This window comes from Paraburkholderia sediminicola (assembly GCF_046027825.1).
In the GTDB taxonomy this organism is placed as follows: domain Bacteria; phylum Pseudomonadota; class Gammaproteobacteria; order Burkholderiales; family Burkholderiaceae; genus Paraburkholderia; species Paraburkholderia sediminicola_D.
This window is the reverse complement of the sequence record NZ_JAQQDU010000002.1, coordinates 170751-226860: the sequence shown is the minus strand read 5'-3', so window position 1 is coordinate 226860 and position 56110 is coordinate 170751. Positions and strand designations below refer to the sequence as shown.

Sequence of the window (56110 nt, the reverse complement as noted above, 5' to 3'; positions counted from 1 at the left end):
CCCTGAACTCCTTTTTTCTCAAAGGTTGGGTGGTTTTGCCACGGCAGTAGCCTCCCGAACGCACGGGTGTCTAGCTCCCGGTTAGCGGGCGGCTTTGGTGTCTCATCCTGCCCGCCGCAGAAGACATGAGAGAAATTGATCAAACCAGGCAAAAAACATCAATTCTCATCAGATATTGTTCGACCCACAATAGCTCACCCGTCGGCCAAGCGAAGGACGCGATAGCGCACAGCGAACGATTATCCATTCATTCCTGTCGCCATTCAGATCATTCAAATAGATAGGAATGTTAAGCAAATTGTCGGCTGCTTCACATTCCGACCTGCCTTCACACCCATCTCTTACCTTCAAGGAAAACAACCATGCGCTTTTATCATCTTCGTCATGAGGTCGTGAGTGTTGCTTTTGTTGCGATCACCGGACTTCTTCTGTCCTGCTCGCCTCCGGCAAGGGCGGACGATGCCGAACTCAACGTCTACAACTGGTCGGACTACATCGCGAAGGACACGATCCCGAACTTCGAGAAGGAGTCAGGTATTCATGTGAGATACGACAACTACGACAGTGACGACACGCTGCAGGCCAAGCTTCTGGCGGGGAGTTCAGGTTTCGACGTCGTCGTGCCATCGTCGCTCTACATGGCGAGGCAGATTCAGGCGGGCATGCTTCAGAAGCTTGATAAGTCGCAAATTCCCAACCTCAGGAATCTCGACCCGGCACTCATGAAAATGATCGCGGATGCCGATCCGGGCGCGCAATACGGCGTGCCCTGGGCGTACGGCACCGATGGCATCGGCTACAACGTGCAGGAAGTGAAGAAGGCACTGGGCGAGAACGCGCCCGTCGACAGTTGGGCGCTGGTGTTCGATCCGGCTAACGTGTCGAAGCTGAAAAGCTGCGGCGTCTCGTTTCTCGATCAGGCTTCCGACGCATTCGCGACCGCCTTGCAGTACCTGCACAAGGATCCGAACAGTTCGAATCCTGCCGACTATCAAGCGGCCTTCGATCTGCTGAAGAAGGTGCGCCCCTACATCACCCAGTTCAATTCGTCTGGCTACATCAATGACCTCGCGAATAACGATATCTGCGTGGCAATCGGTTGGTCCGGCGACGTGGGCATTGCACGGCGGCGCGCGGCCGAAGCGAAACGCTCCTATGAGGTCCGCTTCTCGAATGTCAGGGAAGGTGGCCTGCTGTGGTTCGACATGATGGTGATCCCGAAGAACGCGCCGCATCCCGAAGCGGCCATGAAGTGGATCAACTATATCGAAGACCCGAAGGTCAATGCGGCGATTACCAACGAGGTGTTCTATCCGACCGCGAACCGTGCCGCCCGGCCGTTCGTCAGTCCGGTCGTATCGCAGGACCCGAGCGTTTATCCGGGCGATGACGTGCTGGGCAAAATGACCCTGATGAGGCCTTTGCCCGCCGACATTGTCCGGCTGGAAAACCGCCTTTGGGCGCAACTGAAGGCCGGTCGCTAATGGCGTCGAGCGGCGTGGTTTAAGCGACTGCCGATCGCTGCGTCGCATGAAACCACCACCATGGCCGACCAGATCCGGGCATTGCGTCGGGTGGCGGCGCTATCCACTGCACGATGAGAGAACCACCGGCGTGAATGAGCCGGCCGTGGTCCTGATGCAAACTAAGACAAACTACGCTTCGGGAACACGGCCGGAATCGGCTTCCTTGCCCTGCGTCAGCAGCCATTCGAACATCTGCTCGACGATGGGTGAGCGCGACAGGCCGGCCACTCGTGATATCCACCATGTCATGCCCGGCAAGCGCGGGTAATCGGCCAGGATGGTCAACGCGCCCTGATCGATACTGCCTTGCGCCGCCAGCCGGGACAGGCAGGCAATGCCACGCCCACGCAACACGGCATCCAGCACCAGACGCTGATCGTCATAGATCGCGCTCATGCGATAGGCCGACAGTTGCCCGCGGAAAATCGGCGCGATGCTCTCGCTGGTCAGGTTCTCTTCCAGACAGATGAGCCCCGTATGCAAATGATGTTTGGCGCGTGGCACGCGGTCTAATTTCGCCGCCAGTTCCGTTGCGCACACTGTCACCCATTCGTCCTGCAGAAACGGCATTTCCAATAGGCCGGCCTGTTGCATCGGCCGCGCGCCGATCGTCATATCGACGTCGATCTCATCGACATAACGCGCGCTCTCGTCGGTGGAGAGCAGCGGGCATAGATCGGGAAGCACCTGCTGCAATTGATCGAGACGCGGTTGCAGCCAGCCGTGCAGCAACGGCGCAGGACACACCAGCACCACCAGCCCGGGGTCCAGATAGGTGGCGATCCGGCCGAGCCCGCTGCGCAGCGTTTCCATCGAGCGCTGCACGCTTCGTTGAAGCACCTCGCCCGCGACCGTTAATTCGACGCCACGGCCAATTCTGCGAAACAGCGGTTGCCCCAGTTGCTCCTCAAGCTGCTGGATCTGGTGGCTGATCGCCGATTGCGAGAGGTGCAGTTCGTCGGCCGCGCGAGAGAAGTTGCCCAGTCTCGCGGCCGCTTCGAAGCCCATCAGCAACTTCAGGGAGGGGACACGTTGCATGAAGATATGAGAAAAGTTGATTAATTTGAACAATAAACATCATTTTTCATCAAGTGTAACCCGTATCACAATGGCTCACCACCTAACGAAGGAGAGAGCAGGATGAGTCGCTTTGACGCTCGCCAATATGGCTACCGGATGCCCGCTGAATGGGAAACGATGGACACCACCTGGTTGGGATGGCCGATTCTGGAAGGCCGCGAAGACCTGTGGGGGAACCACTATCTGCGGGTCTGCCGGGAGTTTGCGCTGGTCGCGCAGACGGTCGCTCGCTATCAGCGTTGCGTAGTGACGGCCCACCACAGCCAGGCGGATGCCGCGCGCGAGTTGATCGGCAAGGGCGTCGAAGTTCTCGGCGTTGCTGCAGAAGACAACTGGCTGCGCGACTGCGGGCCGATTTTCCTGCTGGGCGAGCGTGGCCAGTTGGGCGCCGCGGCGTTCCGCTTTAATTGCTGGGGCGAGAAATACCAGCCTTACGACGGTTGCCAGCAGGTGGGGCAGGACATCGCCCGTGCGGCCGGGGCGCAGATCTTCAACTCGCACATGGTGCTGGAGGGTGGCGCGTTTTACGTGGACGGGCAGGGTACGCTGGTCACCACGGAAAGCTGCCTGCTGCATCCGAACCGCAATCCGCACATGAACCGCGCTGAAATCGAGACCGAGCTCAGGCGCATGCTTGGGGTGGAAAAGATTGTCTGGTTGCCTGGCAATCCCGATGAAGTGGAAACCAATGGGCATGTGGACGGCATTGCGTCCTTCATCGCGCCGGGCAAGATGCTGTGCCAGACCGCGAGTCCGGTGCAGGGCGATTACTTTCATGTGATGCGTGAGAATCGCCGTGCACTGGAATTAGCCACTGACGCTGCCGGGCGGCGCTTCGAACTGCTTGACCTGCCGTCGCCGATCGTCAGCGAACGCTATGGCTCCGAGCGCTATTGCGATTGCTACGCGAACTACATTCTGGTCAACGGCGCGGTGATTTCGACCGCGTTTGGTGTGGAACAGGACCAGGCCGCGCGCGAGGTCTTCGCTCAGGCGTTTCCGCAGCGGCGCGTGGAGTTGCTGCCGATTCCCACGTTGTCGATCGGCGGCGGCAGCATTCATTGCTCGACGCAGCAGCAGCCGGCAGTTACCGCTCACGTTACCGCTAACTGATCCAGACCGGATCCGATCGAAGGAACCTTCACATGTCGTCGCGAAACATCACTGTAGCCTCGGTGCAAATGGCATCCGGCAGTTGGAGCTTTGAAGACAATATGGCCACGGCGGAACGATTGATCCGTGAGGCCGCAAAGCAAGGCGCCAACCTCGTGTTGTGCCCCGAGCTTTTCATGATGCCGTACTTCTGTCTGGATCAGAACGTGCAGCATCTGGAGTTGGCCGAACCGTTTGCCGGTAATCCGCGGATTGCCCGCTTCGCCAGACTGGCCGGCGAACTGGGCATTGTGTTGCCGATCGGCTTCTTCGAGCGGGCCGGCAATGCCTCCTACAATTCGATCGCTGTAGCCGACGCCGATGGAAAAGTACTCGGCGTGTATCGCAAGACCCACATTCCGGACGGACCCGGCTATACGGAAAAGTTCTATTTCACGCCCGGCGACACCGGCTTCAAGGTGTGGGACACGCGCTTCGGCAAGATCGGCATCGGTATCTGCTGGGATCAGTGGTATCCCGAGACGGCACGCAGCCTCGCGCTGATGGGCGCGGAAATTCTCTGCTTTCCGACCATCATCGGGTCCGAGCCGTTCAGCAGCGACTTCGACTCTGCAGGTCATTGGCAACGCACGATGCAGGGCCACGCGGCAGCCAATATGGTACCGGTCGTCGCGGCTAACCGGATTGGCCGTGAGGTCGGCTTCGGTAACGGCAATCCGCAACAGCAGGGACTGGCTGGTGTGTTCTACGGTTCCAGTTTCATTGCGGATCACACGGGCGCGAAGCTGGCCGAAGCTAATCGCACGGACGAAACCATTCTTCTGCACACGTTCGACCTGAACGCCATTCGGGAAGACCGGCAGTCGTGGGGTTTTTTCCGCGATCGCCGTCCGGAAATGTATCGCACGCTGCTCACCAGCGATGGCGCTTCGTCCTGCTATCGCTAAGGAATATTTTATGAAAACGCACCGGCTGCCGGCGTTCGCCGCTCTTGGACTTTGTCTGTGCCTGCTTGCAGGGCAATCCCACGCAGAGGAAGAGAAGGTACTGAATCTGTACAACTGGAGCGATTATTTCGCCCCTGACACGTTGTCCGAGTTCCAGAAGGAAACCGGCATCAAGGTCCGTTACGACGCCTACGACAGCGACGAAACACTGCAGTCCAAGCTCATGACGGGCGACAGCGGATACGACCTGGTGTGGCCGACCAATGACTTCATGGCGAAGCAGATCCAGGCTGGGGCATTTCGCAAGCTCGAGAAGAGCAAGCTGCCGAATCTCAAGTATCTGGACCCCGCGCTGCTGAAATTGATGGCGCAGTCCGACCCCGGCAATCAGTACGGCGTTCCGTACATGTGGGGCACCGTGGGCGTGGGATATGACCGCGCCAAGGTCGCAGCTATCCTCGGCAAGGACATGCCCGTTGACAGCATGGACCTGCTGTTCAATCCGGCGATCGCGTCGCGCATCGCCGCGCACTGCGGTATCGGCTTGCAGGATTCCGCGAGCACGGTGCTGCCGTTGGCGCTGCGCTATGTCGGCCGCGATCCGGTGAACCCGACCGCGCAAGACTATGCCGTCGCGCAGACCATGCTGCTGAAAATCCGCCCGTATATTCATCTGTTCGTCGATTCGGCTAACGCCAACGAGTTGATCGATGGCGAACTGTGCGTCATGGTGGGCTACTCCGGCGCGATCAACCTGGCTTCGCAAAAGGCTCGGGAGTTGGACCGCAAGCGTGACATCGTCTACGACATCCCGAGCGTGGGCAGTCTGATGTGGTTCGACGGCATGGTCATTCCCAAGACCGCGAAGCACCCGGACAACGCGCATGCGTTCATCAACTACATCCTGCGGCCGGACGTCGTGGCGAAGATATCCAATGCCACGCGATACGCTAATGCCAATCTGGCCGCAGTGAAGCTGATGGACCCGGCGCTGGTCAATAATCCGAATATCTATCCGAATGAGCAAAAGAAACGGACTCTATTTACGCCGGTGGCTGAAGCACCAGCCACCGCTCGTCTGGAAGGCCGGATCTGGCTCGACCTCAAGGCGAGCAAGCCCTGAATGGCTGGCTATGCATCAAGCTTTAACAATATGTATGAGGTGTCTTTCTTCATGACGACAAGACGTCATTTCCTGAAACGGGGACTACTGGCCTCTGGCGGCGCGCTGTTATCGGGTGCGCTGGGCAGCGGCTTCAGCACGATGGCGCTCGCGCAGAGCGGCGGCTGGCAGATGCCGGACGAAGGCGACGCCCACGCCGCAACCTGGATGGCATTTGGCCCCAGCGAGGAAATCTGGGGCAGCAAACTGCTGCCCGTGGTCAGAGAGAATCTGGCCGGCATTGCGAAGGCCATTGCAGCGCACGAGCCCGTGAAAATGCTGGTGCGGCAAGAAGACCACGACATCGCCGCTCGCCTGTGCGGCGCTGCGGTCGAGCTCGTGCCTCAACCCGTCGATGACCTGTGGATGCGCGATACGGGGCCTGTGTTCGTCAAAGGACCCGCAGGCCGGCTCGGCGCCGTGGGCTTTAACTTTAACGGCTGGGGTAACAAGCAGGAGCACGAACAGGACGCCGAAGTCGCGGCCTTCGTCGCGCATCGAGCCGGGGCGACATGGCTCGAAACGCGGCTGGTGCTGGAAGGCGGCGGCATTGAAGTGGACGGCGAAGGCACGGCCATTATCACGCAGAGCTGCGTGCTGAACGCCAACCGCAATCCGGGTCTCAGCAAAGCGCAGGTTGAAGCGGAACTGTCCCACCTGCTCGGGCTACGGAAAATCATCTGGCTGCCGGGCGTTGCAGGCAAGGACATTACCGACGGCCATACCGACTTCTACGCGCGCTTTACGAGCCCGGGTGTGGTGGTTGCTGGGCTCGATCCGGATCCGTCTTCCTACGATCACGCAGTGACGAAGCGCCATCTGGAGATTTTGCGCAGGTCCACTGACGCGAAGGGTCGTCCATTGAAGGTAGTGGTGCTGCAGGGCCCGTCGACAGTGCGCCGAAAGTATGAGAACGACCAGTTCGCGGCCGGATACATCAACTTCTATGTGTGCAATCACGCGGTGATTGCCCCGGAGTTCGGCGACAGCAAAGCAGACCGCAATACGCGCGATGTCCTCGTGGACCTGTTCCCCGGCCGCGACGTGATTCAACTGAATATCGACGGCGTCGCCGCAGGCGGCGGTGGCATTCACTGCACGACACAACAGCAACCCAGCTGATCACACAGCGCGGGCCGCATCCACGATGCGGGCTCGCGATTTCCCCACGATCGGGACTGCTGACCGTGGCGTAATTCGGTTTTCTGACGGTTTGAATCGACTGCGGAGCGACAACGCGGCGGGGGAGATCGTCGGCCGATGTTTTGTGCAATCGCAATGCGAAGTTTCTCGCGCCGGGTAACTACGGCATATCCAACGGCATGACGCTGAGCGACAAGCCGATGACGAACTTTGCAGCGGGCTATATCAACTTCTACAAATGCAACGGGGCGATCATCGTGCCGAAATTCAATGACCTTGCGGCCGATGCTGCCGCCGTGGCAACCATCCGGCCTTATGCCGGTTCACGGGCGGTTGTCCAGGTGGATATCCTCGGCATTGCGTCAGGTGGTGGAGGCGTGCATTGCGCGACTCGTGAACTCCCCGCTTAGATCTGCCCCTGCGTGAAAATGCATGAATGCCTGCGAAGCACGTGATAGTATCCTTCGGCCTCTCCAGACATCTAACGATGCCGTCTCTCAGACGGGAGCAGACACTCACCGCTGCATCGAAGCCAACTCACTCCAGAAAAAATGTACGCAGCTGCTTGGCCTCCACTGACGAACCACTGAACTAGACCGCACTTGCCGCCGCCCGGTTGGCGGCAGTACGGCTATCTGCGCCTGTTTTGACGAACTCGAGACAGGCTGGATTGCTGCACCCATACGCATACCTCTACGCGCCGGGTGGGCTAACTGTTCTTCGTCATGGATGACAACATGCGTATTCTCAATACGGTGGCGGCGCTCGCCATTCCGTTTATCCCTCGTGCACTGATCCAAAGAATCTCGCGCCGCTATATTGCCGGCGACTCACTGGCTGACGCCGTCGAGCGAGTCCAGATGCTAAACGCGTGCGGGTTCAGCACCACCCTCGACGTGCTGGGTGAAACCGTTTCATCGACGGCCGAGGCCGAAGCCATGGCTGGCGAGTACATGAAAGTACTCGATGCCATTCGGGCCCATGGTCTGAACGCGGAAATATCGATCAAGCCGTCTGCGCTTGGACTACTTGTCGACGAGGCAGAATGTGAGCGTCTGGTTAGACATATTCTGCAAGTAGCGGCGGTTGATGGAAACTTCGCCTGCGTTGATATGGAAGATGTCAGTTGCACGCAAAAAGAAATTGACCTCTTCGCGCGGGTGGCGCCGAACCAGGGTAACGTCGGTTTGGCCTTGCAAGCCTATCTGAAACGCACCTACGAGGACATTGACCACCTTCTGCGCAGGAAGAGCACATTGCGGATCTGCAAGGGAATATATGTCGAGGATCAAGTGCACCTTGTTGACGGTGCGCGCAATGATAGGGCGGCGATCAACGTGCATTTTATCAACCACGTATCACGCTGTTTCAAGGTGGGTGCGTTCGTCGGCATCGCGACGCACGACACAGGGCTCATTGACGAAATCATCGCGCTGGTGCGTCGCGAGGGTGTGGATCGAACGAGATTCGAATTTCAGATGTTGCTTGGCGTGTGCGAGCCATTGCGTGACAAGTTGCTCGGTATGGGATTCAACGTCCGCATCTATGTGCCCTATGGCCGGGACTGGTACGGCTACAGTACGCGTCGAATCAAAGAGAATCCGAGTATTGCGGGTTACGTGATGAAAGCGATGTTGGGTCGCGGGTAGTCGTCTGGTATGCGCTCGCGCAGGCCCTTACTTTTGCCAAAGGTCTGCGCGAGCAATCGCCTCGTGGGCAATCCGTCTACCTGGCGAAGCGGCTCAAGGAGTTCGATACGGTTTCCGGACACCACTGTAGCCAGCCAGGCTTTCGATCTTATTGCACGTTGATGAACGCTTGGTAGTGCTAGCTTAGGGCAGTGCCGGGCGTCAGTACACTGGGCAGTTCGGCGCCTTAAGTTTGGCAGTGGGGCCTGGCGCTCGATGCCGTCCTGGTCGACACCCAGGCGAGGCAGAAAGCGACGGCAACCACCGCGCTACCGACCCAGGGTGTACGGAGCAGCGCGCCTTTATCGACCAGCAGTCCGCCCAACCCCGCGCCCAGCGCCACGCCGAAATGCATTGCCGAGACGTTGATGCCGATGCTGACGTCGGCTTGATCCGGCGCGCTACGGATCAGGTAGTTCTGCACGATCGGCGAGATGGACCAGCTCAGGCACCCCCATAGCATCATGGCGGGGAGAAAGAGCAGGAGTGACCGGCTTGCCGCAGGCAGCACCGCCATCGCCAGCAGAAAGGCCGCCGGGCAGCACAGCAGCGCTCGCGCTGCGCCCACCCGATCGGAAAACCAGCCGCCGAGCCAGGCGCCCGTGACGCCTGCTACGCCGAAAGCCGCATAGAGGATGGTCAACGCGCGAGCGCCCGGCGAGAACACTGCCTGCACGTACGGCGTCAGATAGGCGAACAATGTGAAGTGGCCGCCAATCATCGCCACGGACACCAGTTGCCCCGTGAGCATTCGCGGATGCGTCAGATGAGCCCAGTACGCTCGCACGGACACCGTCTTGCGTGATGGGGAAAGCGGTAGCTGGTACGCAAGATAACCGGCGAGCGGCAGCGTCAAAAAGGCGATACAGGCAAATGTCGCGCGCCAGCCTGCCAGATTGTCGATAGCTATCCCAACCGGCACGCCCAACACCAGCGAGCCGCTGATACCCATAAAGACGATACCGATGGCACGCCCGTGATATTCGGGCCGCGCGAGCCCGGTCGCGAGCGTCGTCGCCAGCAGGATCACCATCGCGCAACTGGCTGCCATTAGCACGCGCGCAGCGAACAGAACACCGTAGCCCGGACTCACGGCCGCCAGCAGATTGCTGAGCGCGAAAGCGCACAACGCGCACAGCAGCAGGCTTTTGCGTTCCCGATGCGAGAGCCACGCGGACAGACAGAACGCGGTCAGCGCGAAGACGCAGGAAAAAATGGTGGTGAGTTGCCCCGCTGATGCGAGCGACACGTGAAGGTCTGTCGCAATCGAAGGCAGGATGCCGATGCAGATATTTTCATCGATGCCGGCCAGAAACACCGTCGCCGCCAGCAAATACACACGTGTGTCCAAGAGAACCCTCCCAATGTGATGGATGACGCGGGCAAGGGCCGCTATGCGTCATCGTCAGTCAGTTGGGTTTCGAGGCGTTGCTTCGGTTATCCCTGAAGATAGAACGTTACCGGAGTTGGGGGGGCGGCCGCAACTGCCCGCCGCTTTTCGCCCATCACACGGTGAAAATGGTTCGGGTTGCCGCTTGTGGCACGCGCAATGATTCAGTTCGGTAACCTATGTATTCGCTATCAGAAGTTCCTCTGCATTGTTTGGCGGGCGCAGACCATCTGTTCTGCCCATGAAGTAGCGCTGGGTCAGATCGGCCGCCGAGACGTGCCGCGTTTCGCTGAAGCCCGCTTCGTGGGCCAGCGCGAGGATCTCCGGCGGGGTGAAGAAGCTGAGGAACGGGGTGCCGCTGGCTCGTGCTCCCTTCTCTGCCATCTCAAGCCCGGGACGTACTTCGGGGTCCGCCAGCTCGAGCGGGAGCAGGAACGTCATGGCGAGCGTCGATCCTGGGGCGAGGGCCGCGACTTCGCGCAGTGTGGCCGCGTTCGCCTCCTTGGTGAGATACATGCTGACGCCCGTGGAGACCACGATTGCCGGCTTGCTCTCATCGAAACCTGAAGTCATGAGCTCGTCCCGCCAGGACCCGCCCGCCTCGAAATCGACCGGCACGAAGCGCAGCCAGTCCGGCACGCCGAAGCCGAGCTCGATCAGGCGCTGCCGCTTCCACGCCTGAGGACCCGGCTGGTCGATCTCGAACACCTTGAGGTGGGACGCGATCTCCGGCCTCCGCTGTGCGAAGCTGTCAAGGCCTGCGCCGAGGATGACATACTGGCTAAGCCCGCGGGCGGCCTGCTCCACGACCAGGTCCTCAATGAAGCGGGCACGCGCCACGATTGAAGCGCGAAAGGGCCGCGTGAATTGTGGATCCATCTCACCGCGGCTGCGCCAGCCTTCGTCCGGGGCCAGCAGCTTAAGGCCGATTTCGTCTTCCAGCACATGCGGCAGGGAATCGGCCTCGATATGCAGAGCGCGCCACAAGGCGACGCGCGCTGCTGTGCTGTCTGGCGCTACATCTCGCTTGTCGTTCATGAGTTTCGATCCTGCTGGTTCGTTTGTCTTCGCCTGATGACCTGCCAGTACGGCCTCCTATCGCAGACGCGCAGCGCTTGCGCATAGGTATTCCCGGCAGGACGATGGTAACCTTCCCCCGCTTCTGGCCAACAAGTTCGACCACCAGCCAGATATTAAACCGGCCGGTGCGGTATTTTCCGCGCCGGTACCCCAACATCGACCGAAAGAGTGATCATGACAAGTTCCATCTACAGCGCATCCGTCCCAGTTTTCAAGCAGATGCTGACTGCATTGTCCGAGGTGCTGAAGAAAGCCGAAGCACACGCCACCGAAAAGAACATCGATCCGAACGCGCTGCTGCAGGCACGCCTGTTCCCGGATATGTTTCCCCTCGTGCGTCAGGTGCAGATCGCCGCTGATTTCGCCAAGGGCATCAGCTCGCGCCTCGCCCGCGTAGAGGTGCCGTCGTGGCCCGACACCGAAGTCACGTTTGCAGACCTGCAAGCGCTTATCGCCAAGGCGTTGACCTACATCGGCGCGCTCGATGCCGCCCAATTCGAGGGTAGCGAGAACACGGAAATCGTTTTGCGTCCGGGCACGCCGAAAGAGAAGAAGCTGGTCGGCAGCGCCTATTTGCAAAACTATGGTCTGCCCCAGTTTTTCTTCCACGTGACGACGGCCTACGCGATTTTGCGCCACAACGGCGTCGAGATTGGCAAGCGCGACTATATGGGATCGTACTGATCGTCGGCCTGCGGGCCGGGTGACTCACTGGACGGCTGTCGCTTCGGTGGCGCCAGCCGTCCGGCGCGCATACCGCTGTTCGATGGCTCGGCTCCAGGCGTGGATGGCCGATGACCGCCAAGCGGTGGAGGGATATTCCATGTCACGCGAAAGATTTTCTTTCGCCATGGGCAAGATATCGTCGATAGCCGATGAGTCTGTGAGCATGCATACTGCCTTCCGCAGCACACCCGCCCGTAATCCACCTACGTCAAAGCTGACTATTTAGGGACATGAATCTCAAAACCATCGGCCTGATAGCAACAAGCCTTTTTGCCTGTGCAACCACCGTCGTTGGCCATGCGGCCGACGACGAGCCAAGCAGAATCAGCAGTGTAGTGACCCGCGCCATACAACCGGTCATGGCGAAAGATGACATCCCCGGCATGGCCGTTGGCATCATCGACGGTGACAGGCACTACGTATTCAACTATGGTCTGGCGTCCACGGAAACCAGAAAACCGGTCACGAGCGACACCTTGTTTGAGCTGGGTTCTGTCAGCAAGACTTTGACGGCGACGCTGGCGTCCTATGGGCAGGTGAGCGGCTATCTATCTTTGTCGGATCAGTCGGGCAAGTACCTGCCGTCTCTGCGAAATAGCAAGTTCGGCGATGTCAGCCTTCTCAATCTGGGCACGCACACGCCCGGAGGGCTCCCATTGCAGGTGCCGGACAACATTCGCAACGACAATCAGTTGATGCGGTATTTCAAGCAGTGGCAGCCCACCTACGCGCCGGGAACCTATCGGACGTATGCCAATCCCGGCATCGGCGCGCTCGGCCTGATCACGGCGAAGAGCATGGGGCAGGATTTTAGCGGGCTGATGGAAAATCGTCTGTTCCCCGCGCTTGGTATGAAGAGCACCTACATCAACGTTCCCGCTGGGAAATTGAGCGACTACGCCGAGGGCTACACGAAAGAAGGGGCGCCGATCAGAATGGCACCCGGGGTGCTGTGGGCTGAAGCCTACGGCGTCAGGACCACGGCTGCCGACATGGTTCGCTTTGTGGAAGCCAACATGAATCTGATCCAGTTGGACCGGAAGCTCCAGCGCGCGGTCACCGAGACCCACACCGGATACTTCAAGGCAGGGGCGATGACCCAGGACCTGATATGGGAACAGTATCCGTATCCCGTCACATTACAGACGCTGCTGGACGGAAATTCGTCGGCGATGATCTTCAATGCAACGCCGGTCACTGAGATCACGCCGCCGCAGCCGCCTCGTGAAGACGTCTGGATCAATAAAACCGGCTCGACCAACGGCTTCGGCGCGTATGTCGCATTCATTCCGCAGAAGCGCCTGGGGATCGTCATTCTCGCCAACAAGAACTTCCCCATCGATGAACGGGTAAGCATTGCGTACCGGATTCTCACGTCACTGGCCAACAACGAACAATAAGCAGGACCCCCTTGTATGAAAAGCGCTCGCTACCTTCTGCTTATCCTTTCGGCACTTGTATGCGTTCAATCAGTCGAAGCTGCTGAAAGCGCGCCGGCGGCGAAAGACACCGTCGTTTTGCAACGGGTCCCGGTCCCAGGAACCGATCGGGAAATGGGCATGGGCGTTGCCGAGTTTCCTCCGAACGCTTCGAAGCCGCGGCATAAGGCGACCGGGCCCGAGGTCGCATACGTGCTGGAGGGCGAGGTAACGGTGCAGGTCGATGGTCAACCCACACGCGTCGTACATGCGGGCGAGAGCTACCGGATGCCTGCAGGTGTCATTCATGTCACCACCGCGGGTCCTGAGGGCGCGAAGGTTCTTGCGACCTGGGCCTGGGTGCCGGGAAAACCATTCAACATTCGTGCGCCGAAATGACCTGGAGTCGACACCGGTTTCCGGTGCTTGCCCGAATGCGTTTCGTTCTTTGTGCAAGCAGCTATCATCGATCGAAGTTCCTCAAGGAGAACAACCGATGACTCGACCCGATTTCATCCGGCACTGGACTGAACTGGAAGAACCGGATGCGCATTCCTATCGCGGCGATACGGAGAAGATGGCGTTGGACGCGCCGCTTTCCGCCGCACTCGGTATTACGCGTATTGGCATCCATCATGTGAGGCTTCCGCCCGGCCGGCGGACGTCGTATCCGCACGCCGAAAGTACCGAGCAGGAGTTTGTCTACGTGCTCGAAGGCAAACCCGATGTCTGGATCGACGGCGTGCTTCATTCCGTTGCTGAAGGCGATTCCGTTGCGTTTCCGGCGGGCACGGGAATCTGTCACACCTTCATCAACAATACGAAGGACGAAGTCAGGTTGATGGTGATCGGCGAACGTCCGCGCGACGACAACCGCATTCGTTACCCGCTCAACGAAGCACACGAATTGACCCGCGCGGACCGCTGGGTGGACTGGCCCGCCAGACCGCTCGGAGGCCATAACGGAATGCCGGACTGACTGCCGGACTGAGGCGGCGCGGACGACCGCTTCGGCTGACGTCCGGAGCGCGGTCCTGCAGATATTGGCGATTCAGGCTAGGCTACCCTGTGGGCCGTCCTGGTGTCACACCGAGCCGGCCGCGCCTCAGGTTATTCCCGTCCGGAACGCAATGACTCAACAGCTAACTATTGACTTCGTCTCCGATATCGCATGCCCGTGGTGTGCAATCGGCCTGTCGTCGCTCCAGCTTGCACTATCGCGCTTAGGCGATGCGGTCGACGCACAAATTGCTGTGCATCCCTTCGAGCTGAATCCGGACATGGGTCCGGGCGGCGAGGCCATTGTCGACTATCTCGGCAAAAAATACGGACGCACACCGGAGCAGATCGCCGAAACACAAGCCATGATCCGCGAGCGTGGGGCGAGCGTCGGTTTTGCCTTCGGCCCGCGTACGCGCGTCTATAACACCTTCGATGCACACCGCCTGATGCATTGGGCCGGTATCAAAGGCAAGCAGCTGCCACTCAAGCTGGCGCTGTTGCGGGCCTATCATTCCGAGGGCAAAGACCCAAGCGATCACAAAGTTCTGGTCGAGGCGGCTCAATCCGTGGGGCTCGACGCCGCGGAAGCGAATGAGGTACTGCGAAGCGGACTCTATACCGACGACGTTCGTGCCGAAGAACGCGAATACCAGACGAAAGGTATCCAGTCAGTGCCGGCGATCATCTTCAACGGTCGCTATCTGGTGAGCGGCGGACAACCCGTGGAAACCTTCGAGCAAGTCATTCGGCAGATTCTGGCCGAAGCGTAGGGCGCCCCGTGCTGAGCAAACGACCCGTTTCACGCAACGGGTCGTTTGCTGGGCGCAGACGTGCAGATGCACGAAGCGCGTACCCAGCACTGTCTCGATCGTAGCCACAGTATTGAGCGCCGCTGCAATTCAGCGGGCGCTTCTTTTAGCATGTTGATGTAATGGTGAATGCGCCGTTTATCGCTCGCGCCAGCAGTTTTCACCATAGCCCGAAAAGATCAATTTCTTGAGGGCGTCCCCAATGCGCAGTCTAATATACGAGTTTCACAAGAAGTTTGGCGAGATATCGCCAACAACATTGTTTAATGGTATTGTGCCCCATCGCATTGGAGCAGTGCCGAAAACCAATAGAAAAATAAACCCTCCCGTCACGGGTTTTGACCGGAGCGGTTTATTAAAGAAATATTTTTTCGAAAAACTGTTGTCACAATTCGCCAGAAATTTGATGGCGTTACTAGCGTCTTGACTGGCCGCTAGCTGAAATACCCGTAGCATCGGTGCATGCAGGGGTGCCTGGGCCGCATTGATCCACACTAACTATCAAAAATAGACAAACTATGAAATCGATTCGGAAAGCATCGCTTGCACTGACTCACACAATGATCGGCGCGCTCGTGGGCGTAACGACGCTGGCTATGGCCCAAGGGGGCCCGGCGGTGACGGGCGTATCGGCGGACCAGTACGCCTCGATGTGCGCTACACAAGGCGTTACCGCGCCGGCCCCCTATGGCGAATCGGACCTTAAAGGGAATCCGAAGTTACAGGACTACTGCAAGTGCTTCGGCGATAAATTCGCGGAAAGAGCGATGAAGATGACGCCGGATACGGCCAACTCAGGCTCGGCCAAGCAGATCGTCAATGAGGAGCGCGCTATGCGCAATAGCTGCCGCAAGAAATACAATTTGCCGCAGCTTAAATTCGCTTCCTAGATCGTCAGGCGATCGCCATTCTGATTACGTTTGTGCGGGCATTGACATTATCTACCGCTATTCGTATCGAGCGTCTCGATGCGAATGGCGATAAATGTTTTTGCTTCTCCGGGATTAGAACGGCGTCTGGCTGTCTCGCCGGCAGACCAGGGACGTGATTCATTGACCGCATACTGAATCCCGCCACACTTGTCACTCCCACCGTTCGATGCACGGCATTAGTCTGCTCTACAAGGACGAGGCTGGATGTGTTCCATAGCGCCTCGACTTCCCAAGGAGAGACGCCCGTGATAGATCGCATCATGGCGATGCAGACCTTCGTACGCATCGTCGACGCCAACAGCTTTACCCGCGCCGCGCAGTCGCTCGGGATTCCGCGCGCAAGCGCGACCACGCTGGTGCAGAGCCTCGAGGCGATGCTTGGCATTCAGTTGCTCGTGCGCACCACCCGTCGGCTCAATCTGACCGCGGAAGGGGCCGCGTATTACGAGCGTTGCGTGCAGATTCTCGCCGACATCGACGACGTCGAGGCGAGCCTGCGGCATCCCGACGACCGGCCGCGTGGGCGGCTACGCGTCGCGATGCCGGCGGTGGTCGCGAATGCGATCGTGTTTCCGGCGCTCGACGACTTCCACTCGCGCTACGAACATATCCAGCTCGACTTTGGGGTCAGCAACCGGCAGGTCGAACTGGCCGGTGATGCGATCGATTGCTGCGTTCTGACTGGACAATTTCCGGATGCGGGCCTCGCCGCTCGCCGGCTGGGCGCGCTCGAACGTGTGACCTGTGCCAGCCCGCTTTATCTCGCGCGGTACGGCACGCCGCTACAGTTCGACGAGCTAACCGATCACGTCGCGGTGAATTGCAGGTGCGCGCAGACGGGGCGAGCGGCGGATTTCGATTTTCAGGTCGGAGGCGATACGGTCAACGTAGCGCTTGAGGGCTTCGTGCAGGTAAGCGATGAGCATGCCTATCTGGAGTGCGGACTGCGCGGACTTGGGCTGATCCAGCCGCCGCGGGCGCTTGCGCAGCCCTACCTCGACTCCGGGCGGCTGCGTGAAGTGCTGCCACATTACAGGCCCGCAGCGATGCCGGTATCGGTCGCCTATCTGCGTCATCGCCGCGCCCCGCCGCGCGTGCTTGCCTTCGTCAACTGGCTCGCGGAACGGTTCGAAACAGCGCGGCACGTGAGTCACGAGCCGCCGCCCGTATGCCGGCGTCTACGTGGGATGGAGGCCGGCGAACCGGCCTGAATTAAGCGGCGAATCAAATAGTGGGAAACAGGCGCGAAAACCCTTTGTGCGCGGCACTAGGGAATGCCTACGCTTGAGCCGCTGCCGTCCGGCGACGTAAAATGGTGGCACATCGGTTTGGGGGCCCAGCAATGTGTCTGGCTTCTCGTTACGATTTCAGCCGCGATACCGGGCAACGTCCGGCACAGCGGCGCCCCGCGCAATGGCGCTCAACGCTTTCCCGATCCGCTCCTCGCAATGAGGCCGGCGGAGGTCGCGGAATTGTCGTTCGATCCGCGCCATGATGCCGCTCATTTCCGTCAAAAGGCTCAATAAGCGCTTTCCAGGCGTGAGGGCGCTTCACGAAGTCCAGTTCGAACTCATGGCGGGGGAGGTCCACGCGCTGATGGGCGAGAATGGCGCCGGCAAATCGACGCTGATGAAAATCCTCGCCGGCGTGTACACCCGGGATACGGGCGAAATCCTCTATGACGGCCAGCCTGTCGAGTTCTTGAGCCCGCGCGAGGCGCAGGCCATGGGCGTCGGCATCATTCATCAGGAACTCCAACTGATGAACCATCTGACCGTCGCCCAGAATATGTTCATCGGCCGCGAGCCGCGCGGACGCCTTGGCCTGTTCCTCGACGAAGACAAGCTCAATGCGCAAGCGCACGACATCCTTGCTCGCATGCATGTGAATATCGACCCGCGCGCGGTTGTCAGCACGCTCACCGTCGCGAAGCAGCAGATGGTCGAAATCGCCAAGGCCTTGTCTTTCGACTCGCGCGTCCTGATCATGGACGAGCCTACCTCGGCGCTCAACGACGCCGAGATCGCCGAGCTATTCCGCATCATCCGCGAGCTAAGGAACCGGGGTGTGGGAATCATCTATATCTCGCACAAGATGGATGAGCTCAAGCAGATTGCCGACCGCGTCACCGTGTTGCGTGACGGCGAATATGTGGCCACTGTTACCGCCAGGGACACCAGCGTCGACGCGATCATTGGCATGATGGTCGGGCGAAAGTTGACTGACGTTGCGCCTTCTCACCGCGCTGCAGGCGAAGGCGAAGTCGCGCTCGAAGTCAAAAATTTAAACGCCGGCCCGCTGGTGAGAGACGTGAGTTTCGTATTGCGCCAAGGCGAGATATTGGGCTTTGCTGGCTTGATGGGCGCCGGTCGAACCGAGGTCGCGCGAGCGGTGTTCGGCGCCGATCCGATCGAGTCTGGCGAAATTGTCGTGCGAGGCGTGAAGGCGGCGATCAGGAGTCCGAGCGATGCGGTGCAACGCGGCATCGGTTATCTCTCGGAAGACCGCAAGCGCTTTGGCCTGGCGACCGGAATGAACGTCGAATCGAACATCGTGATGTCCAACTTGCGCAAGTTCCTGTCGCTCAATTTTTTCTTGCGCCGCGCCCAGATACGCCGGACAGCCTCCCATTTCATCAATCTGCTCGCCATTCGTACGCCCTCCGCGACGCAGGAGGTACGGCTTCTCTCGGGCGGTAATCAGCAGAAAATTGTCGTCGCGAAATGGCTCGAGCGCGACTGCGACGTGCTCTTCTTCGACGAGCCGACGCGTGGCATCGACGTCGGCGCCAAGAGCGAAATCTACAAGCTCCTGCGCTCACTCGCTGATCAAGGCAAGGCGATCGTGATGATCTCGTCGGAGCTGCCGGAAATCTTGCGCATGAGCGATCGGATCGTCGTGATGTGCGAGGGCCGTATTACCGGCGAACTCCCGGCGGTGGAGGCGACGCAAGAGCGCATCATGCAATTGGCAACGCAGCGTGAATCCTTAAAGGCGGCGTGAGCTTCGAGAGGAGAGATTCAGTTTATGACACAACCATCGGATACGTCGGCGTTGGCGAATGAGGGACGGCCGTCCGGCCTTAGAGCCCGCGTGTTCGCGCCGGCCGCTCTGCAGAAGCTGCTCGCCTTCGGGAGCCTGATTCTCCTGCTGGTCTTTTTCAGCTTCGCATCTCCCGCGTTCATGCAGATGGACAATATGCTCGGGATTCTGCAGGCGACGGCGGTCAACGGCGTTCTGGCGATTGCCTGCACGTTCGTCATCATCACCGGCGGCATCGATCTGTCCGTCGGCACGTTGATGACTTTCACAGCGGTCATTTGCGGCGTGTTTCTGACCTATTGGCATTTACCGATGTGGACCGGTGTCGTTGCCGCGATTGGGACGGGCGCGATCTGCGGGACCATCTCGGGAACGCTCACGGCGAAAATGAAAATACCGCCGTTCATTGCCACCTTGGGCATGATGTTGCTGCTGAAAGGGCTGTCGCTTGTCGTCTCAGCCGACAAGCCGATCTATTTCAGCGACACCGAAAACTTCTACCGGATCTCTCAGGATTCGCTGATCGGCTACGTGCTGCCGAGCTTGCCCGTTCCGAACGCGGTCCTGATCCTGTTTTTTCTCGCGGTGGTGAGTTCGATTACGCTTAATCGCACGGCGCTCGGCCGCTACACCTTTGCGCTCGGCAGCAACGAAGAAGCCATACGCCTTTCCGGCGTGAATGTCGACCGGTGGAAGATTGCCATTTACGGTCTGGCCGGGGCAATTTGCGGCGTCGCCGGGTTGCTTATCGCCTCGCGCCTGAATTCGGCCCAGCCGGCGCTAGGCCAGGGTTATGAACTCGAAGCGATCGCCGCGGTGGTCATCGGCGGGACCTCGCTCAGCGGCGGTGCGGGCACGATTCTGGGCACGATCATCGGCGCGTTCATCATGAGCGTGCTGACCAATGGCCTGCGCATCCTGTCCGTTGCTCAGGAATGGCAGATTGTGGTGACCGGCCTCATCATCATTCTTGCGGTCTATGCGGATATTTTGCGGCGCAAGAAAAGCTGATGAAGGTCGACGACGCTACGCGGAACAAGATCAAGATCAAGAAAAGGGAGCGCCCAACGCTCCCCCAACGGCTGAAGGTTGATGGCCAACTTAGGAGGAGAACCCCCATGTTGAAAAGAAGACTAATCGGTGTCGTGGTCGGCGTTGGCGCGCTCATTGGCGGGACGAGTGTTGCGCTCGCGCAGGACACCTACATCCCGTTGATCTCGAAAGGCTTCCAGCACCAGTTCTGGCAGGCCGTCAAAGCCGGCGCGGAACAGTCGGCCAAGGAGCATAACGTCAGGATCACCTTTGAGGGGCCAGAAACCGAGGCTATGGTCGATAAACAGATCGACATGCTCTCGGCCGCGCTTGCCAAGAAGCCCCAGGCGCTCGGCATTGCCGCGCTCGATAGCAAAGCGGCCATTCCGCTGTTGAGGAGGGCGCAGGCGGAAAAAATACCGGTCATCGCCTTCGACTCGGGCGTCGACAGCGACATTCCGCTGACGACGTGCGCAACGGATAACGTTGCCGCCGCTGCACTCGCCGCCGACAAGATGGCCGAGGCAATCGGCAATGCCGGTGAGGTCGGCCTCGTCGTGCACGATCAGACCAGCCGCACCGGCATCGATCGCCGCGACGGCTTTCTGAATGAGATGAAAGCGAAGCACCCGAACATCAAGATCGTCTCCGTCCAGTATGGCGGCGGTGACCATTTGAAGTCGGCGGAAATCGCCAAGACGATGATCCAGGCCAACCCCAATCTCAAGGGCATTTTCGGCGCGAATGAAGGCTCGGCGGAAGGGGCCGCGATCGGCGTCAAGGAGTCGGGCAAAAAGCTTGTCCTGATTGGCTATGACTCCGGCAAGGAGCAAAAGGACGACATCAATTCGGGCTTGATGGCCGGCGCCATCACGCAGAACCCGGTCGGCATCGGCAAATGCGTCGTCGACTCCGCGGTGAAGGCGTTGAAGGGCGAGAAGCTGCCCAAAAAGGTCGACACGGGCTTCTACTGGTACGACAAGAGCAATATGAGCGATCCCAAGATCGCCGCCGTGCTCTACGATTGACCGTTGCCGCCAGGTGCGGCGAGAGAGGAGGGGGCGCAGCGCTTCCTCTTCTTTTCTCGCCTCGCATCGTATCGCGGAGAGAGACGGTGGCCGCAAAGAGGCCCGCGGAGCACGCACGGCTCTCTTTGCGTATAGGCTCAACTCGATAGCTGTCGCAGAAGAGGGTGTTCAGATGCCCACGATCACAAAGCTGTCCGTCCGGGACATTCGGTTTCCGACTTCGCGTTCACTTGACGGCTCCGATGCGATGAACGCCGCACCGGATTATTCCGCCACCTATGTGACGCTCGAAACGGATTCGCCGGAGGCGCTCACAGGCCACGGCCTCACGTTCACGATCGGACGCGGCAACGAGATTTGCGTGAGCGCGGTGCAGGCGCTTAGCTCGCTCGTCGTCGGCAAAACGCTCGAGGATATCGCAGCGAACATGGGCGCGTTCTGGCGCGCGCTAACATCAGACAGCCAACTGCGCTGGATCGGCCCGGACAAGGGAGCCATTCACCTGGCGACGGCGGCGGTCGTGAACGCGGCCTGGGACCTGTGGGCCAAAGCGGAAGGCAAGCCGGTGTGGAAGCTGCTCGTCGACATGAGTCCCGAAGAACTCGTGCGTTGTCTCGACTTCCGCTATGTGACCGATGCGATCACGCCGCAGGAAGCGATCGCCATGTTGCACCGTCATGCCAAAACCCGGGGCGAGCGCGAGAAGGAGATGCTCGCGCATGGCTATCCGGCCTACACGACGTCGGCCGGCTGGCTCGGCTACGACGACGACAAGATTCGCCGGCTCGCACGTGAAGGCGTCGCGCAGGGCTGGACGCATTTCAAGCAGAAGGTCGGCGGCAATCTCGACGAAGATATGCGCCGGGCCCGCATCCTGCGCGAAGAGATCGGCGAAAACCGCAAGCTGATGATGGATGCAAACCAGGTGTGGGATGTCGATGAAGCGGTCGCGAACATGCGGCGCCTGGCGCAATTCGATCCGTGGTGGATCGAGGAACCCACGAGTCCCGACGACATTCTTGGGCACGCGGCTATCCGCCAGCGGATTCGGCCCATTGGCGTAGCAACGGGCGAGCACTGCCATAACCGGGTGATGTTCAAGCAGTTGCTGCAGGCGCAGGCGATCGACTTCTGTCAGGTCGATAGCTGCCGCCTGGGCGGTCTGAACGAGGTGATTGTCGTTCTGCTAATGGCGGTGAAATTTGGCGTGCCCGTGTGCCCGCACGCGGGCGGAGTCGGCTTGTGCGAGTACGTGCAACACATTTCTCTGTTCGACTATATCTGCGTGTCGGCGTCGCTGGAAAACCGGGTGCTCGAGTACGTGGATCATTTGCACGAGCATTTCGTCGATCCGGTTGTGATTCGCAACGGCCGTTATATGCCGCCGCAACGTGCCGGCTACAGCATCGAAATGCATGCGGCGTCGCTCGATCAGTATGACTTTCCTGAAGGGCCGGCCTGGCGGCCATGAGGAGGGTCGTCGCAGAATCGAGCGACGATCCTGTTGAGATATCGGGCGATTTCGCCGGTGTCTGTCTGGCGTGGATCAAGGGACACCGGATATCGACGACGTCAGGGAACCATCTGCATGTCGCCCGGAGCTTGCGGCGGCAGCTTGATAGAAAGGACCTTGAATTCGCCACTGGTCGCCACAGCCCCCGCATGTACCGCTCCCTTCGGGATAATGATCAGGTCGCCGGGATGAATTTGACGCTGTTCGTCGCCTAACCAGAACGTGCCGCTCCCCGAAATTACGTACTGGATTTCGTCAGAACCTCTGTGCGTGTGCTTGGGTACGTTACCGGTCTGCACGGCGATGGTTCCGCTTGGCGTGACGACCAGGCCTTTCGAACGCAACGTGCCCATGTTTGGAATCTGTGAGCCAAGATCAGCATCGGTTAGGGCTGTCAGGTCAATGATCTGCGCCGTCAGCGGTGCGTTTGACGTCTGGGCTTGCGCAGGTGTGCCCAGATGGGCTGCAAACATGCCGGCAACAAAGGTAGCGGGCAATGCCGCGAGGTAGATGTATCGACGCATGTTCTTGTCCTTCCTGATTGAGTGGACCATGGGCGTACAGTGTTCTGAGCTGGCTTATCCGGGTTCGATTGTCGCACCATCGAGAAGGCGGCTCAAAGCAGGGCAACACCTGAGTACGCCCCGAACAAGGCATGCGAAAGGGGGCCCCGAGTTGAGGACGACGTCGGCGGGCGAGCGTTGACATGTAACACGTTGCGATCAGGAGAGCTCGTTGCCTCGAAGTCGGGCGGCCTCTCGCGCCGGCAATAACGGGCGATGCATCAGGCATCAACTTGCCCCAAACAGTCTTCATCCGGCTTCAATTCATCAATGAACGCCCAATCAACTTGCTCTAGAATCAACACTGCTTTACCGTTATCGGTCTGACGCGATTCGGTGGCGGAAGAGACTCAGATTGAATGCATCACCGCACAGGCCAGTGCGATGTGTCATGCTCAGTTCTTCGTCGGCAGAGAGGCCGTGCGAGGCTGTCAATAACCAATAATCGAGCTTTTGTGAAAAAGCCGCTGACCTATGCAAAGCAACTATAACTTCTGGTTGGTCGCCATTTCCCTTATCGTCGCGACGCTTGCCTCCTTCACGGCAATCGATCTCGCAGACCGGCTTTCCATACTGGCTTACGCTCGTGCCCGGCATCTATGGCTGGCCGCGGGCGCGTTGGCGATGGGCGTCGGCATCTGGTCCATGCACTTCATCGGGATGCTCTCGTTCTCTCTGAGCATCCCGATTGGCTACGATGTCACCCTGACTTGCTACTCGCTCGTTATCGCCGTACTCGTCTCCTGGTTTGCGTTGCATATCGTCACGCGGCAACGTCTGAGGCTGCCCCATGTTTTCGCGGGTGGGGTCCTGATGGGTTTGGGTATCGCCGGCATGCATTACATGGGGATGGCCGCGATGCTGATGAACCCCGCGATTCGCTACGAGCCAGGTATCTTTGCTGCGTCAATTCTCATTGCCATCGCAGCTTCCACCGCGGCACTGTGGGTTGCGAACACACTCCGTGGCGCGGATCAGAAACATGTGATGCGCAAGCGCATTGGTGCGGCTTGTGTCATGGGCATTGCCATCGCAGGTATGCACTACACCGGCATGGTCGCGGCGAATTTCCCCGTTGGATCGGTTTGCGGCGCAGCGAACGGCGTCAAGCCTCAATGGCTCGCCGCCGCCGTCATTCCGTTTGCGTTCGTGATTCTCATCGCGACGCTGCTTCTCTCACGCCTCGATGCCAGAGCCGCGTTTCTCGCCAATTCGGTCGCCCGGCTCAATGACCAGATCGATCGTATGCGAGGTCCGCTGCAGTGAGCGGTTGGCCAGCCTGCCTGCCCGGCTGGCTGGTATCACGGCCTGCTACTCACGCCGGTGTCGTCAGTCAGGGATCTCAGGCTCGACCAACTTTGCCAACTGAAACAGCGACTCCTGCCAGCCGAGGTAGCACATCTCCACGGGAATGACCTCGGGGATGCCCTCTTGCACAATGGTGAGTTCTGTACCGCACGACACCTGCCGCAATGAAATGGTCGCGTGCATCTGGCCGGGCAGATTCGGGTTATCGAATCGGTCCGAGTAGCGGATCTTCTCGAACGGCACCAGTTCGATGTACTCACCACCGAACGAGTGGATATTGCCCGTGCCGAAGTTACGGAAGGACATCTTATAAGTGCCACCCACGCGGGCATCCATGTGGTGGACCTGACAGGTGAACCCGTAGGGGGGAAGCCACTTCGCTATCGCATCGGGTTCGAGGAAGGCTCGATAGATACGTTCGGAGGTAGCGCGCAAGACGCGTTGGAGATGGACGGTTCCGGTAGCCATGGTGTGCTCGCTTTTCACTGGAGAAGTTGAACATACCCCTACGACGATTCGGCGATGCCGATATCGACATCGGTTGAGATCAGGAAAAACCCGTAGGCGCCGATTCGCCGCGCTTAGACCGGGGAACGGGCTCCAGCGAATAAACATTCGTATCCGAAAGTCATATACTGGCTTGGTCTGCCTGCTGTCTATCGCACAGCTATGGTATGCGTTCGCATAACTATTCGAACGGTATTAGTGCACTCAGTGCGGGAAGACTAACGGCGTTGTGCCCGCCTCGGATCGAACGCCAGCGGCTGAGCCGTCTGCTTGCGCACGTTCTTCTGGCCAGGCGGGCGACGTGAAATCAAGTGGACCGAGCTTCACTTCAATTGTCTGTTTGGACAAAGCCATGCTGACGATCGACGACATCCGGGCGATTCCACTGTTTTCAACACTCCCGGACGACGAACTGGAACATCTCGCGAACACGTGTGCAGACCTGCATCTGTGCGCGGGTGAGTTCGCGGTCCATGAAGGTGGCGAGCGCGCACTGTACGCCGTTGTGTCCGGCAAGATGGAAGTCATCAAGACGTTCGACGGTGTCGAGCGCACGCTGGGCTGGCGTCTGCCCGGAACCATCTTTGGCGAAGTGCCGCTCGCGCTGAGTTCGCCGTTTCCTGGCGCCTATCGGGCCGCGGAACCGTCGCGTGTCATGCGCGTGGACGCCCAGCGTTACTACGTACTTGCTGCGGCATCGCCAGACATTGCGTTCAGGATGGGCGCCCTTGCGCGCGAGCGTATTGGCGGACTGCAGGGCCTCTCCGCCGAGCCGCCCAAGACCCGCGTGACCATGATTGGAAGTCGCTGGGACACCGCGTGTACCGCGTTGCGCCAGTTCCTCGCCCGCAACCAGATCAGCTACGACTGGATGACACCGGATGCGCCCGAAGTGACGGCGCGCTGGCCTGGGACTTGTCCGCCGGAGCAGGATTGCCCGGCCTTGCGACTGGTCGACGGGACGGTGCTGAGCCGACCCACGACACGAGAGCTTGCGGAGTTGCTGGGTCTGCAGACACAGCCTCGCCTTGCCGAATACGACACGATGATCATTGGTGGCGGGCCGGCCGGTCTCGCTGCGGCAGTGTACGGTGCGTCGGAAGGCTTGCGTACTGTGGTGCTGGAGCGCGAAGCGCCAGGCGGGCAGGCCGGGACCTCCTCGCGCATTGAGAATTACCTCGGCTTTCCCAACGGCGTGTCGGGCGACGAACTGGCGAGCCGTGCACTGCAGCAGGCGAGGCGGCTAGGTGCAGAGATTCTGGTGACACGGTCTGTCGATCGAATCGATGTCGCCGGCCGTAGCGTTCACCTCGACGGAGGTGAGGTCATCCGGGCGCGAACGATCATTCTCGCGACGGGTGTCACGTGGCGCCGCCTCGCGATCGACGGCTTCGACCGGTTTATCGGTAAAGGCATTTACTACGGCGCGTCACGCAGCGAAGCGAACGCTACTCACGGCCTCGACGTCTATCTGATCGGTGGTGGAAACTCGGCCGGCCAGGCAGCGTTGTACTTTGCCAATCATGCGCGCATGGTTACGCTTGTCCTGCGGGGCGATTCGCTGGAGAAGAGTATGTCTCGCTATCTCGTCGAGCAGCTTCGTGGGAAGTCAAACGTAGAAGTGCAACTGCGATCGGAAGTAGTCGGTGCGCACGGCGATCCCCATCTGACAGCGATCGACGTACGTGATGGGTTGAGCGCAGAGGTGCGTCGACACGACTGTGGTGCATTGTTCGTGTTCATTGGCGCCGATGCAGAGACGGAGTGGTTGCCGGAGGAAATCGCACGCGATGTGCGCGGATATGTTCTCACCGGCGACGACGTCGTCAAGGCGGGACGCTGGTCCCATAGCCGGGATCCCTACCTCCTCGAATCGAGCGTTCCTGGCGTGTTTGCCTGTGGAGATGTGAGATTGAGCCCGGTGAAGCGCGTCGCTTCAGCGGTCGGCGAAGGCAGTATGGCGATCGCGTTTGCTCACAAATATTTGCAGCACGACGCGAGTTAGCATTGGGTACTACGCCCAAACGCAATCCCCAGGCATGCGCATCCAGATGACCCGGGCCTTTGCAATCCGGGGTGCCATCTGATTTCGTTCGCCATCGTTTCTCTCCAGTCGGGGCCCCACGTCCTTATGTCGAGAATGACCACCCATGCGATGAGCCGTCGGCACCTGCTGACGCTGATCGGCAAGAACCTCGGCGCGGCCGCCATGATGCAAGGTATGAGCACGTTGGGGTTCGCTGCTGCCTCGACCTATGCCGGACCGATCAGACTCGATGGCGCGCCCAAAGGAACGCGAATTCTCGTGCTCGGCGCGGGCATGGCCGGCCTCGTCGCGGCCCTTGAGTTGAGGAACGCGGGCTACCACGTGCAGGTGCTCGAGTACAACGACCGCGCGGGTGGCCGGGCCTGGACTGTCAGGGGCGGCGATCGTTATACAGAACTCGGCGGTGCCACCCAGTACTGCGATTTCGCTGACGGGCTTTATCTGAACCCAGGGCCGTGGCGCATTCCGTATCACCACCAGGGCGTACTCGACTATGCCAAGCGCCTGAGGGTGCCGCTCGAGCCGTTCATCCAGGTCAATTACAACGCCTACCTGCATTCGACGGAGGCTTTCGATGGCAAGCCGCAACGATTCCGGGCGGTGCAGACCGACTATCAAGGCTATATCGCCGAACTGCTTTCCAAGGCAATCCGCAAGGACGCACTCAATGATGCGTTGTCAGTCGACGATGCGCATCTGCTACTCGAATCCCTGCGCCAATGGGGTGCGCTCGGTCGGGATGGTCACTACCAGGCGGGCGGGCGAAGCAGTGAACGCCGCGGATTCGCGACCGCGCATGGCGGTGGGCTGATGCCCGCCGCCGTACCGTCGGATCTGCTCCCGCGCGACCCCTTGCTTGCATCGCGTTTGTGGCAATGGCTCTCGTCTGGAAACGAGCAGGACTTCCAGAGCACCATTTTTCAGCCCGTCGGCGGAATGGACAGGATTGCCCATGCGCTTTATTCGCAGATCGCGAGCGCCGTGGTGTTCAACGCCAGAGTCACGGCCATCTTGCAGGACGAGCAGGGCGTCACAGTGCGCTACACCGATACGACCACCCGAACCGAACGGAACGCACACGCGGATTGGCTGGTGTGCACCATCCCGCTCTCGATTCTGAGTGAGATCGACATTGCGGTTGGCCCGGCCATGCGTGCCGCGATCGATGCGGTGCCCTACGAGACATCGGTGAAAATCGGCTTGCAATTCGGCCGGCGATTCTGGGAAGAAGATGAGCAGATCTACGGCGGCATCACGCATACTGACCTGCCGATCTCGACGATCGGCTATCCGGCAACAGGGTACGGATCGACCGGTCCTGCGGTGCTGCTCGGCGCCTACATGTGGGGGCCCGCCAGCTATGAGATGGGTGCGCTGCCCCCTGCGGAACGGATCGCGGTGGCACTGAGCCAGGGCAGCCAGATTCATCCTCAATACGCGAGCGAGTACCAGAACGGCTTCGCGATGAGCTGGAGCCGGTCGCCGTTCACGAATGGCTGCTTCGCGGCCTGGACGGATGCGTTGAGAAAAGCGCATTACGAGAATCTCTGTCAGATCGACGGACGGATCATCCTTGCCGGAGAGCACGCTTCCCATATCCCGGCATGGCAGGAAGGCGCTGTGCTGTCGTCGCTGGATGCGATCACCCGGTTGCATCGGAGAATCGTCAATGGATAGGCCGCCGCTGATCCTCAGCATGATGCTGATGGCCTGGCTGTTGGGAGCCGCGACGGTGGTATCGGCTCAGGCCGTGGCACAGGACGAATCACGCACCTTCACGATTTCGCCGGGCTACCGCTTCACCGAAACAGGCGGCGAAGCGCTTTACAACGCTACCTGCGCGGGATGCCATATGCCGGATGGAAAAGGTGCACAGGGCGCGGGTCACTATCCGGCGCTCGCTGACAACCCGGCAGTCGAAGCAGCACCCTACGTCATCGTCAACGTACTGCACGGCCGAAAGGGGATGCCATCCTTTGGCGACGAGATGAATGACGATCAGGTCGCTGCTGTCGTCAACTACACGAGAACCCATTTCGGCAATCGATTTGCCGGAGATGTCACGCCGAGCCAGGTTAGAAGTCTGCGCTGAGTTCACGTGGCATGGCTGTCGATGCGTGGCCTCTTTCAAGGTATAACGGTCCGCGGTGACCGCATCTCAGTCGAACACATCTATCCGCAGATGCCGACGCCCGACATCACCGAAAAGAAAGTCAAATGACATGAAGGGGGAGAGTTGGATCTGAAACGATGCGCACTCGTGCTCACGCTTGGCGCATGCTTCGCTCCGATGGATACACGCCGAATTGTCGATAAATCAGGTATTCCCAAATCCGCGCAATTCGGTAATCTGCGAGGTTTCAGTGAACGAAAGAGCCTCGCTGCCTGAATGCAACCATTCGGATCCTCCATGACTGAGCCTCGTCTGACATTCCTTGACCAGAATGAATGGGAAAACTGGTTGACGCAAAACGGCGGTACCTCGACCGGGATATGGCTGCGCCTTGCCAAAAAGGGCGCGGGGCAGCCAACCTTGACTTACGAACAGGCGCTGGAAAGTGCCCTTTGTCATGGCTGGATCGACGGTCAAAAACAGACTGAAAGTGAAGAATACTGGTTGCAACGCTTCACTCGACGCTCCGCAAAAAGTATCTGGTCCAGGCTCAACAAAGACCGGGCCGAAGCGCTGATCGCCGCAGGCAGAATGCTTCCTTCGGGCATGCGAGAAGTCGAGAAAGCCAAAGGGGACGGCCGCTGGGAGGCTGCCTATACGTCGGCCAGCAACTCGGTCGTGCCGGACGACCTGCAGGCCGCACTGGCTGCCAATCCCAAGGCCAGCGCGTTCTTTGCGACGCTGAATGGCCGAAACCGCTACGCCATCCTGTTTCGGATACAGAATGCCAAAAAGCCTGAAACACGGGTGCGCAAGATCGAGGAGTTCATCGGCATGCTGAATCGCGGCGAAACGATTCATCCCTAGACCAGGAAGTTCGACAGCCGATGAAAGTCGCCGGACGATGCTGCGCTCAAGGCGGGCAACCCGCAGCGCTCTCCAGGGCTCAGCGCTGGCGAGCGTCGATCAATGCTGGCTTACGGTTTATTTATTTCTTTGGCCGCTATTGGCGCGTGAGCGGCCGTTACGAAAGTTTGGACGATCCAGGCCATGTCCAAACGGCTTCTGTACCCAACAAACCGGCCTTTCCAATGATGCTATCAACTAGGCGGATCCACCCGCATTCCTGGGCTTGCCGAACCAGCGCGCTAAGGCCTCGGCAATCTCTTCTTCGTGAGGGGCGGCTTCAGTTGCCCATGCGACGAACCCATCGGGACGCAGTAGTACAGCGCGCAATCCCAGCCCTTCCTTGACGTCGCTCGCCACATAGGTGACCTGTTCTCGCCAACGGCTCACAAGTGCCCGAAGCGATGCGCTCGGGTCGAACTCCAACAGTAGGCCTTTTCCTTCGCGCAGAAGGCTGCCCACCTTCGTTCCGTTGACCAGTTCGAAATCAGGCGTACTGCGGCCTATCAGAGGGTGAGTGGTGCCAAGGGTGTAGCGGAGCGAAACCCCCCACACGCGCTCCGCAAAGTAGGTCGCGCCATCGCGAGTCTCGATGAGATCACGGATGACGGCTGCAAGCGCGCGCGTGCTTTGGGTGGGGCGCATGAGTGCTACCTGTGCGCGCGACCAGTCGAGAACCTCTTCTCCTACCGGATGCCGTTCCCGCTGATAGCTGTCGAGCAAATCGGCCGGTGCGTCGCCACGAATCGTGGATGCGAGCTTCCAACCCAGGTTCATCGCGTCTCCCAGACCCAGATTAAGCCCTTGACCGCCCAGGGGAGAGTGGATGTGTGCGGCATCGCCCGCGAGTAGCACGCGTCCTTTGCGATAGGTTGTCGCCTGAAAAGCTCGATCCGTCCAGGTCGTAGCGAGCACAAGTTTCGTCAGCGTAATATCTTTGCCAGACACGCGACGCAGGACCGCTTGCACATGCTCTAGCGTAACTGGCTGGATTCGATGAAAGGCACCGCCGTCGAAATCAACCATCGCGATTGTGCCGGGCCGCGCATAGGTGTACATGCCAGTGGGCGTGTAATGCCGGCCGGGGAGGAGCGCCTCCGGGTCGGCCATTTCGACTGCGACCGAATAGCCCGTGAACTCGGGATCGGTGCCAACGAAATCAAAGGCGCCTGCTTTCCGAATTGCACTGCGGCCCCCATCGCAGCCGACAAGCCAGCGTCCGCGAAAAGTCTCCGCGCTGGCGTGAACGGTCACACCCTCGTTTGATGTCTGAAATTCGCCGGTACTGACGCCACGCCGGATTTTGGCTCCCATCGCACACGCTCGGCGCGCCAGCACGGTTTCGAGTGTCTCGAGTGCGACTGCCATGCTGGTGTCGGCTGGGCCTGGCAGGCGAAATGGCCACTTCGAGCTTTCGATGTCGTCGTGATAGAACTGAATGCCTGCGAAGTGGCCGGCAGGCCGACGCGGCTGTTGCATCCAGTGCGCGGCCGTAGCAGTCTTGCCGGCGGCATCGTTCGCACGCTGCGCCGCGATAACTTCGTCTAGCAATCCGCGACGATAAAAGGCTTCAAGTGTGGGCGCCGACAGGCCGCGCATCCCAAATGGAAGGCGCTTCAGCGGAGAGTGTGGGTCTCTGGCTTGTTCAAGCACCAGGACCGAGAGGTCAAACAGGCGCAGCTCGCAGGCGAGAAACAGGCCGACCGGACCGGCTCCAGCAATGACGACGTCGTAAATATCTTGATGATGCTCGTGCATGAACTACTCCTTGTCGATGTTCGACCGGAGCGTTCCTCAATCGAGAGAACCACACAGACGAACGTTTAGACGCTTGAACAGCGCCAAATATTCGTCGTGGGGATCTCGTGCGCGAGGCCAAAGACCAGAGCTTTCGTTACCGAAAGGACTTGGGCTTACCAAACCAAGTCTGCCTTTTCCGACGCGGTTTTATAACATGGTAGCGAAGCGGCGGCAACAACTGCGGCGCTCGAAGCCGTGCGATCGCGCTTCTGATCAATCAGTTCACCGTGAGCGAAGCGTGTGATGCCGGGCTGGATTTAACGTCGCTGACCGTTACGTCCAGTTAGCAGCCCCTTGAGGGTGCGACCGCACGACTCGCTAAAAATCTCATCGCTGGCTGCGATAGGGGCGAGCGCAGGAATGTTGACCCGCTCGCCTGCGGCGATCGGCTGTAGTGCGAACAATCCCATGCCATTGGCCGCTGCCGCTGCCGAAAGCGCCGACCCGATTAATTTTGGCGCTTACCAACGCGGCATCGCAAGCACTCCTTCGTGCGGCCGCTGCCAGCTAAAGCACGAACTGAACAACCGGGAATGACCCGGACGGAAATCGTATTCACACGAGGCGGCTTTTGTTTGGCGGCGGATGTAAACGCTAGAATCGCGGTTCGCCAGACCCATGGTAGGAGTCTGGAACCAATGCTGAACTGGGAAGTAGTGGGGAATATGGTATGGAGAAAGGTAGGTTTATTACAATCGCTTTCACCGTCGTCGCGGCGTCCTTAGCTGGTTGCGCGAGCGTGGCGGAAAAAAACGCGGACCAGTGCGAACATATGATGCAAAGCAAAGCAGAACCCGCGCTCGTTTCGGTGAGCGAAAAGCAGCCGTCGCCAGACGGCCGCACCGTGCTCGTAACAGGCGTGGTCGAAGACCAGCGCTTAAATACTGTCGTACCTGCAAAAGTGGAATGCCGGTTCGACGGCAAGTCGCTTGCAGCCTTCCATTGGCTAGCTCCCGCCACGTTGGCGGATGCAGATGACACGCGTGCCAACGCCCGAAACTTGGCGCATTAGACAAAGCGAAGGTGCAACGACTTGTGGCACTGGCACCAATACTAAATTAATCGCCCCCCAGTTTCTGCACGTTCTCCGTCACGCGCAATGGCCGGGTGCCGCGCGTCGACCAATATGAGATCTCTCATCGAGACTGCCGCGCCACAGTCCGGCGCGCGCTGCTGACGAACGGCGCAACCCGCGCGGTCGGCCTGGCAGGGGAGCACACGTTTCGAGCTCCAAGCACCAGCGGTGAGTTGGTTCTCATGTCTGGCGCTTTATTCCTGTAGGGGGCTAATCAGGTTGCGATTCTCCCTAACAATTCGCAGCGCATGCTTCGTTGAACCTGATTGTGTCATCCAGCCTTTCGCGCTTGAGGATGCGGTCCTTTGTCAACCCTTCTCTTTGCTTTCTCTTTTCTTTCACTCGGCAATCGCCACCATAAAACGGCGCTCGGCAGCGCTCGGCCAACTGGTTACTTCCCCCCTTGCACTCATGACCAGCTCGCCCGCGGAGATCGGCTGCAGTGCGAACAGTCCCATGCCATGGACCGGTGAACGGCGTGCCGTGACGTGTCGCAATCGCGTGATGTCGTTTCCTTCGGGTGCGTCAGTCAATTAGGGTAGTTGATTTGCAATCCGAAGCACGCGTCACGATCACCAGTCGCGCAACCAGCAGAAACCGATGTTCGACCCAAAGCGGCGGCCGGCGCGGTTGACCCGGAGCCTATGCCTTCCTCTTCCGAACGATCAGACGCGCTATCCGCTTCATCGAGGATGCGCTGATGACGTCCTGCTCGAAGAGCACATCGCACTGTTCGCTCGCAGGCAGGATGACAAGCTGTCGATCAAATGAGGAGTAGAGTCGCCCAGCCTTATCGCGTAGCGACTCATGCTCCGTGACTCGCCAACTGACGTAGAGTGTCCCTCCCGGACGCAGCAATGCGATCAGCGAGGCCATCGCCTCGCTGATCCTTGCCGGTTCAAGATGCATGATCACGGTCTCACACAGCACGTTCTGGTAGGCACCTCGCTCAGGCCCATCAAGTTCTGGCAGGGTTCCCTGCTGAAAACTGATGGCTGGATAAGCCGCTCGCGCCTCATCCAGCAATCCCTCGGAAGCGTCAACGCCGATAGCCTGGAAGCCGTTTTCAGCCAGCCACGCGGTATCACGGCCTGCACCGCATCCAATGTCCGCGGTAAGTCCTGGTGCAAAGTATCGACCCAATAACGCGTACATGTCGCTGGGCGCATCCTGTTCGAGCCATTCACGGGCATAGGATCCGGCCTGCGTGTTGTAGGCCGCTAATGTTTCCGAATCCATTCAGACACTCCGGTTTGAAGGGGGGGCGACAAACAAATGATCCGTATAGGATCCCAAGTGTAAGACCCGTGAAGGATGAAATACGTCTGCGATGATTATCGCAGGTCGTCAGTCTATCAACGCGTATTGCTCGAGAGGTCTTCCGCCGCGTGTGACCGCTATGCAGACGGAGGAGGGATCTTGAACAGAGGATGCGCGCGCGCCAAGCTTCAGCGCCTGTCGTGCCGTGCCGAAGAAGCACGCGCTGCAGCCCGAATCTGAGCCAGCAGGGCTTCGCCCGTCCACGAGGGCCGCACGTCGCTCCGCTCGGCTTCCCGCACAAGCTCGCATAGCCGTTCGTTCACCGGCGCGGTTCGACCGAGACCTTGTGCGAGGCGCACGACTTCGCCGTTGATCCAGTTGATTTCCGTCGCGCGTCCGGCAGCCAGATCGTCGGACATCGACGAGCGCGCGAGTGGATCGATCGTCAGCATCGTGCGGCCCAGCCGCTCGAAGATCGCATCAGGTACGCCGAGAACGCGCGGTACCCAGGTGGCCGGAAGCGGCGTCACTTTGGCCGGCCGTATATTGGCCTGCTTCAGAAGCGCGAGCGCTTCCTTCTGCGCCATGGCGAGGCACAGGCGATAGGCACGTTGCGAGAGTTCCTCCTTCAAAGGGCGGTTCGCTAGCGCGTTGATTGCATTGTTGAGATTGAGCAGCAGCTTCGCCCATTGCACCGGCAACAGGTCGGCGTGCTGGATGAGCGGCAGCCCTGCTTTTCTGAACTCGTCGACGAACGGCTGCATGGCCGGCGCGTGCCTGATCTCCAACTCGCCGCCTGAGCCTTGATGAAATGCGCCAGGACCGCGTTCGACGACATTGAATGGCACCATCCCCTCCAGCACCGTGTGCTGTGGAAGGGCGGCGCGCAGAACGTCCGCATTGCCAATGCCATTCTGCAAGCTCACGACGATCGTACCGGGGCGCAGCACGTTCGCCAGTTCGGCGGCGGCCGTGGCGGTCGCGGCAGACTTGACGGTGACGAGTACGAGATCGGCTGCGGCGGCACTGGCCGCGTCCGTCGATACGTCGATCCGTTCCGACGGCGCATGCCAGCGGCTATCGTCGTGCCGCGACAGCGTGATGCCATGGTTGCGCAACTGGTCGGCCACGCGCGCGCGCCCAATGAAACTGACGTCGCTGCCCCCGGCAAGAAGTCGTCCGCCGACATAGCAACCAATTGAGCCGGCGCCGTAGATAAAGATTTTTGCCATACAGGTTCTCATGTGACCTACCCAATACGCACCCGCGCTGCGTTGAATCAGCAAACGCGGCCCATGACGCTCACGCCGTTCGCCCAGCACATGCGACCGTGCGTGTCGTGCGCGGTGCCCGGTGCGAACGGGCAGTGTTAGTCAGCGTAGCCGGGGTTGCGGCGGTCGAGTCGACGGAGCAGCCCGGGCCATACCAACGCCCCAGGAGACATCCCCCTCGTCGCCATCCGGATCTGCTCCTTGATGCCGCCGAGAATCGGCTGCCCGATGGGCGTCAGTTTTCCGCCGCCGGCCTGGGCACGCACCTGAATCATGCAGGACACTTCGAAGAAGTACATCGCGACGAATGCGTCCGCCGGCGCAGCGCCGACCGTCAGGAGGCCATGGTTGCGCAGCATCAGGTAAGTGTTGCTGCCGAGGTCTTGCACGAGGCGAGGTTTCTCGGCTTCATTGAGTGCGATGCCCTCGTAGTCGTGATAACCGAGCGAGGCCAGCACGCCGAGTGACTGCTGCGAGAGCGGCAGCAGGCCTTCTTCCTGCGCGGACACGGCCACGCCGTTGACCGAATGAGTGTGCATCACGCAATGGGCGTCTTCGCGTGCCGCATGCACGGCGCTATGGATCGTGAAGCCGGCCGGATTGACGTCATAGGGCGAGTCGGAAACCTTGCGGCCGTCGAGATCGATCTTGACCAGCGACGACGCGGTGATCTCGTCGAACATCATGCCGTACGGGTTGATCAGGAAATGGTGCTCCGGACCGGGCACGCGTGCCGAGATGTGGGTAAACACCAGGTCATCCCACCCAAACAGCGCGGTGAGGCGGTAGGCCGCCGCGAGATTGACTCGTGCGTCCCATTCGGCAGGCGATACGTCGTTCTTCAGACTGACATCAGATGAGGCCACGTCGACACTCCTTATTCGATGATTCAAGCAATGGAATAACCTGGGGCAACGCCCTGCGAATCGCGCATTCGGTCCCGGCGGCGCAGCGGGTGCGCAACGGGCCAAAGTCATTGCGTCGTCAGGTGCGAGTCCACATGATGTTCGCAAACCCGCCTAAAATCTGTCCGATACCCGACAGGTCGACGCGCCAATGGAATCCAGCCTGCACCGCTACCGGTCACAACTCGAAACGACTCCGTGGTTTAAAGGCCTGCCTGTCGAGTTGCAGGACTATCTGATCAGCCATGCCAATCTGCTCACGCTGGAAAAGGGGCAACCCCTGTATCGGCGTGGCGACCCGTCGTATGGACTGTACGCCATACTGGGCGGCGCACTGGCTATCGGCACAGTCGGGGTGGATGGGAAAGAGGCGTTGCTCGCGGTGCTCGGACCGACTGCATGGTTGGGGGAAATCTCGCTGTTCGACGGGCTGCCCCGTCCGAACGACGCCACTGCAATCAGCAGGACGCTTTTGCTGCACGTACCCGCGCCTGCGCTGCAAAGCCTGCTCGATTCCACCCCTCGCTATTGGCGCGATTTTGCGTTGTTGATGGCACAAAGACTTCGGGTTTCGTTCGAGAACACCGAAGCGATGGCGCTGTTGCCCGCGGCGCAGCGCCTGGCGAGTCGCTTGCTGGTGATCGCCGGGGGGTATGGCGGCCTTAACGCCGCGCAGACCAGGATCATGCTTTCACAAGACAGTCTCGCTTCCATGGTGTCCTTGTCGCGGCAGACCACGAATCAGTTGCTCAAGAATCTCGAAAGCCAACGCATCTTGAGTCTGAAATTCGGGGAAATCGTCATTCTGGATTTCGACCGGCTGCGCGCGGCTAGTCTTGGCGACTCGAATTCGTGAGTGTGCAGTGTGGTGCATTTGCGTACGCGACAATACAGGGCAGGGTGGACAGCAAACCTACTCCATGCGTCTGTTCGGACCTGGACGAGTAGTCTGGATTGACTCCGTCATACTATGCATTTTTGGCTTCGGACCACGAGCGGCCAGAAAATATACGAGGTTCATGAGATGGACGATGCACCCAAGCACGATGTTCGTGCCCAGATCCGGCCGCGCCATGCGATTGCCGAGTTTTCCAGGATTCTCTGGCATCTGCGAAGCATTCTGGCTAGCCTGCTGATTCTTTTCCTAATTCTTTCGGTCACGATGTATTACGTCGGTGGTGCCGTCAATGCAACCACACGGGCGCACTCATCGTTTGGCGAAACTTTCTACTTTTGTGCGATCACCGCGCTGACCATCGGTTACGGCGACGTGGTCCCGATCACGGCGCTTGGGCGAATCGTCGCGGTATTGCTTGGGATGCTCGGTCTGTTGACCACGGGTGTCGTCACCGGTTGCGCGGTTTACGGTATCCAGATGGCTGCGCAGCGGGCTGGCTTCCACACCGGTGGGCGCGGATGACGGCGGGTGTCCAGCCAGGTTGACCGTCGTGTCCGTTGACACGGCTATCGACAACGTGACATCATATTTTTATACGGCGTTCAATTTTGAACGAAGTTTAAAAAGCGAATGTCATGCCCGTTCCCGATTCCTCCGGCCGTCGCGCGCGAAAGCACTCGCAGACACAGGGTCTGCTTGCCGAAACGGCGATACGTCTGTTTGAAACTCACGGCTACGACGCGGTGACGATGGAGCAGATCGCGGCAAACGCAGATGTCGCGAAGGGAACGCTTTACAACCATTTCGCCACCAAAGAAGCGGTGCTGGCGCACTGGATTCACGCGCAGCTTGAGGCGGATCTGATCCGTCTGCAACCGCGTGTCGCACGTCAGACCGGCTTCGTCCCGGCGCTCTCCATGCTGCTGGGCGCGTCGGCGGCCTGGTGCGAAAAACATCGCGCCCTGCTCGTGCCGTACATCCGGTTTCGCTTTCTGAGTCTCGAGGTGTCGGAGCGCGATGAAGATGCTCCGAAGCGCGATATGGCGGACGGCTTTGCGCTGCTGATTGCCAAAGGGCAGGCCTCTGGCGAGTTGCGTGACGACCTCGCCGCAACCCATCTGGCGACGCTTTTTCATCATCTTTACCTCGGGGCGCTCATGCGGTGGCTGACCGTGCCGGGGCTCAGGTTGAAACAGGAGTTCGCGGTAGTCATCGAGCTGTTCGTGAATGGCGCTCGCAGTACTGTTCCTCCGTCCATCAGGAGCCGTCGCAAACCATGAGATTCGTCGTCGTCACTTACGGTACCGAAGGTGATACCCGTCCGCTGGCCGCTTTGTGCGCGGCCTTGATCAGTGCCGGTCATGAAGCCCGGTTGCTCGCCGACCCTGCAACGCTTGGTTCCGCGAAAACATTGGGTGTTCCCGTGACTGCCCTTGCCGGCGATATCAAGGCGACGCTGCAGCCCGCGCTGACGAGCGCCGGTGCCGTCGCAGGAAGGAGCCGCTTCAAAGGCACCGCGAATGCGCTTGCGGGTATTGCGAACCGCAACGCTGAGCACTGGCTCCGCGAAACAGTCAGGGCGGGGGAGGGATGCGATGCCGTTATCGTCTCGGGTCTCGCGGCGTTCGTTGGATTATCGGCGGCTGAATACCTTGGCGTAACGGCCGTCGGCACAGGACTCATCCCCATCACACCGACGGCGGCGTTTGCCTCGCCGTTCTTCCCGCCCTCGCGCGTCCCATCATTCCTGAATCGCGTCAGTCATGAATTCGTCAACGGATTTCTTTGGCGCGCGTTTCGCAAGCGCATCAATGCGGCGCGGGACACTGTTTGCGGCCTTTCTCCGCGGCGCGATCTCTGGACCGATCATCCGATGCTCTATGGCATCTCTCCGAGCCTTCTGCCTCGTCCTGAGGACTGGCCTTCTAACGCGCACATGTGTGGGCAATGGATCGCGCCATCGGCCGGCTGGTCCCCGCCGCAGCATCTGACGGACTTTCTTGCGGAGGGTGAGGCACCGATCTGCGTTGGCTTTGGCAGCATGACGTCTTTCGATACGCAGAAGGCGCTACAGGAAGTGATCACTGCGGCGGGCGGTCGGAGGGTGTTGTTCCATCCCGGATGGAGCGGGGCCGATACTTCAATGCTGCCCGCAAACTTTCATGTGATCGGCGATATGCCTCACGAATGGCTTTTCCCGAGAACGTCCATGGTCATCCATCACGGCGGTTCGGGTACCAGTCACTCGGCGGCGCGGGCTGGCGTTCCCTCCGTTGTGGTTCCTTTTGCCGGGGATCAGTTCTTTTGGGCGGACCGGCTCCGGCGCGCTGGTGTTGCTCCCGGCCCTGTGGACGGAAAGAACCTGCGGGCATCCTCGCTTTCACGCGCAATTGAATTCGCGGAGCGAGCAGAGGTGCGTTCCCGCGCTCGAGCGCTCGGCATACAGATGCAGGCCGAAAACGGTCTGGCCCGGGCCGTCTCCTCTATCGAGGAGATCGTGGCGAGGGAACGGTCCTCACTGCCTGCTTAGTTTGCTACCGTCGGCTTGTCTGGCGTTTCGCAGCTAAACGCCGGTAGCTCAAGGCTGCGCGTCGCAGCCCTGAGCTGATCCGGCGGTGACCGGAAAGTCGTGCCCACTCACCCTTTGCGGAACAAGGGTGCGCCCCATGGCGCACCCGTCGTGCCACCGTCGACGACGATTTCCGCCGCTGTGATTCCCGAAGCATCGTCGGACGCGAGGAAAAGCGCGGCCCTGGCAACTTCCTCGGGCGTGGCGAGGCGAGCCAGCGGAACACGCGGTGCGAGCGCCTCTTCGGTCGCGTCGAGCGTCGCGCCGGCCCGTGCGCCACGCGTCCAGATCGGCGTGCGTGTGCCGCCTGGGATCACGGTGTTGACGCGAATGCCACGCTGCACGAGTTCGGACGCAAACACCTTTGCCATCGCAGTGACGCCAGCCTTCGTGGCGGAATAGGCGGCTGACCCAGGCGAGCCCAGTTCGCGCATCACGGACCCGTTCAATACGATCGAGCCGCCCGCGCTCATCAGCGGGAGGGCCGATTGAACCGTGAGAAAGACGCCGGTGAGATTGGTGCGAAGAATCGCCTCGAACGTAGCGGCGGTCGTGCCGCCAAGCGGTGTCGGCCCGGAGATCCCGGCGTTGGCGAACACGATGTCGAGCGACCCGAATGCTTGCTGGATCTGCTTGAACATCGACGCGATCGCGGTTTCATCGTCGAGATCTGCCTGGATGCCTAACGCGTTTTCGCCGAGCTCGGATACTGCCTGATCCAGTTTTGCGCGATCGCGGCCAGTGATCGCAACACGGGCGCCTTCAGCGATCAAAAGCTTCGCCGCGGCAAAGCCAATGCCGCTGTTGCCGCCGGTTACGAGCGCTGTCTTTCCAGTAAAACGCATGTCCTTCTCCTGTGTATTACGCCGTGAGATCACGTCGAGAGCCATGCGGGCTGACGGCGCGAAAACCTGGTGTTAAAGCCTGTTAGCAGTGCCAGATGGCCGCTGCATCCGAATCAGCATGTGTGCCGTCAACATCTCATTGTGTATGTTGAGCATCATGCAGAAATTCAGTATTATAGTCATCATGCAGATTGTCAAGGGTAGGGAGGCGAAAAATGGGTTATTCGCAGGCACAGAAGGCTGAGAGCAGGCAGCGCGTTCTGGAGACCGCGTCACGGCAGATTCGTGAACACGGCATCGAGGCGCTTGGCGTCGCCGACTGCATGCGCAGTGCGGGGCTCACGCATGGCGCGTTCTACGGCCATTTTTCGTCGCGTGATGCGTTGATCCTGGAAGCGCTCGACCACGCAGTCATCCAGGGCGAGAAGCGCATCGCGTCTCTCGCAACGGGGGCAGGAAAGCATGGGGAAACGCCTCTGCAGTCCATCGCCGAGGGTTTCCTCAGCGAGCGTCACGTGAAGAATCCCGGCAATGGATGTGCGCTGTGCGCACTCGCCGGGGAAGCACGCCATGCGAATCCGGACGTCAGGGAACAGCTCACAAAATACGTGCACAAACTGGCGTCACGCATCGCGCAGGCCGCATCCAGCGACAGCAAAATTCCGGCGCTGGGTATTGTCGCGACCATCGTGGGGGCCATTACGCTTGCGCGCGCAGTGGACGACGACAAACTGGCGAAATCGATTCTGTCCGAGTCGCTCGCACTGGTGATGAGCCAGGACGGCGGGGCGCAGTAGCCTTACCCTGGTGACGGCTGTTCCGCGCCGGCAACGCGCGGTAATGACGCTGACCCAGCCGTCCCCTGATCGCCTCTCTTCGATGTCAGTAACGCCGTCGCATCAATTCGCATCACGCACCCAGTTGCCCCCATGCGCCGCGGCCTGCGCAGCAGGCGAAGTGGCAAGATAAGCCAGCGCCTGTTCGGTAGAACCTTCGTGATGCGGCGTATAGCGCGGATTGAAATAGCGTAGCGCTGCCGCGATCATTTTCCAGAACGACGGCAGGCAGCGGCGGCGCGCTCCAGCGCGCCAGCCGAGGATAAAGCCTCGGTACGTGCCGGCGCCGGGATCGCGCTGATGCATGAAGCGCGCGCCGCGCGTGAGAAAGTACAGCAGAAGGATGACGGTCGACAGCATGTGGAAGCAGCGTTCGAAGTAGGTGCCGCCCATATGCCGGAAGATGTCGAAGGCGACGGTGCGATGCTCGACTTCTTCGGCGCCGTGCCAGCGCAGCAGGTCGAGCATCATTGGGTCGGCATGCGCGGCATCGAGCCCGTCGGCATTGAGCACCCAATTGCCGAGGTATCCGAAGAAGTGCTCCAGCGCGGCGATGACGCCAAGCTGCTGGCGCAGCCAGAAGCGCGTTTTACCGATCTTCAGCCCAAGCGGTTCCTCGCCGAGCAGTTTGCCGAACAGCCAGTCGAGTTTTTTGGTGAAGGGTTGCGTGTCGATGCCGTGGGCCTTGTAGTAGTGCGTAAGAACCCCGCCGTGCGAGCGCGAATGCACCGCTTCCTGCCTGAGGAACCCCTGTGCGTCATCATGCAACGCCGGGTCGGTGATGAGCGGTAGCGCCTTGTTGTAGACGCGGCAGAACCATAGTTCGCCGGCGGGGAACAGCAGGTTCAGCACATTGATGATGTGTGTGCTCGACGGGTCACCGGGAATCCACTGGATAGGCGTCTGGCTCCAGTCGAACTTCACATGGCGTGCCTTGATCTTGTATTGGGTGTGTTCTTCGGTCATGACGGTCTCCGGCGTCCGGTGGGTGATGTCAACGCTGATGTGCTGATGTCAACGCGGCACCATGCTGAGGCGGGCGAGCGCCCGGGCTAGCCAGGGCAGATGGCGCGAGATGAAACGCATGGAATGCGCCTCGATGCCGATGGCGACCACAGGCTTGTTGTGCAAGACCGCGTGGAGTGCTGCTTTCGCGACTGTTTCGGGTTGCAGGCCGCGCATCTGGTAAAGCCTGGTGGCTTTCTGGCGCATGCGTTCCTGGTCCTGGGCGCTGGTGCCGACATACTGGGTCGAGGCCATGATGCCGGTCTCGGCGAAGCCCGGGCAGATCGCGCTGACGCCGATACCGTGTTCCGCGAGTTCTCCGCGCATGCATTCGCTCAACATCAGCACGGCGGCCTTGGTGGTCGCGTAGGCGGGCAGGTCGCGCGAGGGCGCGAAGGCCGCGGCTGAGGCCGTGTTGACGATGTGGCCGCCATTGCCGCGCTTCACCATCTGCCGGGCGAACAGACGCGCACCGTGAATCACGCCCCATAGGTTGACGTGGAGAATCCGCTCCCAGTCCTGCGCCGAGGTGTCGAGCACACCGCCTGCCATGCCGATGCCGGCGTTGTTGACCACGATATCGGCGCCACCCAGTTCCATCCCGATCCAGTTTGCCAGCGCTTCCATTTGATCCGCGCTGCCCACGTCGACCTTGCGCGCGTAGGCCTGTTGGCCTAACAGTTTGACCAGCGTAGCCGTGCGGTCCGCGCTTGCCGCGTCGATATCGACCGCCATCACGGACGCGCCTTGCTTCGCGAACTCCAGTGCAATGCATCGTCCAATGCCACTGCCCGCGCCGGTCACGACCGCGAGCTTGCCGCTAAGTGGTTTGCGCGGGGTGCTCGTACGCGAGGCGTCCATACGCACGCGTTGCAGGGCATCCGGTTCGGTGCCGCCTTCAGTGTGATTGACGAGTTCACGCACCATCCGTGCCATCTGTTCGGCATGGGTGACGGGCACCCAATGCCGCGCGACCAGTTCGCGGCGCCAGTAGGTCGGCACCCAGCGCGACAGATCTTCGGACAGCGCCGGGCTGACGTATTTGTCCAGCGTCGGCACGATCACCTGAACCGGCGCGTGCGCGTAGCGCTTGCGCGGCGTGAACAGGCAGCGGATGAAGTTGGCGCGATACAGCGATACGCCGCGTACGCCGTCCTGCGTTTGTGTCGGACGAGGCGCGATCGTTGTCTTCTCCACTCGACGTAACACCCGCGGCCACGCGCGGCCGAGCCACACGCGCCAGGTCAGGCCGGGGAGCACCGGCAAGTGAAACATCAACACGTACCAGGACCGCACCAGTTGACCCAGGAGCTTGCCGATCGAGCGCGGCGTGGGGCGCAGCAGCCGTGCTCGCATCCAGTAAGCGACGTGGTCGAGACACGGGCCGGAGCATGAGGTGTACGAGGCAATGCGTCCGCGCAAGCGCTCTTCCGTGACGAATTCCCAGCCCTGGATCGAGCCCCAGTCGTGCGCGACCAGATGGACGGCGCGTTGGGGACTTACGGCGTCGATGACGGCGATAAAGTCGTCAGTGAGTTTGTCCAGCCGGTATGCCGACGTGCGTTTTGGCGCAGTGGATTGGCCCGCGCCGCGAACATCGTAGGCAACGACGTGGAAGTCGTTTGCCAGCAGCGCGGCCAGCGAGTCCCAGACTTCGCTGGTGTCCGGGTAACCGTGCACCAGCATCACGGTTGGCCGGGTGGGGTGGCCCCACGCCTTGGCGGCAAGCGTCACGTCGCCCGAGCGCACTGTGAAATCGACACGGTGCATGGTGGGCGGCGCCTCATAGAGCGTGGGCGGTACGGGTTCGGTCAAGAGCTGCATGTTTGCCTCCGTCATGCAGCGAATTGCGTCTGCCTGCGCTGCGCCCAGCGGCGCACATGCGGCAGATCGTCGTCGAGCCAGTAGGCGTCGTCATCGGTGATGACCAGCAGTTCTTCGAACTTGGCCCCTACGCCCTGAAAACCGAGATGCGGCTCGACGGCCCACAGGCCAGGCGTCGGCGCATGATCCGAGCGACGATCGATCGACCATAACGGCGACCAGCCTTCCTTCTTGCCTGCGCTCACCTGGTCGAGGACGAGATTGCGCGTGGCGTTCAGGCCGAAACGCGCCACGAAGCGCGGCTTGGTGGGGTTGTTCAGCTTCGCCACACGATGTGCAAGCACCTTGAACGGATAGGCCTTGTGGCGCGGCTCCACGCCCTGTTTTCTGCACAACTGGTCGACCGCGCGTGCGACGTCCGCAAGCGTGCGCCGTTGCTTCACCATGCTGACGATCAGCTCGCGGTGTTCGGCCAGGTCGTCCTTCAGTTGTTCGAGAATGGGATTCGTACCGAAGCAGGTGGCGTAGCCGACATCGGCGATCACACCGTTCAGCACCGGCGCCACGTCGAGAATGACCGGCATGTTTTCTTCCAGCCGGCGCGAGCTCGGAAAGAAAGCCAGATTGAAGCCGGCCATGTGCGACAGCCCGGAAAATCCCTCGAAGGCGGTACGATCGCCGAACCAGGCGAAGGGTTTGTGCAGCCAGTCATGCACGCCGTGATCCTGCAACCATTCGGTCAGCAGCCGGGCGGCGTCTTTTTCCGTCATGCCCGGCTGGAGCATCTCGCCGACGCGCTCGACGCACCGATAGGCCAGTTGCTGGACTTCGCGGAACTGCGCCAGTTCGTCCACGTTGACGTGTGGAATGGTCTTGTCACCCATACATGCCTCCCGAATATGCTGTCCGACGGTCGCACGGCCGCCTGTCATGATGACATCGATTATTGTTACATTGTTTGATGTAACGATTGGATGCTACACCATGCGAATTGCCCGTCCACTGGTTTTTTCCCTGGGATCGGGTGACGACAACACGATCGTTGTCGATTTCATGGCGTGTCGTTCGTCGTGCTCATAGGAGGAGGGCGGCGGCGCCGGTCCGGGCATCGTCGCTTTCTGCCCCTATTGGACTTTTAGTCAGAAAGGAGCGCGTTCATGACTTACATCGATGGATTTGTCGTGCCTGTAGCCACGGTCGACCGCGAGAAATACATAAAGCAGGCCGAAATGGCCGCGGGCGTTTTTAAGGAGAACGGTGCGTTACAGGTGGTCGAGTGCTGGGGAGACGACGTGCCGGACGGAAAGCTGACTTCGTTTCCGATGGCCGTCAAACGCAAGGATGACGAAACGGTGGTGTTCTCGTGGGTGGTCTGGCCGTCGCGTCAGGTGCGGGATAAAGGCATGAAAGCCGTGATGGAGGATCCGCGGTTGCAGTCTGATGTGAATCCGATGCCTTTCGACGGCAAGCGGCTGATTTACGGTGGCTTCGAGGTCATCGTGGATGTGTGAGAGCTGAAGAGGCGGCGCGGGCCGAAAATGGCCTGGCGCCATTTTCAGGCGCTGCGCCCCTTCAGAAATCAGTTTGCGCCATTCAGTGCTTATGGTGCAGCCAGTTCTTGATCGGATGTGCGTCCAGCCAGCGCGCAACCGGTTGGTCCTTATGTTCCCGCCTGTAGCGGGTGGCTGTAAATACTACGATGCATAGCACCACCACGATTCCTACTACAAAACTGATCATCGACTCGGTCATGGCAACCTCCCTTGAGGTCAGAGCCATGCCTATATTTTAGGTGACCAGAGAAATAGCGACGATCGTTCTGATTCACCTGTACCTGTTTCGCACGGGCCTCTTTCTTGTCGTAGCCCGTGCCATGCTTTATGACCCGCTGCTACGAGTATCGATTGAACCTGCTTAGCCCGATTGCCCCATGACGATAGGGACTGCGACGCGTTGCAGCACGGTCATTGGACCGAGCCGCTCGATGACTTGCATCTGTGCCGCATCTCGCACGAAGAGCGATCCCGCAAACCCCAACGCATTCACCGACATTCCCTCGACACGTTCCGACGACCTTGGCACGAGCAACATCCATCGCGAGGTAACAAGCAGGTTGTACGGTGCTGACTGGTGCAACTCGCCATTCACTTCGATCGCTCGCAAGCCAGCCGCTTCGAGCAACGCGAGGTAGCAATCGAACGCGGCGTTGGCGGCGTGCCTTGCGGCGGCAGGAGCCTGTTCCAGATAGGCGAATGCGTGCCTGAAAGGCAGACCGGGTAGTTTGCCAATCGGGCCCTCCATGCACGCGGTCTCAAGAACAGACTCAATGGGAACTGCCGGACCTGATTCTCCGAGCGGCAGCGGCACGATCTGCAGATGCTTGTGAGGTTGACTCGCACCGGCGTCCGCGCCGCCGTTGTAGAAACCAAGACCATCGAACTCCGCCATGCAGGCGAACCATGCAGCAAAGTCCGCGAGATTGAGCAGCGCTTCCTGCGATTCGAAACAACGGGTCACGATCAGAAGATGATGGTCGATGACGTTGAACTTGTTGAGCAAGGCGACGTGAGTGTCCAAGATATCGGCCACAAAGAGGTTCGGATCATAAGGAAGGAACGGATTGACCGCGCTGCTCGTCCTGGCCGTAACGTTAGGCGCTTGCCGCGCTTCCTCCTTGCGGGCGAGGCTTGAGACCTGGCGGACAAGGAAGCGTATGCCACCTTCTTCAATCACCGCCTGGGTTGTCTCGATCGGTCGCAGTGCGCCACAGCGCAGCGCATGCTCAGTCTGGCGCAGGATGGCCGGCCACAGGGTGCCGGGCTGGAGAGGCAGATGTTCCATGGTTCAGGCAGGCCGGCGCGCACGTCGCGAACACGCACGTCGCACACGCGCATGTCGCACACGCGCATGTCGCGGAATGAGCGTAACCGTGCCTAAGCTTTGTAGCCGATAGCACGTAGCAGGTCCTTTCGCCATTGAACGTCCTCCTCGTTTTCCACGCCGAGCGGCGGGAACCCGTCAACCACACCCAGGATGCCGCGCCCCTGGTCTGTCTCGGCAACCAGAATCTGCGTGGGATTCGCCGTCGCGCAGAAGATCCGGCAAACCTCCGGCACCGCCTTTATCGCATTCAGAACATTGACCGGGAAAAAACCATCGCCCAGAAAGATCACGAAGCAGTGGCCTGCAGCGATGGCCATGGCGTTCTGGCACGCCAACTCGATCAGATCGGCGTCGGTGCCGGACCGGCGCACGAGACGCTTACCCGATGCTTCACAAAAGGCCACACCGAACTTGATACCCGGAACGGTACCGACCATGGCTTCGTGCAGGTCTTCGACTGACTTGATGAAGTGGGTTTGCCCCAGGATGAAGTTCGTCGCTTCGGGTTTGGAGATTGTTACCGTAAGCAGTTGCATATCGGACCTCGCGCTATGGCGCCGGGAACACCGGGGGGAGGCTGCTTTCGTCAGCGGATGCCGGTTCGTCACGTTTCGCAAGCCGGCGATGGCCTTCCACAATCAAGCCTAGTACGAACCCGCCGTCAGCGGAAGCGCGAGTCGCGGGTGGCGTCGTTGTAACCCGTCGGCACCGGCTGAGATAAGGCGCATGACTGCGCATTTGCTGCACTAGAATGGATTGTCACTGTAGTGGATCGTGCTGGCGAGTCGTATCTGGCCAGCGCAGGTGGGATTCGTGTTGGAGGAGAGCCATGCCGACGTACCAATATCGTTGCGAGAAGTGTGGCGAGTTGTTCGAACACGCTGAACACCTCGCTGAACATCAGAGCGCCCATCCGAGTTGTCCGAAGTGCGGAAGCGAGGCGTGTCAGCATGTGCCGACGCCCTTTGTCGCCAAGACATCAAGAAAGAGCTGACATCGCTTACCCCGCATCCGTAGCGGCGTGCTATTTCCGCAGATGAAGTGTGCAGGCGAAGCGCAGGCGTAAGCATGTGCTCACGACAAACGCACTGGCAATCTCCTGCCGCCAGGCGTTTGGCTCTAACGCCTGCCTTCAGCGCCTGTCAGGCAGCAGGATCCGCTCGTCCACCTGACGGATGTCGGTGTGGCCGCAAAAGGCCATGGTGATGTCCAGTTCCTTCTGGATGATCTGCAGGCACTGCGTGACGCCCGCCTCTCCCATTGCGCCCAGGCCATAGAGGAAGCTGCGCCCGATCAGCGTACCTTTCGCGCCGAGCGCAACGGCTTTCAGCACGTCCTGTCCGCTACGGATGCCGCCATCCATCCACACCTCGATACGCGAGCCGACCTCGCGTGCGATCTCGGGGAGCGCCGAGATCGAAGAGGGCGCGCCGTCGAGTTGACGGCCGCCATGGTTGGAGACGATCAACGCGTCAGCGCCGCTGTCGGCGGCGAGGCGCGCATCGTCGACATCCATGATGCCCTTCAGAATGAGTTTGCCGCCCCATTGCTTCTTGACCCACTCGACGTCTGCCCAGCTCAGCGCCGGATCGAACTGCTCGGCGGTCCACGCGCTCAGGGACGACAGATCGCCCACGCCCTTCGCATGACCGACGATGTTGCCGAAGGTGCGCCGCCGGGTGCCGAGCATGCCGAGGCACCAGCGTGGCTTGGTCGCGAGGTTGATGAGGTTCGCCGGGGTCAATTTGGGCGGCGCCGACAGCCCGTTCTTGATGTCCTTGTGTCGCTGGCCGAGGATCTGCAGGTCCAGCGTGAGCATCAAGGCACTGCACCCTGCCGCGCGAGCGCGCTCGATCAAACGCACGATGAAATCGCGGTCGCGCATCATATAAAGCTGGAACCAGAACGGCTTGCTGGTCTGGGCGGCCACGTCCTCGATCGAGCAGATGCTCATCGTGGACAAGGTGAACGGCACGCCGAACTTCTCCGCCGCGCGCGCGGCGAGGATTTCGCCGTCGGCATGTTGCATGCCGGTCAACCCCGTCGGCGCCAGCGCCACGGGCATGGCGGCCTCCTGACCGACCATTTCCGTGCGCGTGCTGCGGCCCGCCATGTTGACCGCCACGCGCTGGCGCAGTTTCAGGCGCTGGAAGTCGCTTTCATTCGCGCGGTAGGTACTTTCGGTCCACGAGCCACTATCGGCGTAGTCGTAGAACATGCGCGGCACACGCCGTTGAGCAAGCACGCGTAAATCTTCGATGCAGGTGATGACAGGCACGGTTTCTCTCAGCGCAGGGAACAGGCGACGAGTGTACGTTCTTGAGCCCGTCGCCCGGTATTCTGGGAATTGCTACCCATTTAATGGACGGGTACGCCGTGTTACGAAGTCGCGTATCCGAGGCGTTCAAAAGCCCTAAGCCGCGCCTGTTCCACACCTTGAACGGGCGCGCGCGTTTCTCACTTCGACTTGACAGCAATATGTCAGATAACGACTTGTAAGAGAGTTGTTGTTTTGTTGTGTAATGTGGTGTTGTGTTGCAATAATCTTTCCGTAAAGTTCGTGGCTCCTCAATCACCCGCTGACGTCCGGCATAACATCGTGCCTCGTCAGCTCTGTCTGGGAGCGACGGATGTTAAACATAAAACAACGAAGGTGGGGCGGTGCGCTTGCCGTTCTGACAGCATTGGCGTGTTTCATCGGGTTGGCAGGATGTGGCGGCGGTGTTGGGGGTTCATCCACGCCGGCCGTCTCGCAACCAGCCGTCCCGAGCACACCGGCCGGCGCGCCCAGCCAGAAGGCCCTGGTAATCGGCATTTCAGGCGTGCAGTACACGGCGTTGCAGCAGGCGATCGTCCAGCAGAAAGCGCCGAATCTCGCGAAGCTCGCCATCGTGCCCGCGCTGGCGGGCGGCGTGAGCGGCACCACCACCCAGCAGGCCACGCTCGCCGGTCCCGGTTGGGCTACCGTGCTGACCGGCACGTGGACCAACCGTCACGGCGTGCGCAACGATTACGCTGGCCAGGCGATTCAGACGGACACGCTGTTCAAACGCATCAAGCAGGCGGGCAATTGGAAGACGGCCGCATTCGATAGCTGGAGCACGCTGAACGCGCTGCTGTCGCCGGCGGTTTCCGCGGGGTACGTGGACGCGGCGGTGGATTGCGCGGGGGTCGATAGCTGCGTGGTCGACGCCGCCACCAAATCGATCGGCGCCGGCAGTGCCGACTTCGTGTTCGCGAACCTGAGCGGGCCGGCTACGGTCGCCGCCAGTTCCGGCCTGCAAGCTGACTATCCGAACGCCCTTGCAACCGCCGACCAGAAAGTCGGCCAGTTACTCGCAGCCATAGCGGCGCGGCAAACCCAGTCAGGCGTCAAGGAAAACTGGCTGGTGATTGTCACGACCGATGAGGGTCTCGACGCGACCGGCACGGAAAGTGGCCTGCCGCTGCTCTCGAACGAGACCGCTTTCATTGCTTCGAATCAGCCGCTGACCGTGGCCGGCACGACCACCGCCCCCGGCACTATCGCGGCCGCGCCGACGCTCGCGCAACTCGCGACCGGCGCGACCCAGGCCGACGTGACACCGACCGTACTCGGCTGGTTCACGGTCCAGCCGGACCCGACCACGTACGCCATCGACGGAGCGACCTTGCTCAGCGGTAGCGCGCCGCGCGCGCTGAGCTCGACGCCCGGCGCCGATCAGGCGAGCCTCGCGCTGTCCTGGACCGCTCCGGCCACCGCGCCCGCGCAATACCAGTTGTATCGTGACGGCGCGCTGATCGCGACCTTGCCCGGCAACACGACTTCTTACGTCGATAGCCAGCTCGGCAAGACGGCCAACGGCATCTATACGTTTAACTACACACTCGTCGCCAGCGGCATTCCGGTCTCGTCGCTCGCGCAGATCAGTTACGTGCAGCCGGTGCTGCTCGATAGCACGCTCGCCAGCGGCCTGATTCATTTCTTCTCGTTCGACACAGGTCTCGCTGACGCGATCACGTCGGGCGTTTCGCTGCAGCAGTTCGATCCGGCGTCGACCACGACCGAATCGCTGGTACCCGACAACTTCAGCGGCAAGGCGATGCAGGTCGCTTCGCTGAACAGCGCGGCCAACGCCCTGAACGGCATGAAGCTCGCCGACGACGTCAGCACTCACGCGCAATTTTCGATTGGCTTCTGGTTCAACTCGAACGACCTGCAGAACGATTCTCCCGCGCTCGGCAACAAGGACTGGAACTCAGGCCTGAATCCGGGCTTCGTCATCGCGCAGGAAAGTAATGGCACGTTCAAGTTCAACGTCGGCGACGGAGCCAAGCGTGCGGATCTGTCGATCGCATTCACGAAGAATGCGTGGGTGTATGTCGCGATGACTTTTGACACGACTGCGCTCACTGCGACGGCCTACGTCGACGATCCGACCTACGGCTTGCAGAGCGGCACGCTGAGTCTCGCCGGGATGAATGTGGCGAAAATCGCGGGCATCTATTCAACCATTGGCCTGAACGAAGACGCCCGAGGCAACTACTACTCGCGCGGCAATGGCGTGCTCGGCACGATGGTCTACAACGACCTGGCGATGTGGAACAAGGTGATCACGCAGCAGCAGGTGCTCTCGCTGTTTGCGTCGAAGCGCTCGCTGTCGTCCCTGCTGCCTTGAACGAGGAGATCCAATGAGCCGATTTCAATCACAGGTGGATCTCTCCGCCCTTATCAAGTGCTGCGGCGCAGCCGCGATCGTGCTGCTGTTGGGCGCGTGCGGTGGCGGCAGTAGTGACGGCCCGAAGAGCGACGCATCGACACCGCCCGCGGCGAGTCAGCCCGGCGCGGGCGCGTCGACGCCCGCAGTGTCGAAGTCGACGCTGCATTGCGCACCATGAACTGCACTGAACGATAACCAGAAGCACCCGATGAACACCCCGCGCGCAACGCCTGCCCGTTGGCCGTTGCGCGCGCTCTGATTTCTCCAAGGTGATCCGATGACAATTTCGAATCAAAGACGTCAATTTTTACGTCTCGCGGCCGGTTCGGTCGGCGCATCGGCGGCTGCGTCGATGATGCCCGCGCTGATCCGCGATGCGCTGGCGACGCCCGCCAGCAACACCACCGGCACGATCAACGACATTCAGCACATTGTCGTATTCATGCAGGAAAACCGCGCGTTCGATCACTACTACGGCACGCTGCGCGGCGTGCGTGGTTTCAACGACCGGATGGCGATCACATTGCCTAACGGCAATGCGGTGTGGAAGCAGCCGTATCCGGGCAATCCGGACGGCTATATTCTGCCGTTCCACATGGACTCGACGACCACCAGCGCCATGTGCGCCGACGCGCCGGCGATGAGTTATCCGGTCGACATCGCGATGTGGAATCACGGTCTCTATAACGCGTGGAATACGGCGCGTGCGCCGGGGCTCGGCATGAGCTACTTCACGCGGACCGATCTGAACTTCTACTATTCGCTTGCCGACGCTTTCACGATCTGCGACCAATACCATTGCTCCGTGTTCACGCAGACCAATCCGAACCGGTTGCATCTGTTCAGCGGCAGCAATGGCTTGTCAGTGGGGCAGTCACCCACGCTCGACAACACCGAGCCGACGCCAGGCTTCAGCTGGCCGACTTTTGCCGAGACGCTCGAAGCCGCGAACATTAGCTGGAAGGTCTATCAACAGACCGACAACTTCGACGACAACGCGCTCGCGTGGTTTCAGAGTTTCAAGACCGCGCCGGTTGGCAGCAATCTCTACAAGAAAGGCCTCGCGACTGTCCCCGACATCGCGCAGGCATTCGCTGCCGATGTCGCCGCGGGCACGTTGCCGCAGGTGTCGTGGATCATTGCGCCGGCGGCGCTGTCGGAGCATGCGAACTATCGTCCCTCGTACGGCGAAGATCTGACCGCGCGTCTGCTGGCGGGACTCGTCGCGACGCCGGACGTCTGGTCGAAAACGGTGTTCCTGCTGAACTACGACGAGCAGGGTGGCTTCTTCGATCACGATCCGCCGCCGACGCCGCCCGGTTCCGCAAGCGAAGGCAAGACCACGATGACGACCACCGGCGAGGTCTACGGCGGCCAGCCGATCGGTCTCGGCTTTCGCGTGCCGATGACGGTGATTTCGCCGTGGAGCAAGGGCGGTTACGTGTGTTCACAGGTGTTCGATCACACGTCGGTGATTCAATTCATCGAGAAGCGTTTTGGCGTGCACTGCCCGAATATCAGCGCATGGCGTCGCGCGATATGCGGCGACCTGACTGCGACGCTCAACTTTGTAAACCCTGACGCCACCTGGCCGTCGTTGCCGGATACCAGCGGCTATGTCGCCGCGGCGAACCTGCAATGCAGTACGTTGCCCGCGCCGCAGATCCCGACTACCCAGTCGATGCCGAAACAGGAACCGGGCACACGTCCCTCGAAGGCGTTGCCGTACGAGTTTCATGCGAGCGCGCGCGTCGATCCGTCGACAGCGGCGCTGTGGCTGATCGTCGCGAACGGCGGCGCGCAGGGCGCGGCATTCTCGGCGTACGACGTCGCGTCGCCGGCGAATCCGCCACGTCGCTATGCGGTCGATGCCGGCATGCAAGTGACGGACTCGTGGAGCGGTTCGGCGTTGACCGGCACGCGCTATGGTCTCGCACTGCGCGGCGCAAATGGGTTCTTGCGGCTGTTTGCGGGCGATGTGGCGGCCACGGTGGGTGCAACGGCCGCTAATCCGGAGGTTCGTGTCTGCTACGACCTCACTAACAGCGCCATCTATCTGACGCTGATGAATAGCGGCGCGGGGCCGTGTACGTTCACGGTGGTGTCGAACGCGTATCGTGCCGACGGCCCCTGGAGCTTCACGGTCGCGGCGGGCGGGACGGCGGAGACGAACTGGCCGGTTGCATCGAGTGGCAACTGGTACGACTTCAGCGTCACGGTCGACGTGCAGAGCGCATTCTTGCGGCGTTTTGCCGGACGGATCGAGAACGGGAGCGATCTCATCAGCGATCCGGCTGCTGGGTAGGCGGCCTCCGTGCGCTAACCTTGCTGCGTTTGCCAGCCGATGCCGAGGCTTTTCTGTATCGACACGAAGTCCTTGAGCAACTCCGCCTGCCCCGCGACGACATTCTGCTGCGCGGTGAACTCCTGGCGCTGCGTGTCGAGCAGATCGATCAGCGTGGCGACGCCTGCGGAATAGCGCTGCCGCATCAGCGTGGCCGAGTGGCTGGCGGATGCTGCCACCTTTTGCAACGTGACGACATGCTCGCGCTGATGCCCATAGCGCGAGAGTGACGAGTTCGCGTCCTGCAGCGCGCCGAGCACGGCTTTCGTATAACGGGCCTCGGCTTCGTCACGCGATGCTTCGGCCGCGTGTACGCTGCCCAGCGTGCGCCCGAAATCAAGCGCATTCCATTGCAGATACGGCGCGCCGATCCAGCTGAAGTTGCTCTTGCGCACGAGGTGGCCCGGATCGCTTGCGCTGAAGCCGATATCACCGAGCAGCGTCACCTTCGGGAAAAAATCCGCAATGTGTTCGCCGATCTGCGCATTGCTCGATGCGAGCCGCCGCTCCGCTGCACGAATGTCGGGACGCTGCTGCAACATCGCCGACGGATCGCCAATGGCGACTGTCGCCGGCAGCGCCGGCAGCGGCCGCGTGCCGGCGAGTTGTTCGTCCAGCGCGCCCGGCTCACGACCGGTCAGCACGGCGAGGCGGTCGAGCGAATCGGTCAGTTGCGCGTCGAGCGGAATCAGCGTCGCGCGCGTGTTCTCAACCTGCGTGGTCAAGCGTTCGACATCGAGGTCCGCTGCCGTACCGTGCGCCTGGCGCTGCTGCGTGAGCGTCAACATTTTCTGTTCGGTTTCCGCCTGATGCTGCGCGAGTTCAAGCCGCGTCTGCTGGTCACGCAGTTCGATGTAGGCCTGCGCCACCTCGGCCGCGAGCGAGACCTGGGTGTCCGCGAGATCCGCGTCGACGGCTTCGGCATCCGCGGACGCCGCTTCGATGGCGCGCCGCGTGCCGCCAAACAGGTCGATTTCCCACGTGGCGTCGAAGCCTGCTGTATAGAGCTGCAGCGGGCCGCGACCCGACGATGCTGCACTGCTGCCTGAGGAGCCAGACGAGCTTCCCGAACTGAGCGAACTCAGATCAGGTGATCGCATGCGCAGCGCGGCAGCATCGCCCGAGATTTTCGGTAGTTCGTTCGCACGTTGCTGCTGCAATTGCGAACGCGATTCCCGCAGCCGCGCCTGCGCGATATGCACATCGGGACTGTGTGCAAAGGCGGCGGCGATGAGGTCGTTCAGTTGCGGGTCGTTGAATGCGAGCCACCACTGGTTCGGCGCGGGCGTCGCGATCGTGCCGGCGGCCGGCGTACGCACGAAGGCCGCGCTGCTGCGGGCGTTCTGTGCAACCGGCGGTGCGCCGTGATAATCCGGGCCGACCGTGCAACCCGACAAGGCGAACAGAAGCGCGGCAGCGGACAGTGCGAAACACGAAGGACGGTTGGACATCATGGTGGGATGAGAAGGCATTAGTGTCCGGCGGACTGAGGCGGCGGCGCATTCCTGCTCGGCGTTTTCAGAAGCAGCGCAAGCGGAATGCAGGCGAGCAGCGCGATGCCGAGCAGATAGAAGGTTTCCGAATAGGTCATCACAATGGCCTGTTGCTGGATTTGCACCCCGAGCTGTCCAAGCGCGCGCATCTGCGAGTAGGCCATGTCCCCGGTACGGGCGAACCAGTTCGCCGCGTTCGCCGTAAGGCTCTCCTGGCCGATCAGTGAATTGGCGCTGACAGACTCGCGGATCATCGCGGTATGAAACGTCGTGCGCCGGTCGATCACGGTGCCGATGATCGCAAGGCCGATCGATCCGCCGAGGTTG

Annotated in this window: 53 protein-coding genes (1 of these 53 running past the window's edge); 34 read left to right on the top strand and 19 right to left on the bottom strand. The window is 60.5% G+C overall.

The genetic code is table 11. From position 1 onward, the window contains the following. Positions 1 to 362: 362 nt before the first annotated feature. Positions 363 to 1484 (top strand): polyamine ABC transporter substrate-binding protein, encoded by a 1122-nt coding sequence (locus PQQ96_RS02190; RefSeq protein WP_408288121.1) that lies wholly within the window; start codon positions 363 to 365, stop codon positions 1482 to 1484. Positions 1485 to 1655: 171 nt separating this feature from the next. Here the strand turns inward: PQQ96_RS02190 and PQQ96_RS02185 are convergent, their stop codons facing one another. Further along, positions 1656 to 2564, bottom strand: coding sequence for a LysR family transcriptional regulator (locus PQQ96_RS02185; RefSeq protein WP_408288119.1), 909 nt, complete (start codon positions 2562 to 2564; stop codon positions 1656 to 1658). A 102-nt stretch (positions 2565 to 2666) separates the two neighbouring features. Here PQQ96_RS02185 and PQQ96_RS02180 point away from each other — a divergent pair, with 102 nt between their 5' ends. The 6 genes from PQQ96_RS02180 (at position 2667) to PQQ96_RS02155 (ending at position 8620) form a co-directional block, all read left to right on the top strand. Continuing rightward, the gene (locus tag PQQ96_RS02180) at positions 2667 to 3719 is read left to right on the top strand and encodes an agmatine deiminase family protein (protein WP_408288116.1); all 1053 of its coding nucleotides are present in this window, start codon (positions 2667 to 2669) and stop codon (positions 3717 to 3719) included. A 32-nt stretch (positions 3720 to 3751) separates the two neighbouring features. After that, positions 3752 to 4666 carry an N-carbamoylputrescine amidase gene (gene aguB, locus PQQ96_RS02175; protein ID WP_408288113.1) on the top strand — a complete coding sequence of 305 codons (915 nt, stop codon included), beginning with the start codon at positions 3752 to 3754 and terminating at the stop codon, positions 4664 to 4666. A 10-nt stretch (positions 4667 to 4676) separates the two neighbouring features. Further along, positions 4677 to 5789: a polyamine ABC transporter substrate-binding protein gene (locus PQQ96_RS02170; RefSeq protein WP_408288110.1), complete on the top strand. Its 1113-nt coding sequence runs from the start codon at positions 4677 to 4679 to the stop codon at positions 5787 to 5789. Between the two features lie 51 nt (positions 5790 to 5840). Further along, positions 5841 to 6950, top strand: coding sequence for an agmatine deiminase family protein (locus PQQ96_RS02165; RefSeq protein ID WP_408288108.1), 1110 nt, complete (start codon positions 5841 to 5843; stop codon positions 6948 to 6950). Positions 6951 to 7150: 200 nt separating this feature from the next. After that, positions 7151 to 7381, top strand: coding sequence for an agmatine deiminase family protein (locus tag PQQ96_RS02160; protein WP_408288106.1), 231 nt, complete (start codon positions 7151 to 7153; stop codon positions 7379 to 7381). Between the two features lie 327 nt (positions 7382 to 7708). Next, on the top strand, positions 7709 to 8620 hold the full coding sequence (locus PQQ96_RS02155) for a proline dehydrogenase family protein (RefSeq protein WP_408288104.1): 912 nt from the start codon (positions 7709 to 7711) through the stop codon (positions 8618 to 8620). 226 nt (positions 8621 to 8846) lie between these two features. Here PQQ96_RS02155 and PQQ96_RS02150 read toward each other — a convergent pair whose 3' ends face one another. Both PQQ96_RS02150 and PQQ96_RS02145 read right to left on the bottom strand, forming a co-directional pair. Continuing rightward, positions 8847 to 10010, bottom strand: coding sequence for an MFS transporter (locus tag PQQ96_RS02150; protein ID WP_408288102.1), 1164 nt, complete (start codon positions 10008 to 10010; stop codon positions 8847 to 8849). A 216-nt stretch (positions 10011 to 10226) separates the two neighbouring features. After that, positions 10227 to 11087 (bottom strand): class I SAM-dependent methyltransferase, encoded by an 861-nt coding sequence (locus PQQ96_RS02145; RefSeq protein ID WP_408288101.1) that lies wholly within the window; start codon positions 11085 to 11087, stop codon positions 10227 to 10229. 216 nt (positions 11088 to 11303) lie between these two features. Here PQQ96_RS02145 and PQQ96_RS02140 point away from each other — a divergent pair, with 216 nt between their 5' ends. The 11 genes from PQQ96_RS02140 (at position 11304) to PQQ96_RS02090 (ending at position 22589) form a co-directional block, all read left to right on the top strand. Next, complete coding sequence (locus PQQ96_RS02140; RefSeq protein ID WP_408288099.1) at positions 11304 to 11813, top strand: DUF1993 domain-containing protein; 510 nt, start codon at positions 11304 to 11306, stop codon at positions 11811 to 11813. A gap of 272 nt (positions 11814 to 12085) precedes the next feature. Next, positions 12086 to 13255 carry a class C beta-lactamase gene (gene ampC / locus PQQ96_RS02135; protein ID WP_408288097.1) on the top strand — a complete coding sequence of 390 codons (1170 nt, stop codon included), beginning with the start codon at positions 12086 to 12088 and terminating at the stop codon, positions 13253 to 13255. A 15-nt stretch (positions 13256 to 13270) separates the two neighbouring features. Further along, complete coding sequence (locus tag PQQ96_RS02130; RefSeq protein ID WP_408288095.1) at positions 13271 to 13672, top strand: cupin domain-containing protein; 402 nt, start codon at positions 13271 to 13273, stop codon at positions 13670 to 13672. A gap of 97 nt (positions 13673 to 13769) precedes the next feature. After that, positions 13770 to 14252: a cupin domain-containing protein gene (locus PQQ96_RS02125; RefSeq protein ID WP_408288093.1), complete on the top strand. Its 483-nt coding sequence runs from the start codon at positions 13770 to 13772 to the stop codon at positions 14250 to 14252. 151 nt (positions 14253 to 14403) lie between these two features. Then, the gene (locus PQQ96_RS02120; RefSeq protein ID WP_408288090.1) at positions 14404 to 15045 is read left to right on the top strand and encodes a DsbA family oxidoreductase; all 642 of its coding nucleotides are present in this window, start codon (positions 14404 to 14406) and stop codon (positions 15043 to 15045) included. A gap of 557 nt (positions 15046 to 15602) precedes the next feature. Next, positions 15603 to 15974: a hypothetical protein gene (locus tag PQQ96_RS02115; RefSeq protein WP_408288087.1), complete on the top strand. Its 372-nt coding sequence runs from the start codon at positions 15603 to 15605 to the stop codon at positions 15972 to 15974. Between the two features lie 287 nt (positions 15975 to 16261). After that, positions 16262 to 17227 carry a LysR family transcriptional regulator gene (locus tag PQQ96_RS02110; RefSeq protein ID WP_408288084.1) on the top strand — a complete coding sequence of 322 codons (966 nt, stop codon included), beginning with the start codon at positions 16262 to 16264 and terminating at the stop codon, positions 17225 to 17227. Between the two features lie 280 nt (positions 17228 to 17507). After that, positions 17508 to 19019: a sugar ABC transporter ATP-binding protein gene (locus PQQ96_RS02105; RefSeq protein WP_408288082.1), complete on the top strand. Its 1512-nt coding sequence runs from the start codon at positions 17508 to 17510 to the stop codon at positions 19017 to 19019. A gap of 24 nt (positions 19020 to 19043) precedes the next feature. Beyond that, a complete protein-coding gene (locus PQQ96_RS02100) occupies positions 19044 to 20069 on the top strand; it encodes an ABC transporter permease (protein WP_408288079.1) in 1026 nt (341 codons plus the stop codon). Between the two features lie 107 nt (positions 20070 to 20176). Then, positions 20177 to 21118 carry an ABC transporter substrate-binding protein gene (locus PQQ96_RS02095; protein ID WP_408288170.1) on the top strand — a complete coding sequence of 314 codons (942 nt, stop codon included), beginning with the start codon at positions 20177 to 20179 and terminating at the stop codon, positions 21116 to 21118. A 172-nt stretch (positions 21119 to 21290) separates the two neighbouring features. Next, positions 21291 to 22589, top strand: coding sequence for an L-fuconate dehydratase (locus tag PQQ96_RS02090; protein ID WP_408288076.1), 1299 nt, complete (start codon positions 21291 to 21293; stop codon positions 22587 to 22589). A 101-nt stretch (positions 22590 to 22690) separates the two neighbouring features. Here PQQ96_RS02090 and PQQ96_RS02085 read toward each other — a convergent pair whose 3' ends face one another. Next, a complete protein-coding gene (locus PQQ96_RS02085; RefSeq protein ID WP_408288073.1) occupies positions 22691 to 23155 on the bottom strand; it encodes a cupin domain-containing protein in 465 nt (154 codons plus the stop codon). A 513-nt stretch (positions 23156 to 23668) separates the two neighbouring features. Between PQQ96_RS02085 and PQQ96_RS02080 the strand changes: the two genes are divergently transcribed. Continuing rightward, entirely contained in the window at positions 23669 to 24460 is a 792-nt protein-coding gene (locus PQQ96_RS02080; RefSeq protein ID WP_408288070.1) for an MHYT domain-containing protein, read from the top strand. A 63-nt stretch (positions 24461 to 24523) separates the two neighbouring features. Here PQQ96_RS02080 and PQQ96_RS02075 read toward each other — a convergent pair whose 3' ends face one another. Continuing rightward, positions 24524 to 24970, bottom strand: coding sequence for an SRPBCC family protein (locus PQQ96_RS02075; protein ID WP_408288067.1), 447 nt, complete (start codon positions 24968 to 24970; stop codon positions 24524 to 24526). A gap of 391 nt (positions 24971 to 25361) precedes the next feature. Between PQQ96_RS02075 and PQQ96_RS02070 the strand changes: the two genes are divergently transcribed. From PQQ96_RS02070 to PQQ96_RS02055, 4 genes are all read left to right on the top strand, one after another. Continuing rightward, positions 25362 to 27014: an FAD-dependent oxidoreductase gene (locus tag PQQ96_RS02070; protein ID WP_408288064.1), complete on the top strand. Its 1653-nt coding sequence runs from the start codon at positions 25362 to 25364 to the stop codon at positions 27012 to 27014. A 150-nt stretch (positions 27015 to 27164) separates the two neighbouring features. Continuing rightward, positions 27165 to 28733 (top strand): NAD(P)/FAD-dependent oxidoreductase, encoded by a 1569-nt coding sequence (locus PQQ96_RS02065; RefSeq protein WP_408288061.1) that lies wholly within the window; start codon positions 27165 to 27167, stop codon positions 28731 to 28733. A gap of 19 nt (positions 28734 to 28752) precedes the next feature. After that, positions 28753 to 29148, top strand: a complete 396-nt coding sequence (locus PQQ96_RS02060; RefSeq protein ID WP_408288058.1) for a c-type cytochrome — start codon at positions 28753 to 28755, stop codon at positions 29146 to 29148. A gap of 318 nt (positions 29149 to 29466) precedes the next feature. Continuing rightward, the gene (locus PQQ96_RS02055) at positions 29467 to 30036 is read left to right on the top strand and encodes a YdeI/OmpD-associated family protein (protein WP_408288055.1); all 570 of its coding nucleotides are present in this window, start codon (positions 29467 to 29469) and stop codon (positions 30034 to 30036) included. Between the two features lie 237 nt (positions 30037 to 30273). On the opposite strand, the gene PQQ96_RS02050 is transcribed toward PQQ96_RS02055, so the two are convergent. After that, positions 30274 to 31833 (bottom strand): FAD-dependent monooxygenase, encoded by a 1560-nt coding sequence (locus PQQ96_RS02050; protein ID WP_408288053.1) that lies wholly within the window; start codon positions 31831 to 31833, stop codon positions 30274 to 30276. Positions 31834 to 32545: 712 nt separating this feature from the next. Here PQQ96_RS02050 and PQQ96_RS02045 point away from each other — a divergent pair. Beyond that, complete coding sequence (locus tag PQQ96_RS02045; RefSeq protein ID WP_408288050.1) at positions 32546 to 32887, top strand: hypothetical protein; 342 nt, start codon at positions 32546 to 32548, stop codon at positions 32885 to 32887. A gap of 705 nt (positions 32888 to 33592) precedes the next feature. Here the strand turns inward: PQQ96_RS02045 and PQQ96_RS02040 are convergent. From PQQ96_RS02040 to PQQ96_RS02030, 3 genes are all read right to left on the bottom strand, one after another. Beyond that, a complete protein-coding gene (locus tag PQQ96_RS02040; protein WP_408288048.1) occupies positions 33593 to 34189 on the bottom strand; it encodes a class I SAM-dependent methyltransferase in 597 nt (198 codons plus the stop codon). Between the two features lie 209 nt (positions 34190 to 34398). Continuing rightward, the gene (locus PQQ96_RS02035) at positions 34399 to 35442 is read right to left on the bottom strand and encodes a 2-dehydropantoate 2-reductase (RefSeq protein WP_408288046.1); all 1044 of its coding nucleotides are present in this window, start codon (positions 35440 to 35442) and stop codon (positions 34399 to 34401) included. Between the two features lie 137 nt (positions 35443 to 35579). Beyond that, entirely contained in the window at positions 35580 to 36347 is a 768-nt protein-coding gene (locus PQQ96_RS02030; RefSeq protein WP_408288044.1) for a class II aldolase/adducin family protein, read from the bottom strand. Positions 36348 to 36537: 190 nt separating this feature from the next. Here PQQ96_RS02030 and PQQ96_RS02025 point away from each other — a divergent pair, with 190 nt between their 5' ends. From PQQ96_RS02025 to PQQ96_RS02010, 4 genes are all read left to right on the top strand, one after another. Continuing rightward, positions 36538 to 37242 carry a Crp/Fnr family transcriptional regulator gene (locus PQQ96_RS02025; protein WP_408288041.1) on the top strand — a complete coding sequence of 235 codons (705 nt, stop codon included), beginning with the start codon at positions 36538 to 36540 and terminating at the stop codon, positions 37240 to 37242. Positions 37243 to 37410: 168 nt separating this feature from the next. Then, a complete protein-coding gene (locus PQQ96_RS02020; RefSeq protein ID WP_408288038.1) occupies positions 37411 to 37806 on the top strand; it encodes a potassium channel family protein in 396 nt (131 codons plus the stop codon). A 113-nt stretch (positions 37807 to 37919) separates the two neighbouring features. Next, positions 37920 to 38564, top strand: a complete 645-nt coding sequence (locus PQQ96_RS02015; protein ID WP_408288035.1) for a TetR/AcrR family transcriptional regulator — start codon at positions 37920 to 37922, stop codon at positions 38562 to 38564. Next, on the top strand, positions 38561 to 39814 hold the full coding sequence (locus PQQ96_RS02010; protein ID WP_408288032.1) for a glycosyltransferase: 1254 nt from the start codon (positions 38561 to 38563) through the stop codon (positions 39812 to 39814). Before PQQ96_RS02015 ends, PQQ96_RS02010 begins: the two co-directional genes overlap by 4 nt. A gap of 107 nt (positions 39815 to 39921) precedes the next feature. On the opposite strand, the gene PQQ96_RS02005 is transcribed toward PQQ96_RS02010, so the two are convergent. Continuing rightward, a complete protein-coding gene (locus PQQ96_RS02005) occupies positions 39922 to 40698 on the bottom strand; it encodes an SDR family NAD(P)-dependent oxidoreductase (protein ID WP_408288030.1) in 777 nt (258 codons plus the stop codon). A gap of 215 nt (positions 40699 to 40913) precedes the next feature. On the opposite strand from PQQ96_RS02005, the gene PQQ96_RS02000 reads away from it, so the two are divergent. Next, the gene (locus tag PQQ96_RS02000) at positions 40914 to 41495 is read left to right on the top strand and encodes a TetR/AcrR family transcriptional regulator (protein ID WP_408288027.1); all 582 of its coding nucleotides are present in this window, start codon (positions 40914 to 40916) and stop codon (positions 41493 to 41495) included. A 102-nt stretch (positions 41496 to 41597) separates the two neighbouring features. Here PQQ96_RS02000 and PQQ96_RS01995 read toward each other — a convergent pair whose 3' ends face one another. From PQQ96_RS01995 to PQQ96_RS01985, 3 genes are read right to left on the bottom strand one after another with little or no spacing between them, the layout of a single operon-like run. Then, complete coding sequence (locus PQQ96_RS01995) at positions 41598 to 42500, bottom strand: metal-dependent hydrolase (RefSeq protein ID WP_408288024.1); 903 nt, start codon at positions 42498 to 42500, stop codon at positions 41598 to 41600. A gap of 48 nt (positions 42501 to 42548) precedes the next feature. Further along, the gene (locus tag PQQ96_RS01990) at positions 42549 to 44363 is read right to left on the bottom strand and encodes an SDR family oxidoreductase (protein ID WP_408288022.1); all 1815 of its coding nucleotides are present in this window, start codon (positions 44361 to 44363) and stop codon (positions 42549 to 42551) included. 11 nt (positions 44364 to 44374) lie between these two features. Beyond that, positions 44375 to 45247, bottom strand: a complete 873-nt coding sequence (locus PQQ96_RS01985) for a M24 family metallopeptidase (RefSeq protein ID WP_408288019.1) — start codon at positions 45245 to 45247, stop codon at positions 44375 to 44377. Positions 45248 to 45520: 273 nt separating this feature from the next. Here PQQ96_RS01985 and PQQ96_RS01980 point away from each other — a divergent pair, with 273 nt between their 5' ends. Next, positions 45521 to 45874 (top strand): DUF1428 domain-containing protein, encoded by a 354-nt coding sequence (locus PQQ96_RS01980; RefSeq protein WP_408288016.1) that lies wholly within the window; start codon positions 45521 to 45523, stop codon positions 45872 to 45874. 82 nt (positions 45875 to 45956) lie between these two features. Here the strand turns inward: PQQ96_RS01980 and PQQ96_RS01975 are convergent, their stop codons facing one another. The 3 genes from PQQ96_RS01975 to PQQ96_RS01965 all read right to left on the bottom strand — a co-directional run bounded on the left by PQQ96_RS01975 (position 45957) and on the right by PQQ96_RS01965 (position 47782). Beyond that, positions 45957 to 46115: a hypothetical protein gene (locus tag PQQ96_RS01975; RefSeq protein ID WP_408288013.1), complete on the bottom strand. Its 159-nt coding sequence runs from the start codon at positions 46113 to 46115 to the stop codon at positions 45957 to 45959. A gap of 162 nt (positions 46116 to 46277) precedes the next feature. Continuing rightward, positions 46278 to 47204 (bottom strand): ATP adenylyltransferase family protein, encoded by a 927-nt coding sequence (locus PQQ96_RS01970; RefSeq protein ID WP_408288010.1) that lies wholly within the window; start codon positions 47202 to 47204, stop codon positions 46278 to 46280. Between the two features lie 92 nt (positions 47205 to 47296). After that, on the bottom strand, positions 47297 to 47782 hold the full coding sequence (locus PQQ96_RS01965; protein ID WP_408288007.1) for an adenosine-specific kinase: 486 nt from the start codon (positions 47780 to 47782) through the stop codon (positions 47297 to 47299). Between the two features lie 293 nt (positions 47783 to 48075). Between PQQ96_RS01965 and PQQ96_RS01960 the strand changes: the two genes are divergently transcribed. Beyond that, positions 48076 to 48240, top strand: coding sequence for an FmdB family zinc ribbon protein (locus PQQ96_RS01960; protein ID WP_074288347.1), 165 nt, complete (start codon positions 48076 to 48078; stop codon positions 48238 to 48240). Between the two features lie 138 nt (positions 48241 to 48378). On the opposite strand, the gene PQQ96_RS01955 is transcribed toward PQQ96_RS01960, so the two are convergent. Next, positions 48379 to 49524, bottom strand: a complete 1146-nt coding sequence (locus PQQ96_RS01955; protein WP_408288004.1) for an alpha-hydroxy acid oxidase — start codon at positions 49522 to 49524, stop codon at positions 48379 to 48381. Between the two features lie 352 nt (positions 49525 to 49876). Here PQQ96_RS01955 and PQQ96_RS01950 point away from each other — a divergent pair, with 352 nt between their 5' ends. The 3 genes from PQQ96_RS01950 to PQQ96_RS01940 all read left to right on the top strand — a co-directional run bounded on the left by PQQ96_RS01950 (position 49877) and on the right by PQQ96_RS01940 (position 54251). Then, the gene (locus PQQ96_RS01950) at positions 49877 to 51904 is read left to right on the top strand and encodes a LamG-like jellyroll fold domain-containing protein (protein ID WP_408288002.1); all 2028 of its coding nucleotides are present in this window, start codon (positions 49877 to 49879) and stop codon (positions 51902 to 51904) included. A 13-nt stretch (positions 51905 to 51917) separates the two neighbouring features. Continuing rightward, entirely contained in the window at positions 51918 to 52124 is a 207-nt protein-coding gene (locus PQQ96_RS01945) for a hypothetical protein (protein WP_408288000.1), read from the top strand. A 99-nt stretch (positions 52125 to 52223) separates the two neighbouring features. Further along, positions 52224 to 54251 (top strand): phosphocholine-specific phospholipase C, encoded by a 2028-nt coding sequence (locus PQQ96_RS01940; protein ID WP_408287998.1) that lies wholly within the window; start codon positions 52224 to 52226, stop codon positions 54249 to 54251. A 14-nt stretch (positions 54252 to 54265) separates the two neighbouring features. Here the strand turns inward: PQQ96_RS01940 and PQQ96_RS01935 are convergent, their stop codons facing one another. Both PQQ96_RS01935 and PQQ96_RS01930 read right to left on the bottom strand, forming a co-directional pair. Beyond that, on the bottom strand, positions 54266 to 55744 hold the full coding sequence (locus PQQ96_RS01935) for an efflux transporter outer membrane subunit (RefSeq protein ID WP_408288167.1): 1479 nt from the start codon (positions 55742 to 55744) through the stop codon (positions 54266 to 54268). Between the two features lie 17 nt (positions 55745 to 55761). Then, positions 55762 to 56110, bottom strand: the 3' end of a protein-coding gene (locus PQQ96_RS01930) for an MDR family MFS transporter (RefSeq protein ID WP_408287996.1). 1274 nt of this gene lie beyond the right edge of the window; 349 of the gene's 1623 nt are visible here — the last part of the coding sequence; its start codon lies beyond the right edge, outside the window; its stop codon occupies positions 55762 to 55764.

What these genes read in the sequence shown, in the direction of transcription:
- PQQ96_RS02130 (WP_408288095.1), top strand. Translation starts at nt 13,271, where the DNA reads ATGAAAAGCGCTCGCTACCTTCTGCTTATCCTTTCGGCACTTGTATGC.
- PQQ96_RS02165 (WP_408288108.1), top strand. Translation starts at nt 5,841, where the DNA reads ATGACGACAAGACGTCATTTCCTGAAACGGGGACTACTGGCCTCTGGC.
- PQQ96_RS01960 (WP_074288347.1), top strand. Translation starts at nt 48,076, where the DNA reads ATGCCGACGTACCAATATCGTTGCGAGAAGTGTGGCGAGTTGTTCGAA.
- PQQ96_RS02085 (WP_408288073.1), bottom strand. Translation starts at nt 23,155, where the DNA reads ATGCGTCGATACATCTACCTCGCGGCATTGCCCGCTACCTTTGTTGCC.
- PQQ96_RS01945 (WP_408288000.1), top strand. Translation starts at nt 51,918, where the DNA reads ATGAGCCGATTTCAATCACAGGTGGATCTCTCCGCCCTTATCAAGTGC.
- PQQ96_RS02160 (WP_408288106.1), top strand. Translation starts at nt 7,151, where the DNA reads ATGACGCTGAGCGACAAGCCGATGACGAACTTTGCAGCGGGCTATATC.
- PQQ96_RS02000 (WP_408288027.1), top strand. Translation starts at nt 40,914, where the DNA reads ATGGGTTATTCGCAGGCACAGAAGGCTGAGAGCAGGCAGCGCGTTCTG.
- PQQ96_RS02035 (WP_408288046.1), bottom strand. Translation starts at nt 35,442, where the DNA reads ATGGCAAAAATCTTTATCTACGGCGCCGGCTCAATTGGTTGCTATGTC.
- PQQ96_RS01995 (WP_408288024.1), bottom strand. Translation starts at nt 42,500, where the DNA reads ATGACCGAAGAACACACCCAATACAAGATCAAGGCACGCCATGTGAAG.
- PQQ96_RS02140 (WP_408288099.1), top strand. Translation starts at nt 11,304, where the DNA reads ATGACAAGTTCCATCTACAGCGCATCCGTCCCAGTTTTCAAGCAGATG.
- PQQ96_RS02185 (WP_408288119.1), bottom strand. Translation starts at nt 2,564, where the DNA reads ATGCAACGTGTCCCCTCCCTGAAGTTGCTGATGGGCTTCGAAGCGGCC.
- PQQ96_RS02005 (WP_408288030.1), bottom strand. Translation starts at nt 40,698, where the DNA reads ATGCGTTTTACTGGAAAGACAGCGCTCGTAACCGGCGGCAACAGCGGC.
- PQQ96_RS01975 (WP_408288013.1), bottom strand. Translation starts at nt 46,115, where the DNA reads ATGACCGAGTCGATGATCAGTTTTGTAGTAGGAATCGTGGTGGTGCTA.
- PQQ96_RS01985 (WP_408288019.1), bottom strand. Translation starts at nt 45,247, where the DNA reads ATGGGTGACAAGACCATTCCACACGTCAACGTGGACGAACTGGCGCAG.
- PQQ96_RS02060 (WP_408288058.1), top strand. Translation starts at nt 28,753, where the DNA reads ATGATGCTGATGGCCTGGCTGTTGGGAGCCGCGACGGTGGTATCGGCT.
- PQQ96_RS02075 (WP_408288067.1), bottom strand. Translation starts at nt 24,970, where the DNA reads ATGGCTACCGGAACCGTCCATCTCCAACGCGTCTTGCGCGCTACCTCC.
- PQQ96_RS02025 (WP_408288041.1), top strand. Translation starts at nt 36,538, where the DNA reads ATGGAATCCAGCCTGCACCGCTACCGGTCACAACTCGAAACGACTCCG.
- PQQ96_RS02040 (WP_408288048.1), bottom strand. Translation starts at nt 34,189, where the DNA reads ATGGATTCGGAAACATTAGCGGCCTACAACACGCAGGCCGGATCCTAT.
- ampC (WP_408288097.1), top strand. Translation starts at nt 12,086, where the DNA reads ATGAATCTCAAAACCATCGGCCTGATAGCAACAAGCCTTTTTGCCTGT.
- PQQ96_RS02015 (WP_408288035.1), top strand. Translation starts at nt 37,920, where the DNA reads ATGCCCGTTCCCGATTCCTCCGGCCGTCGCGCGCGAAAGCACTCGCAG.
- PQQ96_RS01970 (WP_408288010.1), bottom strand. Translation starts at nt 47,204, where the DNA reads ATGGAACATCTGCCTCTCCAGCCCGGCACCCTGTGGCCGGCCATCCTG.
- PQQ96_RS02155 (WP_408288104.1), top strand. Translation starts at nt 7,709, where the DNA reads ATGCGTATTCTCAATACGGTGGCGGCGCTCGCCATTCCGTTTATCCCT.
- PQQ96_RS01965 (WP_408288007.1), bottom strand. Translation starts at nt 47,782, where the DNA reads ATGCAACTGCTTACGGTAACAATCTCCAAACCCGAAGCGACGAACTTC.
- PQQ96_RS02055 (WP_408288055.1), top strand. Translation starts at nt 29,467, where the DNA reads ATGACTGAGCCTCGTCTGACATTCCTTGACCAGAATGAATGGGAAAAC.
- PQQ96_RS02145 (WP_408288101.1), bottom strand. Translation starts at nt 11,087, where the DNA reads ATGAACGACAAGCGAGATGTAGCGCCAGACAGCACAGCAGCGCGCGTC.
- PQQ96_RS02100 (WP_408288079.1), top strand. Translation starts at nt 19,044, where the DNA reads ATGACACAACCATCGGATACGTCGGCGTTGGCGAATGAGGGACGGCCG.
- PQQ96_RS02050 (WP_408288053.1), bottom strand. Translation starts at nt 31,833, where the DNA reads ATGCACGAGCATCATCAAGATATTTACGACGTCGTCATTGCTGGAGCC.
- PQQ96_RS02190 (WP_408288121.1), top strand. Translation starts at nt 363, where the DNA reads ATGCGCTTTTATCATCTTCGTCATGAGGTCGTGAGTGTTGCTTTTGTT.
- PQQ96_RS02170 (WP_408288110.1), top strand. Translation starts at nt 4,677, where the DNA reads ATGAAAACGCACCGGCTGCCGGCGTTCGCCGCTCTTGGACTTTGTCTG.
- PQQ96_RS01950 (WP_408288002.1), top strand. Translation starts at nt 49,877, where the DNA reads ATGTTAAACATAAAACAACGAAGGTGGGGCGGTGCGCTTGCCGTTCTG.
- PQQ96_RS01990 (WP_408288022.1), bottom strand. Translation starts at nt 44,363, where the DNA reads ATGCAGCTCTTGACCGAACCCGTACCGCCCACGCTCTATGAGGCGCCG.
- PQQ96_RS02125 (WP_408288093.1), top strand. Translation starts at nt 13,770, where the DNA reads ATGACTCGACCCGATTTCATCCGGCACTGGACTGAACTGGAAGAACCG.
- PQQ96_RS02070 (WP_408288064.1), top strand. Translation starts at nt 25,362, where the DNA reads ATGCTGACGATCGACGACATCCGGGCGATTCCACTGTTTTCAACACTC.
- PQQ96_RS02090 (WP_408288076.1), top strand. Translation starts at nt 21,291, where the DNA reads ATGCCCACGATCACAAAGCTGTCCGTCCGGGACATTCGGTTTCCGACT.
- PQQ96_RS02180 (WP_408288116.1), top strand. Translation starts at nt 2,667, where the DNA reads ATGAGTCGCTTTGACGCTCGCCAATATGGCTACCGGATGCCCGCTGAA.
- PQQ96_RS01980 (WP_408288016.1), top strand. Translation starts at nt 45,521, where the DNA reads ATGACTTACATCGATGGATTTGTCGTGCCTGTAGCCACGGTCGACCGC.
- PQQ96_RS02065 (WP_408288061.1), top strand. Translation starts at nt 27,165, where the DNA reads ATGAGCCGTCGGCACCTGCTGACGCTGATCGGCAAGAACCTCGGCGCG.
- PQQ96_RS02095 (WP_408288170.1), top strand. Translation starts at nt 20,177, where the DNA reads ATGTTGAAAAGAAGACTAATCGGTGTCGTGGTCGGCGTTGGCGCGCTC.
- PQQ96_RS02115 (WP_408288087.1), top strand. Translation starts at nt 15,603, where the DNA reads ATGAAATCGATTCGGAAAGCATCGCTTGCACTGACTCACACAATGATC.
- PQQ96_RS02080 (WP_408288070.1), top strand. Translation starts at nt 23,669, where the DNA reads ATGCAAAGCAACTATAACTTCTGGTTGGTCGCCATTTCCCTTATCGTC.
- PQQ96_RS02020 (WP_408288038.1), top strand. Translation starts at nt 37,411, where the DNA reads ATGGACGATGCACCCAAGCACGATGTTCGTGCCCAGATCCGGCCGCGC.
- PQQ96_RS02105 (WP_408288082.1), top strand. Translation starts at nt 17,508, where the DNA reads ATGATGCCGCTCATTTCCGTCAAAAGGCTCAATAAGCGCTTTCCAGGC.
- aguB (WP_408288113.1), top strand. Translation starts at nt 3,752, where the DNA reads ATGTCGTCGCGAAACATCACTGTAGCCTCGGTGCAAATGGCATCCGGC.
- PQQ96_RS01935 (WP_408288167.1), bottom strand. Translation starts at nt 55,744, where the DNA reads ATGATGTCCAACCGTCCTTCGTGTTTCGCACTGTCCGCTGCCGCGCTT.
- PQQ96_RS02120 (WP_408288090.1), top strand. Translation starts at nt 14,404, where the DNA reads ATGACTCAACAGCTAACTATTGACTTCGTCTCCGATATCGCATGCCCG.
- PQQ96_RS02010 (WP_408288032.1), top strand. Translation starts at nt 38,561, where the DNA reads ATGAGATTCGTCGTCGTCACTTACGGTACCGAAGGTGATACCCGTCCG.
- PQQ96_RS01940 (WP_408287998.1), top strand. Translation starts at nt 52,224, where the DNA reads ATGACAATTTCGAATCAAAGACGTCAATTTTTACGTCTCGCGGCCGGT.
- PQQ96_RS02045 (WP_408288050.1), top strand. Translation starts at nt 32,546, where the DNA reads ATGGAGAAAGGTAGGTTTATTACAATCGCTTTCACCGTCGTCGCGGCG.